A 41,769-nucleotide genomic window follows, 5' to 3' on the forward strand; every position below is an offset into this window, starting at 1 on the left:
GTCGACATGATCACGGGTGCTCCGTGGGACAAGGGGGAAAAAGAGTTCGCCCTGATCGCCCGGGCAGGCTGATCAACCAGTGTCTTTAGAGAACGACGATACCGGAATGCTTGGCCTTGTGTTCCGGTTCGACATGGATGGTGATGTGTGCGCCCGGAACATCCTCGGTAATCGCCACTTCTATCCGGTCGCAGATTTCGTGCGCCGCTTCCACGGACATGGTTCCGGGCACCACCAGGTGAAAATCGATGAATGTCGACTTGCCGGCGATGCGGGTTCTGAGATCGTGCGCCTCCAAGGCGCCTTCGCCTTGCTCTGAAATTTGCAGGCGGATCTTTTCAAGAACATCGGCAGAGGCTGCTTCATCCATCAAGCCACCGACGGATTCCTTGACAAGCTCCCATCCCGACCAGAGGACCATGAGGCCGACAAGCACGGCCAGCATGGGATCGAGGATATGCCAGCCGGTCGCCAGTGCCAGCACGACGCCACCGAGAACGCCCACTGAACTGAAGACGTCTGTCATCAGGTGCTTGCCATCAGCGACCAGGGCCGGTGATCTGGCGCTTTTGCCGTAGCTCATCAGATACCGTGCCCAGGCGCCGTTGATAACCGCAGCGGCCAGGTTCATGCCGATACCGACTGCCGAGTATTCCGGGCTGTCGCCTTGCGAAAATCCGATCCACGCAGCACGGAAGATCGAAATAGCGGCCAGCACGATCATGACCCCAACCAGGACGGCTGCAAAATACTCGGCCTTGTCGTGGCCATAGGGGTGATTGCTGTCGGCGGGTTTGGAGGCGAACCAGATTGCAGCGAGCGCGGCAATGGATGAGGCTATGTTGACGGTGGTCTCAAGCGCGTCGGAAAGCAATGCCACCGAACCGGTCAGCATGTAGGCACCGGTTTTCAGGCCGAGCACCACAAGACCGATGATGATACTGATGACGGCAACCCGGATCCTGATCTTTAGGTCCATGCCTTTCCCTGTCGCACTTATCAAGCCGCGGCAAGGGGTACCAGTTTTTGCGCAGGTTACAAGGTGCCGCGCCCGCAAATCCTGCACTTTCCGATATCAGCAGGATTGCGCGCTGTTCGACGGCGCGGCTACGAGCCGCCGCGCCAGTCCATCACGGCCGCGCCGATGATCTTGCCGGGGCCGTCACGGCCCTCAATCTGGACCAGGATTGCGCAACGGGCGTCACCTTTCAGCATCAGCTTGGATTTCGGCATGCGGAAGGTTTCCGCTCCGCCTTCCCAGACGCCGATGGGCTGCAGATTGCGAACGATGTTGACGTATTTGATCTTGCGGCCGGCATTTTCGCCCCGGCCGATGTCGACTGTTGCCTCGTCCTCGATGCGAAGGAAGTAGACCGTGGCCATCTTGGCGCCATCCGGCAGCGCACCGTTGACCTTGGCCTCAACCACCATGTCGGAAATGGACAGATCGACATTTGCGGTAAACGGTTCTGCGCGGCTGAGCGCAGCGCGGACGTCACGTTCCCTGCTTCCGACGACATGTTCTTCGCCGTTGATCACCATTTGCGGCGTGTAGACGGATCTGTCGCCGCGCTTGGTCGCATAGGCGCGCTGACGCTGCGAGTGGGCAGGGCTTGCCAGCGTATCTTTCCAGCCGAGATAATCCCAGTAGTCGACCGGCATGAGGACTGTCAGCACATCCTTGTCCTCTTCAACCAGCCTTTCCGCCAGTTGGTCTGCAGGCGGACAGGACGAGCAGCCCTGACTGGTGAAAAGTTCCACCACCTTTTGCGGCTGCGTGCCGGCGGCATGCGTGGATGCGACCGCCCCGAACATTACAGCTATGACAACAGTTCCAGTCCGGAAAGCCTGCCACGCCTTCCGGGAATAAAAACCCACCATTTGGCTCGTTTCCTTGTTTGCTTGCATGTAAAATATGCAAGTCGGCCTTCAATCGCGAGTCACGAGCCGGTGACATTTGAAAGTATCGCCAAGTTTTCGCAGGAATGTGACTTCGGCTGGAGCAGCCGTTACTGACTGGCCGCGATGACCTTGCTCAGCTCCGGCAGGAAGACGTCCTTGTAGGAAGACGGGTCGAGCGGGCCGATGAACTTGTAACGGATCATGCCTTCCTTATCGACGACAAAGGTTTCCGGCACGCCATACACACCCCATTCGATGGCCGTCCGTCCGGCGCTATCGACGCCGATCCGGCTGTAGGGATTGCCGAGGCTGCCAAGGAACCGGCGCGCGTTTTCCGGCTTGTCCTTATAGTTGATGCCCAGCAGCTGAATTCCATCGACCTTGGCCAGGTCTTCCAGCAGCGGGTGCTCCTGTCGGCAGGGCCCGCACCAGGATGCAAACACGTTCACCACGGAGACTTTGCCCAACAGATCTTCGCGCGAAAATCCGGGAACGGGAACACCATCCTTCGAAATGTTTTTGACTGCGCTGAGCGTGAAGTCCGGAGCGGGCTTGTTGATCAGGGCAGAGGGGATCTTTTGCGGGTCGTTGCCCATCGTGAGCTGAAACAGGAACAACCCGGCAAGGGCTGCGAAGATGACCAGCGGCAGCAGAACCAGGACCGGAAAGCCGCGCTTTTTCGATGCGTCGCCGGAAGTTTTCTCCGGTTCAAGCCCGGTGTCGGAGGCGCTCATGCGATCAGTTCCTTCCCTGGTCCGGCCGGGCACGGCTGATGCCCTGATCTGCAAGTTCCTTCAGCGCGCGCTCCTGGTTGGCCTTGTCGATCCGGACCCAGGCAATCAGCGCAAGCACGGTCAGCAGGCACAGGCCGTATGAGGCAATGATGAAGCCGGCGTGGGGCCCAAGATCCATGGGGTTACTCCGCTGGTTGCGCCGAGGCGCTGGCCGTGGCAGGCCGGGACACGCTCGCTGCACGCATGCGCAGCGCACGGACGCGGCGGCGCAGAACTTCATTGCGCATTGCCATGAGGTGCAGGACGAAGAACAGAAGCGTGAAGGCCAGTGCCATGACCAGAAGCGGCCAGAGCTGCGACGAGTGAATGGTCGGTCCGTCGAGCCTGACGACACTTGCCGGCTGGTGGAGCGTGTTCCACCAGTCCACCGAGAACTTGATGATGGGCAGGTTCAGGGCACCGACCAGCGTTAGCACGGCCGCGGCCTTACCGGCCTTGATCGGATCATCCATCGTGCGCCAGAGCGCCATCAGACCCAGATACATGATGAGCAGGACCAGAACGGAGGTCATCCGGGCGTCCCACTCCCAGTAGGTGCCCCACATGGGCTTGCCCCACAGCGATCCCGTGACCAGTGCCATGAAGGTAAAGGCCGCGCCAATCGGCGCCGCACTCTTGGCTGAGACATCCGCCAGCGGGTGCTTCCAGACCAGCGTTCCGATCGACGAGATCGACATGACGGTGTAGCACATCATGCACAGCCAGGCGGACGGAACATGGATATACATGATCCGGATCGTGTCGCCCTGCTGATAGTCTTCCGGCGCGGTGAAGAAAGCCATGTAAAGCCCGATGGCGAATGTGGCCACGCAAAGTCCTACCAGCCAGGGCAGGAGAACCTGCACCAGCTTCAAAAACCGCGTCGGATTTGCGTAGTCCCAAAATGCCATCGTACTTACTTAATCCAGTCTCCCTGTCCCTTCAATGCACTGTAGTGTTTCAAACCGCATTGCGTTTGATCAAGTCAGGAAGGTGTGAATGTGAATTCTCATTGCGACCGTAGCGTGACCGCGAATGTCCTGTCCTTCAGGGCACGGACCTTAGTCCGCGGCAAACCGCAATGCGGCCGCTGACGCGATCGGGCCGACAACGGCGGCAATCAGTGTGAGGGCACACAGGATCAGGAACGGGGTCATGAACGGAACCGGATCGTGAATGGCCGCGTCTGCCGAGCTCACGCCGAAAATCAGAATGGGAACAGTCAGCGGCACGACCAGGACGGCCAGCAACAGGCCGCCACGGCGCAGCGAGACGGTTAGCGAGGCACCGATGGCGCCGATCAATGTCAGCGCAGGCGTTCCAACCAGCAGCGTTGCGGTCACGGCAGCCATTGCGACAGGGTCGAGATTGAGAAACACCGAAAAGAGCGGGGCCGCCACGACCAGTGGCAGGCCGGTCGACAACCAGTGGGCCAGGCACTTGATCAGGACCACCAGTTCCAGCGGTCGCCCGGCCATAAGCATCAGATCAAGCGTGCCGTCTTCCCGGTCCGCCTGAAAGAGCCTGTCCAGGCCGAGGAGCGTCGCCAGCAAGGCGCCGATCCAAAGGATCGCCGGTCCGATGCGTGCAAGCAGGTTGAGGTCCGGGCCGACACCGAAGGGAAATACGGTGACGACTGCCAGGAAGAACAGGACGCCGACAATTGCGCTGCCGCCAATGCGGACGGAAAGACGCAAGTCCCGGCGGAAAAGAGCCATTGCCCATCCGGTCACAGCAAAGCCTCCTCGGGAACCTGATCGGCAGGGTCGGGAGCTTCAAGATGCAGGACGTTGATCGTGTTGAGCGCCAGCTCGGTGTGCGTTGCCGTCACGATCAGTCCACCTGCGGCAAGGTGATCGTTCATCAGGCCGAGAAGCTGCTGCTCGGACGCCTTGTCGAGTGCAGATGTCGGCTCGTCCATGAGCCAGACCGGGCGCGGCGTCACGAGGAGCCGCGCGAGCGACAACCGCCGTTTCTGTCCCGCTGACAAATAGGCCGCCGGCAGAAGAGCCGTGTGCCCAATTCCAAGTGTTTCCAATGCGGCAAGCGGCTGTAGGCTGCTTCCGGAAAAACTCTCATGAACAGACGGCGCCGCAAAACTCTGCCAGAAATCCAGATTTTCCAGGACGGACAAAGCGGGCTTAACGGCATCCTGATGGCCGAAATAGTGGGCCTGCTCCTGAGGCAATTTCTCCGGCTCGCCATCCTCCAGGCGGATCGTACCCTCAGCAAGGGGAACGAGCCCGGCGAGGGTGCGCAAGAGCGACGATTTGCCGATGCCGTTGGCACCGGTCACCACAAGAGCCGAGCCTTGCTCCAATGAAAAGGACAGATCCTGAAACACCCGGCGGCCGCCGCGATCGATGGTCAGGTTTTCAGCGATGAGTTTCAGGAGACTGCTCCGGCAGAAAATGGACGTTTGTCTTGTTAGTTGCCCCCGCAGTTATCACGCAAGGAAATTCGGCAGCCTTAATCTTTGTCAAATAGGTGCTGAATCGTCGGCCGGATTAATCTTATGCCTCGGACGCCTGAGAACAAATTCCAAGTTTACTGAAATGCTTTCACTCAAACACCGCTTCGATCCCTTCCAGACCGATTCCTTCCTTGATCTCGCGAAGACGCAGGTAAATTAAGGCTGTGATAATGCACAAGTAACCCATCGAAACCCCAAAAATGATCATGGACGATACGACCGACACAACGCTGCCGATGGTCTCTGACAGAAAGGAAGCGGCTATCGCCAACAAGAAGGTAACGATTGAAAGCAGCGCCTGAACAGCGGCACTGCACAAACCAGCGAGAACGAGTGTCCCCAAAACACGCAGGCGGTAGCCCTTGGTGAGTGCCGCGCTGCGGCTGAGACTGCCAAACCCTGCTTTTTCTATGACCGCCGCCGGTGGGATGACGCAATAGGTGGCGAAGACCCAGAGATAAAGCGCGGGTATTGCCAGAAAAATCAGGATTGAGAGAACCGGTGCAAGGCCCATCAGCATGGCTACGAGAAACTGCGCGATCAAGAGAAGTACGCCAACCAGCAGTGTGAGGATTGCAATGGTGGGTGCAGCGAAAAGGGCGGATTTGAAGCAAACTCTCAGATTCACCTTTCTACGCTGCGTGGCTTCGTGTGTGAGTTTGGACATGAAGCCCAAAACTACTGCGAACACACCGCACATTGCGACCAACGAGACAATCGTTTTTAAGGCTACTGATGACCAATGCCATGCCGGGTTTTCCAGATCGATCGCCGTCGGATCGCTCAGCAAGAAAAAGAGCGGTACGATGGCGACCAGAATTGGGATCAGACAACCGACTGTGATCTTGAGTATGTGGTTGAGCAGTATCGAAAAGCTCTCACCGATCAGTTTGCCGACCCCGAGAGGCAGTTTGGGTTCGGCTCCCCTCGACGCAGGCGCTTGCACGTGATGGTCACGATTCGGGTTTTCGGCAGAGTGCCCGTTCTGATTCTGCAATGTGTCTAAGCCTGCCGATTATGCCTTTACCTGATCGAGCCACCATAGGTTGCTCACTGGCTGCTCTCAAGCAAGAAGCCAAATCATCTGTCTAGATTTGGCGTCTAAACTCTAGCTAAGACTTCTGAAAGGACCGGAACGCCGCGAGCTGCGCGGCGTTCCGAAGACGTGTTATTCAAAAACGGCCGCAATCTGGTCGACGTTGACGCCTTCCTTGATTTCACGCAGGCGCGCATAAATGAGGGCGACGAGGATACTGATCAAACCCGCAGCGATGGTTGAGAACGCAACGAAAATAACCGCTGCCAGAATGATGCCGCCGAAACTGCTGACGAGACCCACAAGAAGAAGCGCAACCGTGTTGATGAGGATGGCGCAAATAAACGCCAGTATGATCGCGCCGACGATGGGCCAGCGATATTCCTTCGTGAGCGCGGCGCTACGGCCAAGACCGCCGAAGCCAACCCGCTCGATCACGATGGCGGGCGCGATGACGCTGAAGACCGCATAGACCCAGAGGCCAGGGACAATCAGCAGCACAATGCCGATACCGGCTAGGATGCCGACGACGATACTGAGGATCGCAAGGGGTACGATGGCCGCAAGCGCCGGTCCAAAATAGCGGCCAATCTGCACAGGCCGGTTGAGCTTGGCGTCGTAGGCGAGCTGGATCAGGAGCGCTGTGGTCAGGGTATAGACGACGATATCGACCAGCATGGACAGCACGAAGGCGATGCCGCTGCCGGCGCTGTTGAATTCCGGCTCGGACAGGCCAAGCACGACGTTGAAGCCGGTCAGCGCGCCCGAAATCAGGAGACCGATCAGGCTCGGCAAAAAGGCAACGGCAATGACCTGAACGAATTTGCTGAAAAGGATTGAAAAGCTGTCTCCCAGGAGCCGGCCGACGCCAAGCGGGGGTTTGGGTTGAACTGCAGATACATCGGTCATGAAAAAACTCCGTGAATTCAAAACTGACTTCGGGCCTGGACCTGATCCTGGACACCATTCGTAAAATTGCCGGGCACGAAACCGCGACCAGCATTAAACGCGACAGATGTCACGCTCGTAAACTCGAAACTGAAAAGTAGAATCAAGTTGTATGCTCAGATTGCACCTAATCGAAAACCGCCGCAATCTGATCGACGCTGACACCTTCCTTGATTTCGCGCAGGCGTGCATAAATCAGCGCCGTCAGGATACTTAGAAGACCGGTTCCGACGGACGTGAATGCCGCATAAGACAAAGTTGCGACCAGCAGCATGTCACTGCTCATGGCGTAGTCGGAGATGCCGAGCGCAACGACGATGACAATCAGCGCACAGACCCAGCCAAGGGCAAGCGCGCCGACAATCGGCCAACGGTAGTTTTTGGTGAGCTTTTCGCTCCGTCCGAGACCCTTGAACCCGAGACGTTCGATGACAACGGCCGGTTCCATCACCGAAAACACGGCGTAGACCCAAAGCCCTGGAATGATCAGCGCGAGCGCGGCAAGCCCGATCAGGAGGCTGACAAGAATGCCGAGGATTGTAATCGGGAAAATCGCACTCAGGGCCGGTCCGACATATTTTGCGGGCCGAATGGGTTTCTTCAGTTTCGCATCATAGGCAAGCTGGACCAGCAATGCGGTGGTAATCGAATAAACCACCAGGTCGACGATGTTCACCAGAGCGTCCGCGCCGCTAGATGATGCTTCTGTTTCTTCCAGGCTCAGGACGGTGTCGAACCCGACCAGATACCCCGCCAGGAGAACACCCAGAAGGCTGGGCACAAACGCGATCAGGACGATCGGAAAAAAATACCTGAAAAGGATCGAGAAACTGTCCTTGATGAGAGATCCGACACCAAGTGGGATGTGCGGCTCTTCACTGGCCTGTTGGGTCATTCGATCACTCTTGCCGGACGCCTGTTTGCCGTTGCTGCCAACTAGGCATCCTCTCCGTTCTTGGCGTAATGCTTGTTCTCGCGCCTGTCACCGAACAACTGCCGCTGTTCCAGATGCTCGCGCTGGGCCTTGTAGAACGCTTGCAGGAACCGCAGACGTTCTGAGCGCGCCACCGGGTCCGCATAACCGATCTTCTTGCGGATCTTTTCCACGATCGCCTCGATAGTCGCATCGCGCTGGCGGCCGCCGTCGGTCGTGGGCCGTGTGTTCTGCGCCCTGAGCAGTGATTCGAGCGTCTGAAGTTCGAAGGCGCCGTAGTGGTCCAGCTGGTGTGACAGGAAAACGAACTGCTTGCGGTTCTCGCCGAATGCCCGTGGCTCGCTGGCCAGATCTTTCAGCAGCACCGGGACCGGCAGATGAATGACGTGGGTTCCTGCCATCATATCGCCCAGGCGGCGCCGGTAGCGATCGAAAATCGGAACGAACAGGCACATCAAAATCCAGCCAAGGGCGGCGAACGAAGCGACGGGCGAAGCCACATCAAGCATCAGGACAAGGGTTCCCGGCAGGAAGACTTCCGCTTCCTTCATCATGTTGCGCAGGACAAGTGCGTGGGTCGTCAGCGGCCCGCCATCATGGGAAACGACCTTGATTTTCATCAGCCGCTTTCCGAGCGTCTGGCCGTTCCACACGAGTTCGGCCAGCACGTAGTAGGGCACACGGATCAGAAAGAACAGGAGGGCGCCAATTGCGAAAATCGTTTGCGGGCTGGTTACGTCGAGTGTTGCCAGCAGGATCATGATGCAAACAAGAGCAACAACCGTGATGACGATGTCAGTAATCTGGGCGCCGAGACGGACCCCGACGCCGGCCACCTCAAGCGTCAGAGGCACCCCTTCGGGCGGCATGAGCTCGCTTGGGGACGGGCGCGTGTCCTTTTTCTTTTTTCTCAGGCGCAGGATCATCTTTGCTCCCGGCCTCCGAAAACAAACCAGGTCAGCCAGAGGGCTCCCACGCCCCAGCCGATGATGAAGCGTGCGTAAATGTCCTGGACAAGTTGCCGGCCATAGCCTTCCAGGAAGGCGGCGACGAGCAACATCAGGGCTGCCACAAGCGCGAGTTTCACGGCGTCACGCCCGGCACGGCGCAAGGAGTCGATCCGGGAGAGGTCACCGGGGAAAAGCAGCGCGGTTCCGAGTTTCAGCCCGCCCGCACAGGCGATGCAGATCGCGGACAGTTCGGTCACACCGTGGATCGACAGCCAACCGGCGATATCAGGGCCAAGACCCCGCTCGACGTGCAGAGCATAAAAGGCGCCCAGCATCAGACCGTTATAGAAGGTGAGCAGAATGGCAGGCGCGCAGGCAAAGACACCCAGACCGAAGACAAAGATCGCAATGCGGGTGTTGTGCGAAAAGAGATAAGTGGCAAACGCACCCAGCCCTGATGCGTCTGGATTTTCGTCATAAATCACGGACCGCAGGGCTTCGTAGGTCGCATCCGGATTGCGCCCGCCCGACAATTCGGACGGCATGAACACGAAATACCAGTCCGGACTTTCGAAATAGAGCAGGTATCCTGAAAGGGCGCCGAGGCCCATGCACAGAAAACCGACAAGGATATAGGCCCAGGACCGGCGCATTGCCTGTGGCGCGCTGTGCGTGAAGAACCGCTGAAACAATCCTCCCAGTCGCTCCTGTGGCGCATAAACGCACAGATAGGCGCGGGAGGTCAACGCTTCCAGATATCCCAGGAGTGCCTTGTCGAGTGAAATCTCACGGGCAATCGCAAGCGACGTTGTTGCCTGCCGGTAAAGCGACGCCAGATCGCGGGCCTCGGCGAACTGCATGTGCTGCAATCCGCGGCTTTCTGCCGCCAGAACCAGCTTTTCAAGGCGCTGCCAGTCTGCTTCCCGTTCCTTGCGGAAGCGCGCCGAGCGCATGAGATCCTGATCCTTCATCAAATCATCTCCCGCGCCTTGATTTCGAGATAGGTCGAAATAAGCCGAGCAGTGACGGCGTTCGGCTTGGCGTCGACAATGGTGACGCCCATGCGCGCCAGCCTTTCCAGCACCAGCCTGCGTTCGGTGATCGACTGGTTGGCCGCCACGATCGTGGCCGCACCCTCCATGTCGCCCGGTGCAGTCTCGATCAGCGTCTCCAGATCGGGATCACGGATCGCGACGAAGATCAAAAGGTGGCGCTTGGAAAGTATGCCGATGTTCTCGATCAGCAGTTCGGCCGATGTCGTGTCGATGAAGTCGGTGAAGACGATGATCAAGCTGCGCTTGGGCGTCCGCGCGTTCAATTCGGTCAGCGCCAGCGTGTGGTTCGTCTCGCGGCTGACATAGGAGAGTTCCGCGGTCCAGTTGCGCAGCCGGGCAAAGGCATTTCGCCCCGGCGCCGGTGCGGAGAAGGTCCGGGGCTTGACGTCATAGGAATAGTAGCCGACGAGGTCTCCACCGATGGCCGCGGCCCAGGCCGTTGCCAGCGCAGCGGTCACCGCGTGATCAATCTTCGGCAGCCCGCCGATTTCCTCGCGCATCAGGTAACCGTTGTCGAGCGCGATGATGACGTGGTGATTGCGTTCCGCGCGCAGTTCCTTGGCGACCAGCGAACGGCGCCGGGCGGAACGTTTCCAGTCGACCGACTTGATGTCCATGCCGGGGACGAAATCGCGCAGCTGGTGAAACTCGGAGCCCTCGCCAAGGGCCCGGTTTTCCTTGACGCCGTAAAGCGTCGAGAGGACCGTTGTCGTGATCTCGCCGGATTGAACCTGGCGAATGTTGGGAACAACGCGCAGCTCTGCTCCCAGATCCAGCCTGGGCACGAATTCCAGAAGCTTGAACCGGGACTCCCAGAAAAGCCAGAGATGATGCAGGTTCCACAATCCGCGGCGGACCGCGCGAATTGGAATGTCTGCCTGCAGCGAATTGTCAGGTCCTGGCTGGAAGATGATTTTCTTTTCGCCGCTCAGGCCTTCGGGCCATTCCAGTTTTGCCTGAAGGTTCTGCGGTGCGTTGTCGAGGCTGAGCCGCAAAACCGCATTTTCGCCGACAAAAATCTCCTGTGGAACATCAAAGGTCAGGTTCTTCGGGCGCTTGAGGGAGGTGGCCATGTCAAACGCCACCACAAGCGCAAGGATAACCCAGACAAGGACCGCCAGGTCGCGCAGAGCCGTGCTCGCCACAATCATGATCAGCGAGAAGAAAAGCGCGCCAGCACCCAGGTACAGAAGTCTTTCGGACGGACGGATCAGCGTGGAGCCTCGATCTGATTGAGAATGTTTTCCAGAACCTGGTCTGAACTGCGCCCTTCGATCTCCGCTGCCGGACCCAGCACGATCCGGTGGCGGAGCGCCGGTACGAAAAGACGTTTGACATCGTCGGGAATGGCAAAATCGCGTCCGTTCAGGGCCGCTGTTGCCCTTGTGGCGCTGACCAGCGCATCGGCGGCGCGCGTCGATGCTCCGTAGGCGATCTCGGCATTCTCACGCGTCGCACGGACAAGGCGCAGAATATAGGCCAGGATGTCGTCTTTCAGGATGATCCCGTCGACCAGAGACCTTGTGTCGGCAAGGGCTTCGGCATCGAGCACTTTGGACAGCATCGCCGTTTCCAGACCCGCCTCCAGCGGCTGGGCCGCGTGCTGGCGCAGGATGGACATTTCAACTGTCTCGGGCGGGAAATCGATCATGATCTTGAACAGAAACCGGTCGAGTTGGGCTTCCGGCAGCGGATAGGTGCCCTGTTGTTCGATCGGGTTCTGGGTCGCCACGACAATGAACTCGCTGCCGAGCGCATGATCGGTTCCGTCGATGCTGACCATGCGTTCGTTCATGGCTTGCAGGAGTGCGGCCTGCGTCTTGGGCGGCGCCCGGTTGATTTCATCGGCAAGGAGAACCTGGGAAAACACCGGCCCCTTCGTCAGAACAAAGTTGTTGGTTCTGAAGTCGAAGATCGACGTTCCGAGAACGTCACCCGGCATCAGGTCGGGTGTGAACTGGATGCGGCCGAAATCAAGCGCCAGCGCGGCGGCAAAGCTTCTGGCCAGAAGCGTCTTTGCCGTGCCCGGAGGGCCCTCGAGCAGCACGTGGCCGCGCGCGAACAGTGCGACCAGCAGGAGATCGATGATTTCGTCCTGGCCGAGAACGGTGCGGCCAATCTCAGCCCTCAGGGCATCTGTCCGTTGGCGAAGGACATCAAGCGTCATGGGTGATTTGCTCCAAAACCTGTTCAAATTCGTCGATGAGGTGAATGGCTTCCGTCGCCTGCGTGCGTTCGGGAAGCTTGCGGATATGCTCAAGCACGTTCCTGAGGCGCACAGCCTCGGCGGGGTGCTGCCGTTCCGCAAATTTCAGGAATTCGTTTTCCTTGGCGTAGTGGCGTGCATGTGCCGGGCCGAACAAATGTGACGTGACGGCGGAGATCCTGGCGGCGGTGTACTCGCGCACCAGCGCGCCGTCCTGACCCGAGAGCCGCATCAGGCGCGCGCGCGCCTCGACGGCAAGTGCCTTGCCGGCGCCCGGTGCGGTGCGATCCCTGAGAACGGGGCCGTATCTGAGCGCAGCCCGCCACAGGAACAACGCCAGCAACATCGCTGCGCCAAGCCACAGGATCAGAAAGGGCGGACCAAAAAACCGCGCAAGATCCGACCAGGTGCGTTCACGCTCCGGTTCTTCGTAGGGATCGCGCAACCAGGAAGCCCGGCTGTAGTCGATGACGATGTTGCCCTCATCGACATATGACGACAGAAAATCGAGCGCGATGGTCGCATTTTCGCCAAGGCGGAGGCCGTGATTGTTGAGGAGATCGGGATCGGAGAGGACCAGAACCCGTTCGTAGCCGTCCTCTTCGGGATCGTCGCCGGGATCGAGCGGGCACTCGCCGAGGATCATCGCATCGCTCGTTCCGATGATGGGCGCGCAGCCATCGCTTTTGAACATCTGGGCGGCGTAAAGGTCAGCCCTCAGGCTGCGGCCGTCTTCGGCCCTGTAGGTGAATTCGGTGAACGGCGTGCGGGCGAGCACAATCTCCGCCTTTTCGCCGGTTACGTCCTGCAGGGTCGACTGGATCCTCTGTGGGCCGATCAGAAGAATTGGGTGGGCAAAGCCGGTCAGACGCATGCCGCTGCGCCATTTCGGCAGCACGACGAGTGTCGGGACCCTTTGCGCCTTGGTCGCAATCACCGAAGCCTGGAGATCGTATTCGTCCTGCTGCAGCAGGAGCTCCTGCTTGGTCGACGGTGCGGCACGGGATTGGTCGAGCGCCGTATCGTAAACGGGCAGCACCAGCAGATCGACCGTGGTCTGGTCAATGGGCCAACCGCCGGCAAAATTGTAGGTTGTGACACCGTTTTCCGTCAGCCAGACCTGCAGACCATCGAGACCGGCGGGAGAGCTGCGCAGGGTCTGCTGGCGTTGAGACAGGACATACCAGAGCGCTGCGAAAACGACCACGCAGACAACCGCAATCACGAGGAATTCGATCCGCGGGCCGCTGGGCCGTGACATGGAAGCTGTGTCGCTCATGACGTGCCCGATCCCAAGAGGTGCTGGCAGGACGAGACATGTTCGCGGAATTCATCCTCCGAGACGTCGCGGCCACCGAATTGAACGCGCTCGCTGTTGAGGATGAGCGTGCGCAGAATGGACTTGTTGCCTTCGCCGATGGGCAGGTGGCTGAGCGCGTCGCGCGCCGTCCAGCTGCGTTGCATGAGAACGCCGTTGGCCGTGGCCAGGGTGGCGAGCACCTTCTGGGTCAAGAGCACCAGGGCGCGTCTGCGGTCCTGAATCTTCAAAATGTCATTGAAGGAGGACAGCTTTTCCGCCCAGGCAGGCACGGCCTCTGCCGCCGCGCCGCGCCGGCGCTCCGGGTTGTCTGCGTCGCGGTTGAGCGAAACGGCGATATGGCCGCCAAACCGCATGAAAAGGTAGATGATTGCGGCGAGTATGATTCCGGCGATCAGGCCGAAAATCCAGCGGTTTACCGTGCCGGGTGTCTCGGCTGACCTTTCTGTACGCACCGGCTGCTGGTTCGTGTCCAGTTCGGGAGGCGGTGCTGTGGGGTCGAAATAGACAACATCTGAATCGATGCCGCGCAAGCGGATCGCGCGCAGGTATTCCGTGCCCGCTTCACCGATCTCGACAGGTTCGCGAACCGGCTCCTGGGCGCTGGTTTGAAATACGGATGCCGCGAGGCTGAAAATAAATGCAAAAAGGAAAAAACAGCGCATGCCGATGTGATAGCGGGAAGAGGTTAACGGTGCAAGAATCCGCAAGGCGTCAAAAGCGCCTGTTCAACCTGCGCAGGACCCCTTCAAAAGAAGAATTTCGTTTTTATATACGTTTGTATACAATATTGGAAAGCAGCCTCGTCCACTATGACGCCGATTATCACGCGCAATCACTTATCGCCCCGAATGTGCAGCGCACCGGCCCAATTGCTGGCGATCAGGTCCAAAAGTTTGTATAGGGGCAACAAACAAGCACAATCAGTCACTAGGGTATGGGTCCATGCCCTAAAGACCGTAAGATCAAATGAACGAGCGCCGGAAATTGTCTGGCGCAGTCAGTTTCGGCTCCCCGGTAGAGCCGCCAGTGATCATGACAGGCAGCGGGTCAGACGCGGACCGGCTGCCCCGCACATTGAAGGAGAGCGTGTGCCGTGACCCAGTCCCTCGATAGTTTCAATGCCAAAAAGACACTTCAGGTCGGTGCCAAGACCTATACTTATTTTTCCATCCCCGAAGCGGAAAAGAACGGTCTTGAAGGCGTTTCCAGACTGCCCTTCTCGCTGAAGGTCGTTCTGGAAAACCTTCTGCGTTTTGAAGACGGACGCACTGTTACGAAGGAAGACATCTTCGCCTGCGCCGAATGGCTCAAGACGAGAAAATCCTCGCACGAGATTTCCTACCGCCCGGCGCGCGTTCTGATGCAGGACTTCACCGGTGTGCCGGCTGTTGTCGACCTTGCCGCCATGCGCGATGCGGCTGTCAAACTCGGCGGTGACCCGGAAAAGGTCAACCCGCTGGTTCCGGTCGATCTCGTCATCGACCACTCCGTCATGGTCGACTATTTCGGCACCAAGGATGCGTTTCGGAAAAACGTGGAACTGGAATACGAGCGCAACCAGGAACGCTATGAATTCCTGCGCTGGGGCCAGTCGGCCTTCGACAATTTCCGCGCCGTGCCGCCGGGAACGGGCATCTGCCACCAGGTGAACCTTGAATATCTGGCCCAGACCGTCTGGACGAAGGAAGAAAACGGCGAAACCATCGCTTATCCGGATACCCTGGTGGGTACGGACAGCCACACCACCATGGTGAACGGTCTTGCGGTTCTCGGTTGGGGCGTCGGCGGTATCGAGGCGGAAGCGGGCATGCTCGGCCAGCCGATTTCCATGCTGATCCCGGAAGTCATCGGCTTCAAGCTGACCGGGAAGCTCAACGAGGGCATCACCGCAACCGATCTGGTGCTGCGCGTCGTTGAAATGCTGCGCCAGAAGGGCGTTGTCGGCAAGTTCGTCGAATTCTACGGTCCCGGCCTCGACAATCTCAGCCTTGAGGACGCGGCCACCATCGCCAACATGGCACCGGAATATGGCGCGACCTGCGGCTTCTTCCCGGTCGACAAGGAAACGCTGCAATATCTGGAAGCCACCGGCCGCGACAAGGACCGCGTCGCTCTCGTTGAAGCCTATTCCAAGGCGCAGGGGATGTTCCGCGCAGGCAGCGAGGAACCGGACTTCACCGATACGCTGGAGCTCGACATCTCCACCGTCGTACCGTCTGTTTCCGGTCCGAAACGGCCTCAGGACCGCATCAACCTCGCCGATGCCGCGTCCGGTTTCGCCAAGACCATGGCGGAAGAGTTCAAGAAGGCGGACGAGCTTTCCAAACGCGTTGCCGTTGAGGGCAAGGATTTCGACCTCGGCAACGGCGATGTCGTGATTGCCGCGATCACCTCCTGCACCAACACGTCCAACCCGTCGGTGCTGATCGGCGCGGGCCTTGTGGCGCGCAATGCCCTCAAAAAAGGCCTCGACGTCAAGCCCTGGGTGAAAACTTCGCTGGCGCCGGGTTCCCAGGTGGTGACCGACTATCTGGAGAAGGCCGGCCTGCAGAAGGATCTGGACGCGCTCGGTTTCGACCTTGCCGGCTATGGCTGCACCACCTGTATCGGCAATTCCGGTCCACTCGATCCGGCGATTTCCGCCGCGATCAACGACAACGACATGATCGCCTGCTCGGTGCTCTCCGGAAATCGCAACTTCGAAGGCCGGGTCAACCCGGATGTGCGTGCCAACTATCTGGCATCCCCGCCGCTGGTTGTCGCCTACGCCATTGCGGGCAGCCTCAATGTCAACATCACCGAGGACCCGCTCGGTGAAGACCAGGACGGCAACCCGGTCTACCTCAAAGACATCTGGCCGAGCACGGCGGAGATCACCGATCTGATCCGCGTGTCCATCACGGACGAGATGTTCCGCGAGCGCTATGGCGATGTCTTCAAGGGCGATGAACACTGGCAGAACATCCAGGTTGAAGGAAGCCTCACCTATGGCTGGCCGACGTCCTCGACCTATGTCCAGAACCCGCCTTACTTCGAAGGCATGACCATGGAGCCGCAGCCGCTCGAGGATATCGAGAACGCGGCCGTCATGGGCCTGTTCCTGGATTCCATCACCACCGACCACATCTCTCCGGCCGGTGCCATCAAGGCCGACAGCCCGGCGGGGCAATACCTCTCCGAGCACCAGGTCGCCCGCAAGGACTTCAACTCCTACGGATCGCGCCGCGGCAACCACCAAGTGATGATGCGTGGCACCTTTGCCAATATCCGCATCAAGAACCAGATGGTGCCGGGTGTCGAAGGCGGCTACACCATGAAGGACGGCAAGCGAGAGTGGATCTTCGACGCCTGCATGGAATACAAGGAGGCGGGAACGCCGCTGGTGATCTTCGCCGGCAAGGAATACGGCACCGGTTCGTCCCGCGACTGGGCGGCGAAGGGCACCAAACTCCTCGGCGTGCGCGCCGTGATCACCCAGTCCTTTGAACGTATCCACCGCTCCAACCTTGTCGGCATGGGCGTCATCCCGCTGACCTTCAAGGAAGGCGAGAGCTGGCAGTCGCACGGCATCAAGGGCACAGAACGGGTCACAATCCGGGGCATTGCCGACATCAAGCCGCGCCAGATGATGGATGTGGACGTCACCTACGAGGACGGCACCACCAAGACCATCGAATGCCTCTGCCGCGTCGATACCGAGGACGAGCTGGAATACATCAAGGCGGGCGGAATTCTGCAGTACGTATTGAGAAACCTCGTCACGAGCTGATCCGGTTAAGTTAGATTTTCGACACTTATGAGCGGGCCCTTCGGGGCCCGTTTTGATTTGGCGTGCGCATTGTTCTGAACCCTCATCCTGAGGACATATAACGCGCTGTCTTGAAGGATGGGTCTCTTGTTCAGGTGGATGCTGCCCATCCTTCGAGACGGACCTGGCGGTCCTCCTCAGGAAGAGGAGGAAATGCTCAAGAAAGCGAAGTTTACGGCCCGATCGTTACCTCTCCCACTGGGAGAGGTCGGCCTGAAAGGCCGGGTGAGGGGACAGACATCTCAAGTTTCTTGAAGAATTTGGCCCCTCACCCCAACCCTCTCCCCACGGGAGAGGGAGTCGGACCAGACAGCTTCAGGCGGAGCTGAACAGGCATTAGCGCCGGCAAATGACAGCGCAGTGCGCTGTCTTGGGATGACGCTCAGGTGTGCCCTCGTCGGCCCGATCTGCGATCCAGCGCTCCTCCGGTCTTTCCAGCCATTACACGTTTTGCTCGAACAGGTGGTTGTAGCTCCTATTTTAAACCTATGGTTATATTCCGATAGGGAAACACACGGGGGGAGATGAGATGGCTAATCTGGTTGTATGCTGCGACGGAACCTGGGCAACGCCGGAGAACAAGACCGACGGCGTGCCGACGCCGACCAATGTCGTCAAGATCCATGCTGCAATCGCGGATGCCGATGCAGCGGGCCTGCCCCAGAAAAAATACTATCACCCGGGGGTCGGCACGGAGGGTGGCATCTTCAACAAGGTCGTCGGCGGCGGGATCGGCATCGGACTCGACCAGAACATCAAGAGCGCCTACCGCTGGCTTGCGGACACTTATACCCCCGGAGACAGCATTTTTCTGTTCGGTTTCAGCCGAGGCGCCTACACGGTGCGCAGTCTCGGCGGCATGATTTCCGGCTGTGGCCTGGTGGACTTTGCCGCCATGAAAGTTTCCGGTGAAAAGCAGTGGCCGATCGTCGATGAGGTCTTCGAAAATTATCGCGACGAGGACGCCAAGGCTTCGAAACTGACGCATTTGCGGTTCCACCATGCGCAAAAGGGCAAGGAAGGCAAAGGCAAGACCGACATACATTTCCTCGGCGTGTGGGATACGGTGGGCGCGCTGGGTATTCCGGACGAGTTGGAACTCATCAATCTCTTCGACGACCCGGAAAAGCATATGTTCCACGATACCGGGCTCAGCCGGGTGGTGAAGATCGCGCGTCACGCGCTGGCGATGGACGAGCCGCGCAGCACGTTCGCTCCAACGGTGTGGACCAAGGTGTCGGCCGCGACCGACTGCCAGGAGATCTGGTTTCCGGGCGCTCATTCGGATGTCGGTGGCGGCTATATCCAGTCCGGGCTGTCCGATGGTGCGCTTACCTGGATGATGGAGGAAGCAAAAACCGCCGGGCTCGCTTATCGTGACGGCGCACTCGGCCAGCTAAAGCCCGATCCGCTGGACGTCTTGCACGACCCGATCACCGGCATCTACGAGGGACTGAAGGCACGGCCGCGAAGCGTTCCGTGCATTACCGCCAGAACAGCGAAGAAGCGGTTTCATTCCTCTGCACTGGAGCGCCACAAGAACCCTCCGCTGACGCAACCCGTGTTCTGGCCCTCCCGGCAACTCAAGAAAGGCGAAACCGCCACGCTGGACATCTTTGCCAGACAGAAGTGGAACGCAACGACCCTTTTCCTCAAGGCAGGTGAGAAATACCAGCTTTCGGCGGACGGCGAGTGGCTCGATGCCTCCATCAAGTGCGGCCCCGGCGGAACCAATGACGGCAATTTTCAGCCGGGTGAAGTGCTGCACGTTCTTGCGACCGGGCTTGGCAGGGTCGAAGACTGGTTCAAGCGGGCGACCGACAATGATCTTGCAGACTTCAAGTTTACCCGGCGCGAAGAAGACATGCCGTGGTTTTCGCTCGTCGGGGTCATCGCCAATGGCCGGGCTGCCAACAACAGCGGCAAAACCATTGCACACCAGACGTTTCTGATCGGCGAGGGGTGCAAGCTGGAACCGGATGAAGACGGATACCTTTATGCGTACGCCAACGATGCCTGGCAAATGTATGACAACAACCGGGGCAGCGTGCAGCTCAAGGTCAAGCGGCTCACGTGATGGCGACTTGCAACACGGGCTGAACGGGGTCACACTTCAGGTTGCACCATCCGGGAGGAACCAGCATGAGTGCCGCCAACACACCGCAACTTTCTCATATCGCCCCTGTCCTGCGCGTGAGTGATCTTCCTGCTGCGCTTGCCTATTATCGCGACAAGCTTTTGTTCGAGGTCGCCTTCGAATGGGCGGACAATGAGGGTGAGCCGGTGCGCTATGCCGTGCTCGAACGTGGCAAGGCCGGCGTGCATCTGACGCAAAGCGACAAGGCCGGCGGGACAACGGCCTATTGTTTCGTTGACGGTATCGACGGCTACCATGCCGCGGTGAAGGCAGCAGGGGCCAACATCACCGAGGACATCAGTGACCAGCCCTGGATGATGCGGGAGTTCGAGACCGCCGATGCGGACGGCAACGTTCTTTTGTTCGGTGAGCATCTCGACCGGGTCAACGGCGTTGAGACCGAAGGGATCGAGACAGACGAAGCCCCGTCAAAGGAGCCTCTGGTGGAAACCGACCAGCACCGGCATCTTTGGAACAGCTTCTGGTATCACGGCATCTTTCACCCGCATGACGTCCCGCCCGAGGACAGGCGTGAAGGCTCCTGATACCCGGTTTGACTGATCAGCCTGATTTCAAAGAAGTGTGATGTCCTCTCTTGTGGCAGAGACCGGACATTGGCTAACCTTGGGCCGTGAGTTTTAGTTCATTTTGTTGAAAACCTGCGAATGACAGGAGTTTTTTATGTGGGATTTTGATTTTTCCCGCGCCGTCGGACTGATGGTTCGGACATTTCCTTATCTGATCTTTAGAGTGATTGTGTACGGCGGCATTGCCGTTGCCTACGTGGTCGTGACCGGTTTCGGTGCGGGCGTCGGTTACGGGCTCGGCTGGTTCGGCGGACCGGACTCACAGGCGGGATTTGCGTTCTGGGGCGGGCTGCTCGGCTTTGGCCTGACGGCGACCGTGATCTACTTGTTGCGGGAATATCTTCTTTACACCGTCAAGGCGGGGCATATCGCCGTTCTGGTCGAACTCATGGACGGCAAGGATCTGCCGGACGGGCAGGGTCAGGTCGCCTATGGCGCGAAGGTGGTCAAGGAACGCTTCGTCCAGTCCAGCGCACTTTTCGGGCTCGACCAGCTCGTGAAAGGCGTCATCCGCGCGATCAGCGGGGTCGTCGAGGGGATTGCCTCCGTTTTGCCGATCCCGGGATTGAACGGGCTGGTGTCCTTGTTCCGGGCCTTCATGAAAGTCGCCGTCGGGTTTGTCGACGAGGTCATCCTTGCCCATGCGATCCGCACCCGGTCTGACAATGCCTGGGCGTCAGCGCGTGAAGCGCTCGTGCTTTACGGGCAAAACTATCAGCCGATGCTGAAGAACGCCGCTTTCATCGCGCTCTTCACCTACATCATCGCCATTCTGGTGTTCTTCATCATGCTCGCTCCTGCGGCTGCACTTGTTTACCTGATGCCGGGCTCCTGGAGCGCGGGCGGGCTCGTCTTTGCTGTCATCTTCGCCTGGGCGGTCAAGGCAGCTGTGCTCGAACCCCTCGCCATCACGCTGATGATGCAGGTCTATTTCAAGGTCACCGCCGGTCAGACGCCGAATCCGGAATGGGACGCGAAGCTCTCGCAGATGTCCGACAAGTTCGTCGAGATCAAGGAAAAGGCTTTTTCTGCGGGGACAGGGCCAGCGGCGCCGGGTGCTCCTGCGGAGTGAGGGCAGCGCAGAAATTGAAGTTTTGCACGGATCTGGTTTCAGGTTCGACGTTTTTCAGAGGATTGCCCATGAACACTTTCAGGACGTCCAGTGGTTTTGCCGCCTTGGTCCTTGCCGCGCTGTCACAGCCTGTCCTTGCCGATGACTGCAGTGACCGATTTACGGAGATCTACATGCAGCTCGACCAGGGTGTTCCGACGAAAACGGTCGCGACGACCCAATTCAAAGGTGCGCCGGCAACGGTGAACGACTTTCTGTATCTCAGTCAGGATCACCACATGACGGTCCCAACCGAACCGGCTGGGCCCTGGGTGCTGACCTATCAGAATGTCATGTACCAGTCGGCGGATGAAGGAAAGAGCTGGGCCAAGGTGCGCGATCTCGACAGCGCCCAGAACGCGGATGGTGCAATCGCGGCAAAAAAGACCAATGCCGCAACCATCCGAAATGCAGAGTGCGGTGAAGACACAGTCGACGGCGTTGCCCTGGAAAGGGTTGCCGCCGATCTGACCGTCAGCCAGGGCATGGTTACGGAAAACCGCTTTACCTATTGGCTCTCGCGCGATGACGGCTTCATCGTCAAGGCTGTTTATGAGACAACCGCACCAAACTTCGAAATGGTGACGACCCAGACGATCGAGCCGGCACCGGAGCTTTCGCTTCCCACACCGCAATAAACGACAGCCGGGCGCGCTTTCTCGGCGTCGGGTGCTCCGGCGGAGTGAAGGCTCTCATTCCTGTTTTGCCGGTTAGATTGCATGAGTGAATGCATTTTGCCGATGATACAGAAAAAAAGCCCGTCAGTTCAAAGCTGGAACGCGGGGTCATGCTCGGATTTGTCATCCCGGCCTTCCGCTGTGCTCCAGCCGGAATGACAAGTCTAGAAACTGGCGATCATCCAACCTCTGCGCCTCAGGTCCCAGACGCCTTCACGGGCTCGACACGCAAGGCCCGCTCTTCATCGACGACTTCCTGCGGGAACTGGCTCATGAAACAGCAGCAGACGCCCTGGTCGATCATCGTGCGCGGACCGTTAGGGTGGCCGATATGCTTGTAGACGCCGTGGCTATGGCCGTGATGGTGGTGATGATGCCCATGATCGTGACTGTGGCCATGGTCATGATGGCCGTGGCTGTGCCCGTTACCGTCAGCATGCGGGTCGTGGTCATGATCGTGATCGTGATCGTGTGCCGCTTGCGATTCCTCGTCCAGCGGGTCGCGGAACTCGGCGTGGTGGTGATGTACTTCGACTTCGCCCTTCGCCAACCGCTCCTTGAAGGACGCCATCAGGTCCTGCGTCTCGACGATCGTGCCGGCGGCCGCTTCCTCGATACGTTCAATGAACGTGTCGATAACATGGTCCTGATCCGAGAGGTAGTGGGCCTTGTAGAAGGTCACGTCCGGCGCGCTTTCGGCAACCCGGTCGACATAATTATATATACGGTCGATCAGTCTGCCGGAGAACAGGAAATAGGGCGCAACGACGATCTTCTTGTAGCCGAGCTTCAATGCCATTTCGAGGCCGCGGCCAACGGACGGAAAGGTGACGCCGGAATAGACGGTCTCCGACCAGCCGAAGCCCAGATTTTCCGTTACGATCCGGGTGAGACGCGCCGCTTCTGCATTGGCAAGCGTGTCGGATGTTCCGCGCCCGACAACCACCAGCATGGTGTCGTAGAGGTCGCCGTCGTGAACATGATCACGGCCGAGGGCTTCCAGAATGCGCGCTTCGAACGCCGCGATCATCTGAGGGTGGAGGCCGAGTTCACGTCCGTAATGAACAGTCAGGCCGGCGTTTTTCTCCCCGTAAGTTGTCAGAACCGAGGGGATGTCGTTCTTGGCATGGGTCGCCGCGAACAGCATGCCCGGAACCGCGACGATTTCCGACACACCGGCGTCGCGCAGCGCATCAAGGCCCATGTGAATGTTGGGCGCGGAATACTCCAGGAAGCCGTATTCGACTGGTAGATCCGGAAAGCGTGCGCGAACGCCCTTTGCCAGAAGTGCGAATTCTTCCTCGGCAGATTTGGCGCGGCTGCCATGGCCGCAGATCATGATGCCCCGTTTGGACATGTGTTCCCTTTCCGATTCCACTGGCCATTTCTTCCAGCACACGAAATCCCGCTGCTGGTCCTGACGGTTTCAGCCATACGGGAATTTGAACGTCCAGAAGGAATGTCTGACCGGCCCAATGCGACATTCTTTGTAGCAGGACCGATTCCATACTGATGCTGCGCCCTTGATATCGCGCCAAAGCGGGACGATGGAAGAGGAATTTCTCTTTTTTGTCTCCCGCTGACATCTGCGCCGCAAAATAGTGCACTGCCAAGCCCGGTTCCGGGCGCCCGCCACGTTCCGCGGTATCTGGTGCAAACATCCAGTTGACATTTCTTTGCGATCGTATAGAAATAATTTCTATGCAGTCGTAGAGAAAAAATTATGGCACGGCCAAAGAGCTACAACATTGAAGAAGTCATCGAGCAGGTCGTTTACGCGTTCTGGCAACATGGCTACCAGGCGCTTGGGCTCAGGGAACTTGAACGCATTACCGGCCTCAATCAGTTCGCCATCCGGACTGAATTCGGCGGCAAGGAAGGGCTCTATCTCAAGGCGCTGGAGTTTTATACCGACAAGGCAGTCGAGCACGCGATGCAGCCGATGCGCAGTGGTGGAATCGCGGAGATCACGGCGTTTTTGAAGGCACTTGTCGCCGACGGTTCGATGACCTCAAGCAAATACGGGTGCCTCATCGTCAATACGGGGATTGAAAATGCCCGCGTCGGCAGTGATCGCCTGGACCAGGCCGTGAGGCGGTATTGGGACGAGCTTGAAGCCTGCTTTGTTGTTTGCCTGCAAAATGCCCTCTCTGCGAAGGTCATTGACCCGGCCGCTGATCCGGAAGCTGTTGCCAAGGGATTGGTCTCAGGTGTCATGGGGGTGCATGTGCAGAACCGGTTGGACGGGCGGAACGATGCGGGGGCTCATCTTGTCGACTTCCTGTGCGCCCAGCTCAAATCCATGGAGCTGTCATGACCCGTCAAATCCCGTCGATGCAAAACCTGGAAGGCGCAGACAACGTCTGGACGGTCCGGCGCGGCAACTTGCGTAGCACCGCTGTTGCGCTGGCAGACAAAGGCCTTTGCCTCTACAGCCCGGTTGAAAAGACCAGCAAGGCATTCGCAGACGCGAAAGCCGTGCAGTTCCTGCTTGCGCCAAATCATTATCACAACAAGGGAATTTCCGAGCACGTCACGACCTATCCAGAGGCAGCCCTTGTGTGCTCCGACGCGGCAAGACCGAGGCTTGAAAAAGTCACGGGTCGCCTATTCGGGTCCTTGTCAGCACTTTCAAATGCGCTTCCACCGATTGTCGACCTTGTAGAACCGGACGGGCTCAAGACCGGCGAAGTATGGATGGTCATTCGGACCGGGAGCGAAGTGGTCTGGGTCGTTACCGATACGTTCTGCGGCGTCTTGGAAAAAGGCGATGACGCCGCCCGGCTCGGATTTCTCAAGACGTTTCCAAAATACGGTCTTCAGGACAAGCAACGGCTGTCAATCTGGATCGGCAATCGTCTTGGGACAGAGGTCCCCAGCATCGTCGTGCCTTGCCACGGTGAGATCGTGCGCGGGGCAAATCTCAAGCCGGATATGCTCGCGCTGCTTGACACGCTTTAAAGCTAATTGATCGGTCTCGCATGTGAAGAAAATGCTCAGCAGGATTTGGAGCAAGTTTCTATCTCAGCTTTTCTGGCATTGGCCAATCATGAAGTTTAGTACGTCGGCCAGACTTATAAGAGAGACGGTGCCGGTGTCGCGTGAATTACCTAGCAAATACCATGCGATACCAGGTTGAATTAAAGGTCGTAGTCTTTCGGATTTATCCAAGTAATTCTTTCAGATAAATATTTGAAAATGCATCTTGAGTTAGTGTGGTACCACTCTGCATCGAAGCAAAGGTCCTCTTTAGCCTCGTTTGACGACACAAATCTTGCAAGCGCTGAATCTAAGTCGTGTTGGTCTGTTGTTCTTGCGTAAGTATAAAGCAGGAGGCGCATCGTATATGCGTGCGCAATAAGCGCGCGGGCAAGGACTGGACGGGTTCTAAATCCAAACTTGAACAATAATTCTTTTGCGCAGATTATTTCTTTTTTGAACTGTTGGTCATGTTTGTATTTGTTTTCAAATTCGCCGTAGTTCAGAGGGCGAAATGATCCGTTTTCAAATACAATAAACGCATCGATCAGTCGATCTAAATGCCCAATAACCAAAGCTTGCCTGTAGTATTGTCCAGGGTCTTGTTCTGACAGACTTTCCCAATTCTGATGATTGGGATCATAAGCAAGCTCAGGTTCTAATCTCGCGAATTCGAAATCGTCGGTCATAATGTAGTATGAAATCTTCAGCAAAAAGTATCTGAGACGCACTTGGCTATCCAAATGAATGTCAACAAACGTGGCTGAATTCTGGATCAGTCTGTAAATGCTTAAAGGTAGAAAAATCTTATATATAGTCGATCTTAAGTAATACCCATCATAAGCAAGCCAGTCATCATCGGATAATCCCAGATTACCCTCTCGTTCCGTTCGAACTAAACTCGCGATTCTGTAGTAACTGTTTTCTACAGCGTCAAATAATAGGAAAAACAAAGGTTCTATTTCGTCATACAATTTCTTTCTGGCGTCAAACTCATAGGATATCCTGGCGTCATGAATAGTTTGTTTGGCGGACAGCTCTGCCTTGAGTCTTTCCAGTTCTTCTTCTTGCTTCGCGCTTGTGGCATTAATATTTTTTTGTGTTCTCCAGTTAATCACTGCCATCACAAGTGCGAGAATTGAGCTGAGTATAGCTGCAAGCAGTGTTGCTATTGCCGCATCTTCAGAAATACCAAAAATGGTCATGATCGCTCCGAGGACGTCGATCGCAATTTAGAAAAACACGCATTTTATTTTGATCAGCGTGAGTTTGAAATGACTCCTAAATCATACCACGACGGCAGAGTGCGATCAGCTCCAAATGGCCATCCGAAGCCCCTTTTCGTCCCGCCGGTACGCGAGCGGAAAGGGTTCTGCCAGCCCGTTGTGAATTCGCTCGGCGATCAGACTGTTCGCAGCTGCATCCAGCAGATCGTCTCGGCCGCAGCCTTTGGGCGGGCTCTGATCAAGAACAGCTATCGGCAAGCCCTTGGAGACAAGCAGATCGCGGCGCTGGTCGAGACCGGCTGGATTGGCGCGGCTCTTCACCTTCTTCGGCAGGCTCATTTCCTTGCCGCCATTCAGCCGCCAGAAGGCAAGTTCCGGATGAACCTCGTAGACGCGCGCTTCAAGCGCCGGGGTCATCAGCGCGTCAATTTCCCTGATTTTTGGAAAGAGGTAGAAGCACTGCTTGGAGACTTTCTTTGGCGGCTGGGACGTCTGGAGTGCTGTTTCGCAAGCCTGCCGGTAGTCCGTCTCATAGACGGCAGCGCGCGATGGCACGGTGAAGACGGAAGACTGGCGATCGCCGAGGTGTTTGCGGGCCGCCTTTTCCGGTCCCCGCCCTTCAGGGGGGACAAGGTCGGGAAGACCGATCGGCATGTCTACTGCGATGACTTCGAGGTGGGGTTTTAGAGACAGCAGGTCTTTGAAAGCTGGAAAGATTTCAAATCTGACGGCGCCTGGATCGGTAAGGTTCCTCAACGCAGCGACCCATCCGGACTTGCAGCCGTCGACGCCGGCAATCCAGGTGCCGTCGCTGTCAGGCACGGACCTTGGCTTCCACAACGCGCCGTGACGTCACCAGGGCCATGGCGCGCACAACCGATTGCTGTTCTTCGGCGAACATGAGCTCGTCCGCGCCCTTCTTCACGCTTCTGGCAACAAGCTCAAAAACCGAGGCCGAGGCGCGTTTCAAGGCTTCCTCATCATTGAACCCGGCCAGAAAGTAGGAGAAGAACAGGCCGGCCATCAGGTCACCGGTGCCGTGGGGCGGGTTGTCGATAGAGGCATGTTCTGCCGCGACAGCGCCCCGCGGCCCGGCCAGAAGGTTGGCAATGGCGTTGCGGCGCAGAGCCGGAGAAGACGTGATGAGGACCCGCTCGTTGCCGAGCGTGCGGGCAGCGGACAGCACTTGAAGCTCTGTCTCGACATCGCGTTGCGTCAGCCAGCCAAGTTCGAAGGCATTGGGGGTGACGATGTCGGCGAGTGGAACCAGTTCGCGGCCGATCGCCTCGGCGGTTGCCTTGGGAACATAGAGCCCGCCGCCGGACGCGCTGTGAAAGTCTCCGATCACAGGGTCGCACAGATAGGGCGCTTCGGGGTTTGCCTCTTTGACCGCCTTTACAAGACGGGCAATTGGTCCTGCCTGCGCGGCGTCGCCGAGATAACCGGACATGATCCCGCCGAGTTCGGCCAGTTTGGGCGAGGTCGCCAGATCTTCAACAATTGCCTCGAAGTCGCCCGGCGATGCGACCACACGTGTGCCCTTGCCGTGGCCCGGATGCCACGGGAGCAGAATGGTCGGCAGGAACCAGACATCGTGCCCGATCCGCTCAAGCGCGAAGGTCAGCCCTCGCCCGCTGATCCCGCCGCGAACCACCTGCGAGGTGATCACCAGAAGCGGCTTCTTCTGTGGCTCGGGGCTGCCCGGCTGCTGCATCATGTTGGAAACCTTTGACCGGATCAGGCGGCGTCGGAGGAGGATGAGGACTTTGTGTCTGTTCCATACCGCTTTTCGATGTAGTCCAGAACCATTTGCTTGAATTCATCGGCAATGCCCGCACCGCGCAGTGTCGCGACTTTTTCGCCATCGACAAAGACCGGCGCAGACGGTGTCTCACCCGTACCGGGCAGCGAGATGCCGATATCGGCATGCTTGGACTCGCCGGGCCCGTTCACGATGCAGCCCATCACCGCGACATTGAGGCTTTCAACGCCGGGATATTGCTCACGCCAGATCGGCATGGAGTCCCGGATGTGATCCTGAATATCGCTGGCAAGCTCCTGGAACACCGTCGACGTCGTGCGTCCGCAGCCGGGGCAGGCGGCGACAACGGGTACGAATGCTCTGAAACCCATCACCTGAAGCAGCTCTTGGGCTACTTGAACTTCGCGCGTGCGATCGCCGCCCGGTTCCGGCGTCAGGGAGACGCGGATCGTATCGCCGATACCCTGTTGCAGAAGAATGCCCATGGAGGCGGCGGAGGAGACAATGCCCTTGGTGCCCATTCCGGCTTCGGTCAGCCCGAGGTGAAGCGCGTAATCGCAGCGCCGGCCAAGATCCGCGTAAACCGCTATCAGATCCTGTACCTGGCTCACCTTGGCGGACAGGATAATCTTGTCGCGGCCCATGCCGAGCGCTTCAGCCCGTTCAGCGGACAAAAGGCCAGACTGGATTATGGCTTCGCGCATCACCGCGGCTGCAGAAACCGGGCTGTCGCTTTCTGCATTTTCATCCATCAGCCGGGTGAGCAGCTCCTGATCGAGCGAGCCCCAGTTGACGCCGATGCGAACCGCCTTGTCGTGCTTCAGTGCGATGTCGATGATCTGCGAGAACTGAGTGTCCCGCTTGGCCTTGAAGCCGACATTGCCCGGATTGATGCGATATTTGTCGAGCGCAGCCGCACAGTCCGGATAATCCGTCAGCAGCTTATGGCCGATATAGTGGAAGTCGCCGACCAGCGGCACAGTGACGCCGATGCGTTCCAAACGCTCCTTGATGCGAGGCACCTGTTGCGCCGCCTCGGGTCGGTCAACGGTGATGCGCACGATTTCCGACCCGGCTTGTGCAAGCGCGGAGACCTGCGCCACTGTGGAATCGGCGTCGGCCGTATCGGTGTTTGTCATTGATTGAACAACGATGGGCGCATCACCACCGACCTGGACATTACCGACCATCACTCCGACAGACTTGCGGCGGGGCAGGGGGTTTGCGAAATCATCAATCATGGAAGCAGCCAACCGGTTATGCGCATGTGCCCTCCATATGAGCCAACTTGGCGCAATTTTCCAGCTTTGGCTTTGGCTCAGCGGAGAAAATCGGCAAGCTTTGGTGAATTCTATAAGCAACGCTAGCGATTTCCTAATGAATCTCTACTTACCTGTGTGAAGGTAGTTCACGTTGGGGCAGGTCATGTTCATCACCGTTCTGGAACGTTCGTTGTCGCTGGCGCAGCACAATATCGGCACGCTGTTCAAAACCGGCTGGGCCTATATCCTGCTGCTTCTCGCCCTCAATTTCGCCATCGGATCGTCGCTGATGCCGGAGAGCGGGTTCACCACCGTTTCCTACATGACCGAACCGGTGGCCAAGGCAGACGAAGGCGCGCTCCGCACGCTTGCGGGCCTTGCAAATCTGCTGATCGGTTTTTCCATCGCGATTGCCTATGTGCGACGCATCCTGATTGATGCGCGCGATTTTCCCATCACCTTCGGCAAGCGGACGGTGAGCGTCATCCTCTACCAGATCGTGCTCGGCCTGATCGGCATGTTGTCGCTGATACCTCTGATGATCGTTTCGGCGTTGCTTGCGGCCGTGACAGCCGGGTTCGGCGCGCTCCTGATGGTCGCAGCACCCTTCGTCGCGCTGATGGTGGTTCAAAAACTCTCCGTTGTGCTGCCAGCCACGGCGGTCGACGATCCGCTGACGCTCAGGGAAAGCTGGCATGCGACGTCGGGGCTCGGCTGGGCGATGGCGTTTTCCGCGCTGATCATGAGCCTGCTGGCCGGCGTCCTCGTCCTTGGCTGGGGCTTTTTGCTGAGCCTGAGCGACAGCCTGCTTCCGGCAAGCGGGCTTTGGCAGCAGATCCGGTCCGCTGTCTTCCCGATGGGCACCATGTTGATCCTGGTCTGGGTTTTCTCCAGCCTGCACGCGACCTTTTATGGGCTGATCCGGGAGCGGTTCGCCGAAAAACTCGGTCTGCGGGACGAAGATCTCCTGAAAGCGGATGCGCAGCGGCAGGCATCGCGTGACCGTGCGCAAAAAGCACTTGCCGGTGCGCAGCGCATGGATCGGCGTCAGTAGAAACCGGCATCCGGATCGCGGTAACCTGACGCTCCGATCACTTTTCTTCATTGTGATGTTGCAGTGCGGCGATAACTGGTGAAATGTTGCAGGAGATAAATTCGTTTCCTGGGAGATCCTCAATGCTTGCCAACAAAACCGCCGTCGTTACCGGCTCAACGTCCGGCATCGGTCTCGGCTGCGCCCGCGCATTCGCTGCACAAGGCGCAAACGTGGTCATCAACGGTCTTGGCGATGCGGATGAGATTGAACAGACGCGCGCAGCAATCGAAGCCGATTTTGGTGTGCGCTGCAATTATTCACCGGCCAACATGCTGCACGGCGAAGAGATCGCCGGCATGATCAGCGATGCGGAAAAGGCATTCGGTTCGGTCGACATCCTCGTGAACAATGCCGGCATTCAGCATGTGTCGCCGCTGGATGAATTCCCGATCGAAAAATGGGATGCCATCATCGCCATCAACCTGTCATCCGCCTTCCATGCGATCCGGGCGGCCCTGCCGGGCATGAAGGAACGCGGCTGGGGCCGGGTCATCAACACTGCGTCGGCGCACGCCCTTGTGGCATCCCCCTACAAGGCGGCTTACGTCGCCGCCAAGCACGGTGTTGCGGGCCTGACCAAGACAGTCGCATTGGAAGTCGCCGAACAGGGCATCACCGTGAATGCGATCTGTCCGGGCTATGTCTGGACGCCGCTGGTCGAAGCGCAGATCCCCGATACGATGAAAGCGCGTAACATGACCGAGGAAGAGGTGAAGAAGGACGTGATGCTCAAGGCGCAGCCGACAAAGGAATTCGTAACCGTCGACCAGGTGGCCGGTTATGCGGTCTTCCTGTGCTCTGACACGGCTTCGGCAATCACCGGCTCGATCATGCCCATCGACGGTGGCTGGACCGCTCAGTAGGCAAGCGCTGCTGACAAACTGAAAAGGCGTCGATCGTGGCTGCTCCGAAGAAAATCAATCTCGCATTGCAGGGTGGAGGTGCTCACGGCGCCTTTACCTGGGGCGTTCTGGACTGGTTCCTGGAAGACAGCCGTCTTTCCATAGACGCGATTACCGGTACCTCGGCCGGGGCGATGAATGCCGTGGTCATGGCGAGCGGCATGGAGGCTGGCGGTGAAGACGGCGCACGCGCAAGCCTGGAAGCGTTCTGGCGCGAGGTCAGCGATCAGGCGAAATTCAGCCCGATCCAGCGCTCTCCACTCGACGTGATGCTCGGCAACTGGAGCCTCGATCATTCACCGAGCTATCTCTATTTCGATGTGCTTTCGCGCTTTGCCTCGCCTTACGAATTCAATCCGCTCAACGTCAATCCGCTGCGGGATGTCGTGGAGAAAATGGTTGATTTCGACAAGGTTCACTGCTGCTCGGGCGTAAGGCTGTTTATTGCTGCGACGAATGTCTTTTCCGGCAAGATCCGCGTCTTCAGCGAGAAGGAAGTCACGCTTGACGCGGTCATGGCATCTGCCTGTCTGCCGCAGCTCTACCAGGCGGTGGAAATTGACGGCGAACCTTACTGGGACGGCGGCTACATGGGCAATCCGCCGCTTTACCCGCTCTTTTATCACACCGAGACGCCCGACGTTGTTCTCATCCAGATCAATCCTCTGGAACGGCGCGAGGTGCCCCGGACAGCGCGCGAAATCGTCAATCGGCTGAACGAGATCACGTTCAACTCCACCCTGCTCCGGGAGCTCAGGGCAATCGATTTCGTGACCCGCCTGATCGAGGAAGGCAAACTTTCGAAGGACGAATATATGAAGGTGCACATGCACCGGATATTCGCGCGCGAACTCAAACCCCTTCAGGCGTCCTCCAAAATGAACGCCGAATGGGCGTTTCTGACCGAGTTGCGCGACTTGGGACGCGAGACAGCGAAAGAATGGCTGGATAAGCACTATAACGACATCGGCGAACGCTCGTCTGTCGATCTCAGGGAAGAATTTGCATGACGCTCCTGCGAAGGCCGCTGCAGTGAAGCCGTTAACGCTTCCTTAGCCACGTTCGCAAGCAGCTTTGCAGATTGCAATGCATGAGAAGTGAAGGCTTTCTTAACGCTATCAATATCTTGTGGTGACTTTTAAATGCGTCACCAGATCTGGAAATTTTTTGCCGAAAACGAATTGGCAAGCCTTTTGCGATTGAGTTGGCACGCTGATTGTCAGGTAGTGCGTCGTCAGCGCTTTATGTGGATGGAAGAAGTGGGCAACTGCGACCCCGCCCGCTTCTTTCCTCCCGCATAGGCTGTCCAAATCGCCGGAAAACATGCCGCGCAAGGCTGTGCTGATGCAAATTTTCCTGGCAACCCTCATCCGATATTCATCAAATTTCGATTTTCTGTCCTGAAACGGTCCTTAAACTACCGTAATCGGATACCTATTTTATAAGGGTCTAGGGTACTCTAACCTAGACAAACCAGAAGAAGGTCTTGGGATGAGCGACAGGTTTAAGCAATTTCTCGCAGTCTGTTTCAGTGCAGTGGCATTCTGGTCCCTGTCGCCCGCCGCGTTTGCCGGAAACGACGAAGAAATGATGGCGGAGATCAAGGAGAACGGCGGCTGCCCGCGCTGTGACCTGCGCCTGGGCGAGCTCAGGTTCATGACGGTCGAAAATCCCAATTTCAACCGCGCCAATCTGCGCGAAACGGACCTGAAGGAAGCGGTCCTGCCCGGCGGTGATTTTCAAAATGCCGACCTTCGCCGTGCGGAAGCAGAACGGGTTGATTTCACAGGCGGTAATTTTTCCGGCGCGAACATGCGCTCCGCCGACCTTGAAAAGGCCAATTTCACCGATGCCAACCTGAAGGGCGTCGACCTCCGGGATGCCGACCTCAACGGCAGCATCGCCAACAATGCGGTCTTCGACGACTCGGACTTGCGCAACGCTGCGTTCATTCGATCCGTTGCCGTCGGAGCCTCCTTCAAGGGCGCGAAGATGGACGGCGTCAATCTGGAACGTGTCGATCTCACCGGAGCCAACTTTGAGAACGCGCGTATTCGCCAGGGCAAACTGGACCGGATCAAGGCCGAAGGGGCGAATTTTGCAGGCGCCGATTTCTCCGGCGTGAGGCTCGTCAGCGCGGATCTTACCAATGCCAACCTGACCAAGGTGGATTTCGACGGTGCGCTCCTGCGCCGGACGCGGCTTGTCGGCGCGGACCTGACCGGTGCCTACAATCTCGACCCGAACCGTATCCTGGATGCGTGTGGCGACGAAAACACCAAACTGCCACGCGGTATCGAACTGATCGAGTGCACCTACTAACTGGAGTTGGTGCACCACTCGAGTGTTTCCTAACTTGAAACGACCTCCTTCTGAGGAGCTGCGTGAGCAGTGTCTGGAAAAACGGGCCGCTCGCTGACGTGTGTTCGGGCCATCCTTCGAGACAGCGCTACGCGCTTCCTCAGGATGAGGAAGTGCAGGGTGAGCGTTCGCCTCTCACTATGATTCTAAAGTTCGCCTGCTGGGAGAGGGGACCGGCACGCCGAACTTTCTGATTGTCGGGGTACCGAAAGGCGCCTCGCGGTCCTGTTTGGTCGGCCGCAAGCATCAAAAAAGGAGGCCATTGGCCTCCTTTTCAATTCCAGAGCGCTGGCTCTCTTCAAATCAGAAAACGTCGAAGGCAAACCGGTAGCTGACGCCGACGCCGAGGCTGAACTGGTCCTTGCTGCCGGCTTCCGCGATCGGGCTGTCAGCCGCGTCGCCGACGAGGCGGTCGTAGGAGCCGCGGATGTGCAGGCGCACGTCATCGTTCCAGTCGTAGCTGCCGCGTGCTGCGACGCCGACGCTTTTGAAGCCGGGGCTGGGGTCGAACTGGGTAAGGCGGCCGCCGCTGTTGGCAGCTTCTGTCGCGGTCACACCGAAATAGGTGTCCATGTACTCGCCGGATGCGAAGCTGGCGCGCGGGCCGAAGCTGACTTCCCATTTGTCCGTCGGATAGACAATCCCGTCGACACCAAGCTGACCGACCTGGCCGGTATGGCCGTTGAAGCCCTGGCGGAGTTCGGCAAAGGCACGGAAGTGCTCCGTGCGGAAGCCCCCACCGAGACCGGCTTCAAAAGCCCAGTCAACCGTGTTCGTGCCGGTCAGGTCCGCACTGTCGCTGGCCTTGCGCTCACCGACGAAGTTGAAGGACGGGAAGAAGAAGACGCCAGCCTTGCGGCGTCCGTCGACCACCTGGCCAAGGCCTGGCAGATAGAACCGTCCGACCGAAATGATCGGCATCGGATAGATCAGGTAAGAGTCCGCCGACTCGTAACGAGGCTGAACAATTGCGCCGATACCGAGATCGACCACGAATTGCTTCGTTGCATCCTGGGCGGAAATATCACCGCTTTGCGCGAAAGCGGTTCCGGACACGGCGCCCAGAGAAAGAGCGAGGGCTGCGCGCGACAACATCTTGAACATTAAGGCCACATCCATATGGAAGTCATTGGGCGGCAAGATAGCACGAAGCGGAGTTACTCAAAGCCTAATGAATACCAGTTTTGCGTGAGTGTTGCATTTAAGCATCGTTTTCCGGCGCGTCCTCTTCAAAAGCGGTCCAAACCCGGTGCGTCCGCATTTTAATGTTCTTTCAAGTGCCGTCTTGCAGGGGCGCTTTCTGGAAGCTACATGATGATCGAGACAGACCCTGAACGGCTACGGACCAGACCATGACTGCATTATTCAACGTCATCCTCATCGCGCTGGAGCTCTATACCTATGTGATCATTGCCAGTGCGATCTTCTCCTGGCTCTACGCCTTCAATATCGTCAACTCGAACAATCAGATCATCAACTCCATCGGGCGGGTTCTCTATAACCTGACGGAGCCGGCGCTCAGGCCCATACGCCGGTTCATGCCCGACCTCGGCGGCATCGACATTTCCCCGGTCATCCTGCTGCTGCTGATCATCTTCATTCGCCAGATCATCATCATCAATATCCTGCCGATGGTCAGCGGATTCTGAAGGTTCGCTCCGTTTGAGACGAAAAAAAGCCCGGGCCGATTGGCCCGGGCTTTTCGGTTTCCGGAGCAGCCTCCGGTCAGTCTTCCAGTTTGCGGGCCTCGTCGGCCAGCATGATCGGAATGCCGTTGCGGATCGGATAAGCGAGTTTGGCGGACCGGGAAATAAGTTCCTTGGCCTCGGTGTCGTATTCCAGCGTTGTCTTGGTCACCGGGCACACGAGTAATTCCAGCAGTTTCCGGTCAACGGGACGGTCGGTGGTTTCGGTCATGGGAAGGTCTTTCGGTTCGGGCACGAGGGGGGTGACCTACTGCAGCGTCGTGCCGCCATCGTTCTGGGATTTTGCCAGATCCATTTCCGTTATGGCAATCAGTGTTTCGGCCCGCGTCTTCAGGTCGCGGGCTTCCAGCAGAGCCTGTTTCTCCTGCGGGCCGTAGGGGCACATCATGCAAAGTGCGTTGACGAGCACCTCGGTTTCGGCTTCCGAAACGCTTTGCCAGTCCGCTTCCAGGTTGTTGGCATCAAGATAGTCGCGCAGGGTCTTCAAAAGGCCGTTGCGGTCCACATCCTCTTCGCCGTCGCCGCACCTGAGATCGGCGGCGAAGGGTGCAAAGTCGCATTCGACCTCGCGGAAGGCACTGTAGGAATTCAATTCCTTGCCAAGGGTAAAGCGGGTTATGCCCTGGAGTGTGACGAGGTAGCGCCCGTCACCGGTTTCCTGAAAGCTCGTCAGACGTCCGACGCAGCCGACCGTTGCAAGTGACGGCGTGTCCATATCGCTTCCCGGCACTTCGGCGATCGGCTGGACCATGCCGATCAGCCGGTTTCCGGCCAGCGCGGCATCGATCATGTCCAGGTACCGCTGCTCAAAGATATTCAGGGGCAACTGGGTTCTGGGAAGGAGTAGGGCACCGGACAGCGGAAACACAGGCAACACAGGCGGCAAGTCCGCAATCGTTTCATAAATGGCATTTCCCGCCTGCATCTCCACGCCTTCTTTTTGTTCTTTCCCGGATCGGGTTACGGTCGGCTCTTTGTTCCCCCCGTAAATGTGTCAGATCCTGAGATCGTCAAGAAAACAGAACGGCGGAGAGTTTGCGGCGGCCGTAGTTGCTGGCCGGATCCTTGAAGCCCCAGGCCTCGAAAAACTGCAGCAACTGTTTGCGTGCACCGTCCTCGTTCCAGTCCCGGTCGCGGCGGACAATCTCGATCAGCTGATCGACGGCGCCTTCCTTGTCACCCTTGCCGTTCAGCCCGAGCGCCAGGTCGAACCGGGCCTGATGATCAAGCGGGTCCTTGGCAATCCTGTCGTGAAGATCGGCAAGGTCGCCGAGCGAAGCTGCCTGTTCGACAAGATCGAGGGCTGCCTTGGCAGCGGTGTAGGCCTCGTCGGACCGTTTTTCCTCCGGAACGAGCTCCAGCGCCTGTTTGGCGCGCTCCAGTTCGTCGGCGCCGATATAGCACTGGGCAAGGCCGGCAATCGCGGCGACATTTTCCGGTTCCATCTGCATGACGGCTCCGTAAAGCTGTGCTGCCTGCGCAAAATCCTTTGCGGCCAGCAGTTCCTCGGCCTGCTCCAGAAAGGCGTCCGCCTGGTTTGCCGGGGCCGGTCCGCCCAGCTTTTCGATGAAGGCCTTGACCTCGCTTTCCTGTTGCGCACCCATGAAACCGTCCACCGGCTGGCCGTCCTTGAACGCAACCACGGCCGGAATGGACTGAATGCCCATCTGCCCGGCAATCTCCGGGTGATCGTCAATGTTCATCTTGGCCAGTTTGACGGTGCCGCCGGCTGCCTGAACCGCCTTTTCGATGATCGGCGTCAGCTGTTTGCACGGCCCGCACCAGGGCGCCCAGAAATCGACAAGGACCGGTTGCTGGCGGGAGGCCTCCAGAACGTCCGCCATGAAGGTCTGCGTGGTGACGTCGAAAACGAGGTCGCCGCCGGACGGACCGTTGCCGCCGCCGCCATCGCCTCCGAAACCGCCGCCCTGACCGCCATAGCCGCCGCCCATGCTGTCTCCGAAACCGCCGCCAACCTGGCCACCGACGCTGTAATTGCCGTTACTCATCTGCCCGCCTCGTCCTTTCCGGCCAGTGCCATTTGCACGCCGGACACGTTAATGGGTTGAATTTGCTCCTAACATGGAGCGCGGAGGCCGGAATTACAAACTCCGGCATAGACCGCTTTACTGGGCCGCCGCTTTCGCTTGTTCACTGACGGCCAAAACCTGCGGGTCGTGGCCGCAGGCCCTCGCAAATTTCAGGAGGTCCTCAGCGCTGATTGCCGTGGTGGCGTCATTCTTGAGCGGGTGGTAGTTGAGGATGTCATGCTCCATCATGGCCGCGTCGAAAACCGGGGTGACGCGCAATGCTTCGCGGTCGTTGATCAGCGAGAACGGGGTGACCGATCCCGGTTCGACGCCGAGAACTTCCATCAGAAGATCCGCATTGCCAAAGGAAACCCGTCCCTGGGCGCCAATGATCTGATGCACCTTCTTCAGATCGATATCCGCATCATGCAGGGCGACGATCAGAAAAAGGCGGCTCTTCTTGTCCTTCACGAAAAGGTTTTTTGTGTGGCCGCCCGGGATCCGGTCATGGAGGTCGCCGGATTCGGCGACCGTGAATACCGGCTGGTGGTCGACCGTTGAAACCCCGATGTCCAGATCGCCGAAAAAGGCCATCAGCTCGTCGCGTGTCGCTGGCATGTTTTTTCCCAAAAAATTCTGATCTTCCGCGCTGTTTAACGCGTTTGTGGTGTTCGCGACAAGCGGAAACCGCTCATAAATCCCCTTGATTTCTGCGGTTTTCCGGTTTCCGGCGTGCGGGCAGCCCACCAAAAGACAGCAAAATGAAATTCTTCAATTTCGGTGTTGCAATCCGTCCCGGCTTAGTCCATATACAGCGCCACCGACGCCGAGGCAGCCTTTGCCGGAGCGCACGGGGCACTATGCGGGTGTAGCTCAGGGGTAGAGCACAACCTTGCCAAGGTTGGGGTCGTGGGTTCGAATCCCATCGCCCGCTCCAGATTTCAAAATGGCCTGGGAAATTTCCCGGGCCTTTTTGTTTTTGCAGGAAACCACTCCTGTCCACACTTCCGGATTACTGCCCAAGGTGGCAGGGTGCGCAGAGCTGTGCTCTGGCAGATGTGCTCGGCCCCTGAGTTTCACCCGAATTTTGACTGCGTGCACTTGGACAGGTGCAAAAAGGTTCCGCCTACTCATTGTCCACTTTGGGCGGGGAGCGGACGTTCGCGGCAACTTGAACTAACGACTGCTCCGCGGACTTTCCTTCCGTTCGCTGTGCTGCATCATTTTTACCTCTGTCAGGCGGCAACTTGGAAGAGTGGGCGGATGTCGCGCTTTTTGCGGCGAGTTCAGGGGGGCTGCTTCTACGAAGCGGACAGCGCTTTGGACGATCTTCTAAGGCTTACAATACCAATCAACTGAAAAAGCGGCATGCGAACGAAGACTCGATTTGGGGTTTTCCAGCCACTGGGCTTGCGGCAATCTGTTTGTCGGCGACAACACCGCTTGGCTTGCATGCAGGCCCTCCGTTACAGTTCCTGCAACGCGGTCCAAAATCATCTGACGACGGACGAGGAGCGAATACCATGGCTATCAAGGCAGCGAGCGTCGATATCCGCGATGCGCGGGAACTGGGCCGAGACGGGCGTATCCCGAAGGTCTTTCTTGCGCCGCGCGGTGGGTTGAGATTCTGGGCCCAGCCCGGTGCTCGATGGCGTTGAAGACGCTGCAAGATATGGGGATGGGGAACATTGCCGAAATGACCGGCGGGTCAGCCGCCTGGCGCGATCCTGATGGGCCGGTCGAGCAGAGGGGGCTGACCGTAGGGCATGTCCAGTGAAGTCCCCATCGACTACCGTGCGCTGGCCGCCCGGAGCCCGCCGCACCTTTCGGTCGAAGAGCTTGCGATTTTGGAGGGCGAAGCAGTCGCCGTCGCCGCCGCGTGCAAACTCCTCGCGGCTTACCATGTCCACACCGGAAATATTGAGACTGCGCTTACCTATGCGCGCCAGGGATATGCGCTGGTGCCAGAGGCTGAGGCGGCAGGCAATATCGCCCGAATTCTGCTAGGTCTGCGGCGCTATTCCGACGCCCGCGACCTTGCCGCCGCAGAAGGTCCTTTCGATCCAATCGACCGCCAACTGGTCTTAACGGAAACCCATTGGCGATTAGGTGCGGACGACCTTTCTCGTGACGCGGGACGCGTCGCAATCGCGCTACTGGATGCCAACGCCGCGACCTGCACTCGAAAACCAAAGAAGAAACCGCGGAGCGGCGGGCTGAACGTCCTCTCCTATTCGCTCTTCGGCGATCAGCCTCGTTACCTTGACGGTGCGCTTCGCAATGCGGTCGTCGCGCGGCACCTCTATCCTGGCTGGCGCGTTCGCTTCTACGTAGATGCGACTGTCCCCAATCGAAGCAAGTCCTTACTCACGAATGAGGGCGCAGAACTGATTGAGATCGCACCGGAAGACCCGCTCGCCCGTTTTGGAACCTGTTGGCGCTTTTTGGTGGAGGACGATTCTGATGTCGCGCTCTATGTCGTGCGCGATTGCGATGCGGTGATCAACGTAAAGGAACGTGCGGCTGTTGAGGAATGGCTGATCTCGGGCCTCACTCTCCATGTCATGCGTGACCACCCCTGCCATGCTGCGTTGATCCTCGCCGGCATGTGGGGCGCACGCGCCGGACGCCTCGGCCCGATGCGCGATCGGCTGCTCGACTTCGTTGCCGGCCGGCCCGAAGCGACTGGAGACTATGATTTCGACCAGAAATTCCTGCGTCATGAGGTCTGGCCGCTTATGAAAGACGACATGATGCAACATGACAGTTGGTTTAAATACCACGGCAGCCAGCCCTTCCGTGCTGAGTTCAACCTGCCGCCCTACCGCCACATCGGGCAAGACGACTCCGTCGCGTTGTCACAAGGGCTGTGAAAAAGGTTCTGGGTTCGCTGGTACTTCGGGTATGCTGTCCATATTTCAAATGGAGGCATTGATGACCAAAGATAAGAAAGACGATACAGCGCCAGAAGAATTGAACGACGAGGCACTGGACGATGTAACGGGCGGCTTGCAATTCTCTAAGACCATGGCGACCAAAAGCAGCAAGGTGCGCCTGCCGACCGGCGGTCTCGGTATGACACCGGAGCTCTCCGGTGCGATAGACAAAAAGGTTCTTCCGACGGGTGGAGATGGCCAAACGCCTCCGCTTGATGTGGGGTTCACTCTCGACGACAAAAAGGGCACCTGAAGCCGTTCAGATCGGGTAACCGAAGCGATGCATGGCCTCGCCGATCCTCGATCTGATGAACGCGATATCTGTGTCGGCGTAGACGTTGGATGAGTCATTTTGTGCGCTGGTGAGCACGGTCCGAGCGTTGATCTCAGGTCGTTCGCGCGAGAGCCGGCACCAACCCATCTCTGCGGCGATCCGATCCATCTCTACGTTGTAGTCCGTGTTCAACGCCTCGTAACGGACAAGTCTGATACCCGGGTGTACCATGGCGGCTTTGGCCCAGCCTTCCACGTGCACGCGCCAGCGAGTGAGCATGTCAGGCAACTGCTCCATCTGGTAGCGTAACATGGCACCCATCGGAGCCGCCCGGATGAAAGCGGCTGCTGAGGCGCATTTGGGCCCTTCCGGCCAGTCGAGCGCGTTCAGGAAATGCCGATAGCTGTGCATGACGTCCCGCGGATCGCGATGGATACAGAAGATGTCGGCATGGGTCAGCACTTCGTCGATCACCGGCTCGAAGAAGGCGAATTGATGATGCGACTTTCGCAACCAAGTCGGCTCCACCGCCCTGTTCTCACGAAAGAAAAAAGCGACCGAGGCTGGGTGATACCAGTTCAGGTTTACAGTTGCCTGGTCGAGCATGAGATGCGCGTCCCGCTCCAGTCCGAAGCTTACCGCCAGCGCGTTCATGAGAAAATGGGTGCCAGAGCGTTCATGACTCACGACCACCACCCGTTTCGCTGAAGGATCCTCAGGTCCGCTCACCAGTCCCACTTCCATCCGGAAAAAGGCGCATCTCTCGCTGGTCCCGTGAGGCGACGACGAAAGCACCTGCTCCGCAAGCGCCTTGCAAGCCGCCTTGCCCGATCGTGATGCGCATCGCTGCGCTGCGATAGCAACTTAGCGCCATGGCAGCAGCCTGTCGATCTGGATCATCTTGTGCTCGGCGATCGGCGCGAGGACATCTGGGAGCAAAGCTTGAGCTGTGAGAAAGCGGGCGCTTGTAGCCTATAACACCATAGTCAATCTTGGCTTGGAGCCGACGTTCAATGCAAGCGGCCCAATGTCCGCTCTGAGCCGTGAGCCGTCATTTTCATTCGGCAGTCTTGTTCATAAAAGTATAGGATTATGAACGAGTGCTAGACGCGTTCATTTTTCTGAACTCAGTTGGCGTTTTGTCGGCATGTCGCTTACTCCGTTGTTCAGTGTAAGCGCTTCAAATCCTCACCAAGGTTGGGGTCGTGGGTTCGAATCCCTTTGCCCGCTCCAGATTTCTCATGTCCAGCCCGGAGACATAGGTAACGTTTTGTACCGGAGACATGGGTTACAACCTCGTGTCGAACGGGTTGTCGA

44 protein-coding genes and 1 tRNA gene (1 of these 45 cut by a window edge) are annotated in these 41,769 nt (G+C 58.2%); 17 read left to right on the plus strand and 28 right to left on the minus strand.

Going from position 1 to position 41,769, the window contains the following annotated elements:
* Positions 1–72, plus strand: partial view of a bifunctional 2-polyprenyl-6-hydroxyphenol methylase/3-demethylubiquinol 3-O-methyltransferase UbiG gene (locus RBB47_RS21380; protein ID WP_305987915.1) — the 3' end only. Its footprint begins 759 nt before the window's first position; 72 of the gene's 831 nt are visible here — the last part of the coding sequence; its start codon lies off the left edge, out of view; the stop codon is at positions 70–72.
* Between the two features lie 13 nt (positions 73–85).
* On the opposite strand, the gene RBB47_RS21385 is transcribed toward RBB47_RS21380, so the two are convergent.
* From RBB47_RS21385 to RBB47_RS21460, 16 genes are all read right to left on the minus strand, one after another.
* Entirely contained in the window at positions 86–979 is an 894-nt protein-coding gene (locus tag RBB47_RS21385) for a cation diffusion facilitator family transporter (RefSeq protein WP_305987916.1), read from the minus strand.
* A 128-nt stretch (positions 980–1,107) separates the two neighbouring features.
* A complete protein-coding gene (locus RBB47_RS21390) occupies positions 1,108–1,881 on the minus strand; it encodes a thioredoxin family protein (RefSeq protein ID WP_305987917.1) in 774 nt (257 codons plus the stop codon).
* A 128-nt stretch (positions 1,882–2,009) separates the two neighbouring features.
* The gene (locus RBB47_RS21395; RefSeq protein WP_305987918.1) at positions 2,010–2,636 is read right to left on the minus strand and encodes a DsbE family thiol:disulfide interchange protein; all 627 of its coding nucleotides are present in this window, start codon (positions 2,634–2,636) and stop codon (positions 2,010–2,012) included.
* A gap of 4 nt (positions 2,637–2,640) precedes the next feature.
* Positions 2,641–2,814: a heme exporter protein CcmD gene (gene ccmD / locus RBB47_RS21400; protein WP_305987919.1), complete on the minus strand. Its 174-nt coding sequence runs from the start codon at positions 2,812–2,814 to the stop codon at positions 2,641–2,643.
* A gap of 4 nt (positions 2,815–2,818) precedes the next feature.
* Positions 2,819–3,586 (minus strand): heme ABC transporter permease, encoded by a 768-nt coding sequence (locus tag RBB47_RS21405; RefSeq protein WP_305987920.1) that lies wholly within the window; start codon positions 3,584–3,586, stop codon positions 2,819–2,821.
* A 150-nt stretch (positions 3,587–3,736) separates the two neighbouring features.
* Positions 3,737–4,393 (minus strand): heme exporter protein CcmB, encoded by a 657-nt coding sequence (ccmB, locus tag RBB47_RS21410; protein ID WP_305987962.1) that lies wholly within the window; start codon positions 4,391–4,393, stop codon positions 3,737–3,739.
* Positions 4,394–4,404: 11 nt separating this feature from the next.
* Positions 4,405–5,067, minus strand: a complete 663-nt coding sequence (gene ccmA / locus RBB47_RS21415; RefSeq protein ID WP_305987963.1) for a heme ABC exporter ATP-binding protein CcmA — start codon at positions 5,065–5,067, stop codon at positions 4,405–4,407.
* 169 nt (positions 5,068–5,236) lie between these two features.
* On the minus strand, positions 5,237–5,938 hold the full coding sequence (locus RBB47_RS21420) for a hypothetical protein (RefSeq protein WP_305987921.1): 702 nt from the start codon (positions 5,936–5,938) through the stop codon (positions 5,237–5,239).
* Between the two features lie 378 nt (positions 5,939–6,316).
* Positions 6,317–7,093, minus strand: coding sequence for a hypothetical protein (locus RBB47_RS21425; protein WP_305987922.1), 777 nt, complete (start codon positions 7,091–7,093; stop codon positions 6,317–6,319).
* A gap of 166 nt (positions 7,094–7,259) precedes the next feature.
* Positions 7,260–8,027: a hypothetical protein gene (locus tag RBB47_RS21430; RefSeq protein WP_305987923.1), complete on the minus strand. Its 768-nt coding sequence runs from the start codon at positions 8,025–8,027 to the stop codon at positions 7,260–7,262.
* Between the two features lie 41 nt (positions 8,028–8,068).
* Positions 8,069–8,992, minus strand: coding sequence for an RDD family protein (locus RBB47_RS21435; protein WP_305987924.1), 924 nt, complete (start codon positions 8,990–8,992; stop codon positions 8,069–8,071).
* Positions 8,989–9,987 carry a stage II sporulation protein M gene (locus RBB47_RS21440; RefSeq protein ID WP_305987925.1) on the minus strand — a complete coding sequence of 333 codons (999 nt, stop codon included), beginning with the start codon at positions 9,985–9,987 and terminating at the stop codon, positions 8,989–8,991. Before RBB47_RS21440 ends, RBB47_RS21435 begins: the two co-directional genes overlap by 4 nt.
* The gene (locus RBB47_RS21445; RefSeq protein ID WP_305987926.1) at positions 9,987–11,222 is read right to left on the minus strand and encodes a DUF58 domain-containing protein; all 1,236 of its coding nucleotides are present in this window, start codon (positions 11,220–11,222) and stop codon (positions 9,987–9,989) included. Before RBB47_RS21445 ends, RBB47_RS21440 begins: the two co-directional genes overlap by 1 nt.
* Positions 11,223–11,281: 59 nt before the next feature.
* Positions 11,282–12,238: a MoxR family ATPase gene (locus RBB47_RS21450; RefSeq protein ID WP_305987927.1), complete on the minus strand. Its 957-nt coding sequence runs from the start codon at positions 12,236–12,238 to the stop codon at positions 11,282–11,284.
* Positions 12,228–13,556, minus strand: a complete 1,329-nt coding sequence (locus RBB47_RS21455) for a hypothetical protein (protein ID WP_305987928.1) — start codon at positions 13,554–13,556, stop codon at positions 12,228–12,230. Before RBB47_RS21455 ends, RBB47_RS21450 begins: the two co-directional genes overlap by 11 nt.
* Entirely contained in the window at positions 13,553–14,260 is a 708-nt protein-coding gene (locus RBB47_RS21460; protein ID WP_305987929.1) for a DUF4129 domain-containing protein, read from the minus strand. Before RBB47_RS21460 ends, RBB47_RS21455 begins: the two co-directional genes overlap by 4 nt.
* A 431-nt stretch (positions 14,261–14,691) precedes the next feature.
* Here RBB47_RS21460 and acnA point away from each other — a divergent pair, with 431 nt between their 5' ends.
* The 5 genes from acnA to RBB47_RS21485 all read left to right on the plus strand — a co-directional run bounded on the left by acnA (position 14,692) and on the right by RBB47_RS21485 (position 21,879).
* Complete coding sequence (gene acnA / locus RBB47_RS21465; protein ID WP_305987930.1) at positions 14,692–17,367, plus strand: aconitate hydratase AcnA; 2,676 nt, start codon at positions 14,692–14,694, stop codon at positions 17,365–17,367.
* Between the two features lie 568 nt (positions 17,368–17,935).
* Positions 17,936–19,483 carry a DUF2235 domain-containing protein gene (locus RBB47_RS21470; protein WP_305987931.1) on the plus strand — a complete coding sequence of 516 codons (1,548 nt, stop codon included), beginning with the start codon at positions 17,936–17,938 and terminating at the stop codon, positions 19,481–19,483.
* Between the two features lie 65 nt (positions 19,484–19,548).
* Complete coding sequence (locus RBB47_RS21475) at positions 19,549–20,088, plus strand: VOC family protein (RefSeq protein ID WP_305987932.1); 540 nt, start codon at positions 19,549–19,551, stop codon at positions 20,086–20,088.
* A gap of 136 nt (positions 20,089–20,224) precedes the next feature.
* Positions 20,225–21,202 carry a hypothetical protein gene (locus RBB47_RS21480; protein WP_305987933.1) on the plus strand — a complete coding sequence of 326 codons (978 nt, stop codon included), beginning with the start codon at positions 20,225–20,227 and terminating at the stop codon, positions 21,200–21,202.
* 68 nt (positions 21,203–21,270) lie between these two features.
* Positions 21,271–21,879 (plus strand): hypothetical protein, encoded by a 609-nt coding sequence (locus RBB47_RS21485; RefSeq protein ID WP_305987934.1) that lies wholly within the window; start codon positions 21,271–21,273, stop codon positions 21,877–21,879.
* A gap of 235 nt (positions 21,880–22,114) precedes the next feature.
* Here RBB47_RS21485 and RBB47_RS21490 read toward each other — a convergent pair whose 3' ends face one another.
* Positions 22,115–23,275 carry a sirohydrochlorin chelatase gene (locus tag RBB47_RS21490; protein ID WP_305987935.1) on the minus strand — a complete coding sequence of 387 codons (1,161 nt, stop codon included), beginning with the start codon at positions 23,273–23,275 and terminating at the stop codon, positions 22,115–22,117.
* A 366-nt stretch (positions 23,276–23,641) separates the two neighbouring features.
* On the opposite strand from RBB47_RS21490, the gene RBB47_RS21495 reads away from it, so the two are divergent.
* Both RBB47_RS21495 and RBB47_RS21500 read left to right on the plus strand, forming a co-directional pair.
* On the plus strand, positions 23,642–24,235 hold the full coding sequence (locus RBB47_RS21495; RefSeq protein WP_305987936.1) for a TetR/AcrR family transcriptional regulator: 594 nt from the start codon (positions 23,642–23,644) through the stop codon (positions 24,233–24,235).
* Positions 24,232–24,879, plus strand: coding sequence for a hypothetical protein (locus tag RBB47_RS21500; RefSeq protein ID WP_305987937.1), 648 nt, complete (start codon positions 24,232–24,234; stop codon positions 24,877–24,879). The genes RBB47_RS21495 and RBB47_RS21500 overlap by 4 nt, the downstream gene beginning before the upstream one ends.
* Positions 24,880–25,058: 179 nt before the next feature.
* Here RBB47_RS21500 and RBB47_RS21505 read toward each other — a convergent pair whose 3' ends face one another.
* From RBB47_RS21505 to ispG, 4 genes are all read right to left on the minus strand, one after another.
* On the minus strand, positions 25,059–26,102 hold the full coding sequence (locus RBB47_RS21505; RefSeq protein ID WP_305987938.1) for a hypothetical protein: 1,044 nt from the start codon (positions 26,100–26,102) through the stop codon (positions 25,059–25,061).
* 105 nt (positions 26,103–26,207) lie between these two features.
* Positions 26,208–26,945 (minus strand): DUF429 domain-containing protein, encoded by a 738-nt coding sequence (locus RBB47_RS21510; RefSeq protein ID WP_305987939.1) that lies wholly within the window; start codon positions 26,943–26,945, stop codon positions 26,208–26,210.
* A complete protein-coding gene (pdxY, locus tag RBB47_RS21515; RefSeq protein WP_371932826.1) occupies positions 26,938–27,840 on the minus strand; it encodes a pyridoxal kinase in 903 nt (300 codons plus the stop codon). Before pdxY ends, RBB47_RS21510 begins: the two co-directional genes overlap by 8 nt.
* A 20-nt stretch (positions 27,841–27,860) precedes the next feature.
* Entirely contained in the window at positions 27,861–29,126 is a 1,266-nt protein-coding gene (ispG, locus tag RBB47_RS21520) for a flavodoxin-dependent (E)-4-hydroxy-3-methylbut-2-enyl-diphosphate synthase (protein ID WP_371932827.1), read from the minus strand.
* 184 nt (positions 29,127–29,310) lie between these two features.
* On the opposite strand from ispG, the gene RBB47_RS21525 reads away from it, so the two are divergent.
* The 3 genes from RBB47_RS21525 (at position 29,311) to RBB47_RS21535 (ending at position 32,155) form a co-directional block, all read left to right on the plus strand.
* Complete coding sequence (locus RBB47_RS21525; protein ID WP_305987941.1) at positions 29,311–30,201, plus strand: 4-hydroxy-3-methylbut-2-en-1-yl diphosphate synthase; 891 nt, start codon at positions 29,311–29,313, stop codon at positions 30,199–30,201.
* A 122-nt stretch (positions 30,202–30,323) separates the two neighbouring features.
* Positions 30,324–31,106: a 3-hydroxybutyrate dehydrogenase gene (locus RBB47_RS21530; RefSeq protein ID WP_305987942.1), complete on the plus strand. Its 783-nt coding sequence runs from the start codon at positions 30,324–30,326 to the stop codon at positions 31,104–31,106.
* A 35-nt stretch (positions 31,107–31,141) separates the two neighbouring features.
* Positions 31,142–32,155, plus strand: a complete 1,014-nt coding sequence (locus RBB47_RS21535; RefSeq protein WP_305987943.1) for a patatin-like phospholipase family protein — start codon at positions 31,142–31,144, stop codon at positions 32,153–32,155.
* A gap of 108 nt (positions 32,156–32,263) precedes the next feature.
* On the opposite strand, the gene RBB47_RS21540 is transcribed toward RBB47_RS21535, so the two are convergent.
* Positions 32,264–32,515, minus strand: coding sequence for a hypothetical protein (locus RBB47_RS21540; RefSeq protein WP_305987944.1), 252 nt, complete (start codon positions 32,513–32,515; stop codon positions 32,264–32,266).
* Positions 32,516–32,636: 121 nt separating this feature from the next.
* Here RBB47_RS21540 and RBB47_RS21545 point away from each other — a divergent pair, with 121 nt between their 5' ends.
* Positions 32,637–33,467, plus strand: coding sequence for a pentapeptide repeat-containing protein (locus tag RBB47_RS21545; protein ID WP_305987945.1), 831 nt, complete (start codon positions 32,637–32,639; stop codon positions 33,465–33,467).
* Positions 33,468–33,809: 342 nt separating this feature from the next.
* Here RBB47_RS21545 and RBB47_RS21550 read toward each other — a convergent pair whose 3' ends face one another.
* Positions 33,810–34,625, minus strand: coding sequence for a MipA/OmpV family protein (locus RBB47_RS21550; RefSeq protein WP_305987946.1), 816 nt, complete (start codon positions 34,623–34,625; stop codon positions 33,810–33,812).
* A gap of 233 nt (positions 34,626–34,858) precedes the next feature.
* On the opposite strand from RBB47_RS21550, the gene RBB47_RS21555 reads away from it, so the two are divergent.
* Positions 34,859–35,155, plus strand: coding sequence for a YggT family protein (locus RBB47_RS21555; protein ID WP_305987947.1), 297 nt, complete (start codon positions 34,859–34,861; stop codon positions 35,153–35,155).
* Between the two features lie 76 nt (positions 35,156–35,231).
* Here the strand turns inward: RBB47_RS21555 and RBB47_RS21560 are convergent, their stop codons facing one another.
* The 4 genes from RBB47_RS21560 to RBB47_RS21575 form a co-directional block, all read right to left on the minus strand.
* Complete coding sequence (locus RBB47_RS21560; RefSeq protein ID WP_305987948.1) at positions 35,232–35,423, minus strand: Trm112 family protein; 192 nt, start codon at positions 35,421–35,423, stop codon at positions 35,232–35,234.
* Positions 35,424–35,459: 36 nt separating this feature from the next.
* Positions 35,460–36,137, minus strand: coding sequence for an LON peptidase substrate-binding domain-containing protein (locus RBB47_RS21565; RefSeq protein ID WP_305987949.1), 678 nt, complete (start codon positions 36,135–36,137; stop codon positions 35,460–35,462).
* Positions 36,138–36,222: 85 nt separating this feature from the next.
* A complete protein-coding gene (gene trxA, locus RBB47_RS21570; protein WP_305987965.1) occupies positions 36,223–37,164 on the minus strand; it encodes a thioredoxin in 942 nt (313 codons plus the stop codon).
* Positions 37,165–37,338: 174 nt separating this feature from the next.
* On the minus strand, positions 37,339–37,860 hold the full coding sequence (locus RBB47_RS21575; protein ID WP_305987950.1) for a prolyl-tRNA synthetase associated domain-containing protein: 522 nt from the start codon (positions 37,858–37,860) through the stop codon (positions 37,339–37,341).
* Between the two features lie 244 nt (positions 37,861–38,104).
* Here RBB47_RS21575 and RBB47_RS21580 point away from each other — a divergent pair.
* The 4 genes from RBB47_RS21580 (at position 38,105) to RBB47_RS21595 (ending at position 40,431) form a co-directional block, all read left to right on the plus strand.
* Positions 38,105–38,179 (plus strand) — tRNA-Gly (locus RBB47_RS21580).
* A gap of 586 nt (positions 38,180–38,765) precedes the next feature.
* The gene (locus RBB47_RS21585) at positions 38,766–38,900 is read left to right on the plus strand and encodes a hypothetical protein (RefSeq protein ID WP_305987951.1); all 135 of its coding nucleotides are present in this window, start codon (positions 38,766–38,768) and stop codon (positions 38,898–38,900) included.
* 108 nt (positions 38,901–39,008) lie between these two features.
* Complete coding sequence (locus RBB47_RS21590) at positions 39,009–40,115, plus strand: M48 family metallopeptidase (RefSeq protein WP_305987952.1); 1,107 nt, start codon at positions 39,009–39,011, stop codon at positions 40,113–40,115.
* Between the two features lie 61 nt (positions 40,116–40,176).
* On the plus strand, positions 40,177–40,431 hold the full coding sequence (locus RBB47_RS21595) for a hypothetical protein (RefSeq protein WP_305987953.1): 255 nt from the start codon (positions 40,177–40,179) through the stop codon (positions 40,429–40,431).
* A 6-nt stretch (positions 40,432–40,437) separates the two neighbouring features.
* Here RBB47_RS21595 and RBB47_RS21600 read toward each other — a convergent pair whose 3' ends face one another.
* Positions 40,438–41,139 carry a sulfotransferase domain-containing protein gene (locus tag RBB47_RS21600; RefSeq protein ID WP_305987954.1) on the minus strand — a complete coding sequence of 234 codons (702 nt, stop codon included), beginning with the start codon at positions 41,137–41,139 and terminating at the stop codon, positions 40,438–40,440.
* Between the last annotated feature and the right edge of the window lie 630 nt (positions 41,140–41,769).

This window comes from Roseibium sp. MMSF_3544, from assembly GCF_030732845.1.
GTDB lineage: Bacteria > Pseudomonadota > Alphaproteobacteria > Rhizobiales > Stappiaceae > Roseibium.

Excerpts from the sequence above, each read along its gene's own strand:
- RBB47_RS21385 (WP_305987916.1), bottom strand. The coding sequence starts at position 979 with ATGGACCTAAAGATCAGGATCCGGGTTGCCGTCATCAGTATCATCATC.
- RBB47_RS21390 (WP_305987917.1), bottom strand. The coding sequence starts at position 1,881 with ATGGTGGGTTTTTATTCCCGGAAGGCGTGGCAGGCTTTCCGGACTGGA.
- RBB47_RS21395 (WP_305987918.1), bottom strand. The coding sequence starts at position 2,636 with ATGAGCGCCTCCGACACCGGGCTTGAACCGGAGAAAACTTCCGGCGAC.
- ccmD (WP_305987919.1), bottom strand. The coding sequence starts at position 2,814 with ATGGATCTTGGGCCCCACGCCGGCTTCATCATTGCCTCATACGGCCTG.
- RBB47_RS21405 (WP_305987920.1), bottom strand. The coding sequence starts at position 3,586 with ATGGCATTTTGGGACTACGCAAATCCGACGCGGTTTTTGAAGCTGGTG.
- ccmB (WP_305987962.1), bottom strand. The coding sequence starts at position 4,393 with ATGGCTCTTTTCCGCCGGGACTTGCGTCTTTCCGTCCGCATTGGCGGC.
- RBB47_RS21425 (WP_305987922.1), bottom strand. The coding sequence starts at position 7,093 with ATGACCGATGTATCTGCAGTTCAACCCAAACCCCCGCTTGGCGTCGGC.
- RBB47_RS21430 (WP_305987923.1), bottom strand. The coding sequence starts at position 8,027 with ATGACCCAACAGGCCAGTGAAGAGCCGCACATCCCACTTGGTGTCGGA.
- RBB47_RS21435 (WP_305987924.1), bottom strand. The coding sequence starts at position 8,992 with ATGATCCTGCGCCTGAGAAAAAAGAAAAAGGACACGCGCCCGTCCCCA.
- RBB47_RS21440 (WP_305987925.1), bottom strand. The coding sequence starts at position 9,987 with ATGAAGGATCAGGATCTCATGCGCTCGGCGCGCTTCCGCAAGGAACGG.
- RBB47_RS21445 (WP_305987926.1), bottom strand. The coding sequence starts at position 11,222 with ATGATTGTGGCGAGCACGGCTCTGCGCGACCTGGCGGTCCTTGTCTGG.
- RBB47_RS21450 (WP_305987927.1), bottom strand. The coding sequence starts at position 12,238 with ATGACGCTTGATGTCCTTCGCCAACGGACAGATGCCCTGAGGGCTGAG.
- RBB47_RS21455 (WP_305987928.1), bottom strand. The coding sequence starts at position 13,556 with ATGAGCGACACAGCTTCCATGTCACGGCCCAGCGGCCCGCGGATCGAA.
- RBB47_RS21460 (WP_305987929.1), bottom strand. The coding sequence starts at position 14,260 with ATGCGCTGTTTTTTCCTTTTTGCATTTATTTTCAGCCTCGCGGCATCC.
- RBB47_RS21470 (WP_305987931.1), top strand. The coding sequence starts at position 17,936 with ATGGCTAATCTGGTTGTATGCTGCGACGGAACCTGGGCAACGCCGGAG.
- RBB47_RS21475 (WP_305987932.1), top strand. The coding sequence starts at position 19,549 with ATGAGTGCCGCCAACACACCGCAACTTTCTCATATCGCCCCTGTCCTG.
- RBB47_RS21480 (WP_305987933.1), top strand. The coding sequence starts at position 20,225 with ATGTGGGATTTTGATTTTTCCCGCGCCGTCGGACTGATGGTTCGGACA.
- RBB47_RS21485 (WP_305987934.1), top strand. The coding sequence starts at position 21,271 with ATGAACACTTTCAGGACGTCCAGTGGTTTTGCCGCCTTGGTCCTTGCC.
- RBB47_RS21490 (WP_305987935.1), bottom strand. The coding sequence starts at position 23,275 with ATGTCCAAACGGGGCATCATGATCTGCGGCCATGGCAGCCGCGCCAAA.
- RBB47_RS21495 (WP_305987936.1), top strand. The coding sequence starts at position 23,642 with ATGGCACGGCCAAAGAGCTACAACATTGAAGAAGTCATCGAGCAGGTC.
- RBB47_RS21500 (WP_305987937.1), top strand. The coding sequence starts at position 24,232 with ATGACCCGTCAAATCCCGTCGATGCAAAACCTGGAAGGCGCAGACAAC.
- RBB47_RS21505 (WP_305987938.1), bottom strand. The coding sequence starts at position 26,102 with ATGACCATTTTTGGTATTTCTGAAGATGCGGCAATAGCAACACTGCTT.
- pdxY (WP_371932826.1), bottom strand. The coding sequence starts at position 27,840 with ATGATGCAGCAGCCGGGCAGCCCCGAGCCACAGAAGAAGCCGCTTCTG.
- ispG (WP_371932827.1), bottom strand. The coding sequence starts at position 29,126 with ATGATTGATGATTTCGCAAACCCCCTGCCCCGCCGCAAGTCTGTCGGA.
- RBB47_RS21525 (WP_305987941.1), top strand. The coding sequence starts at position 29,311 with ATGTTCATCACCGTTCTGGAACGTTCGTTGTCGCTGGCGCAGCACAAT.
- RBB47_RS21530 (WP_305987942.1), top strand. The coding sequence starts at position 30,324 with ATGCTTGCCAACAAAACCGCCGTCGTTACCGGCTCAACGTCCGGCATC.
- RBB47_RS21540 (WP_305987944.1), bottom strand. The coding sequence starts at position 32,515 with ATGAGGGTTGCCAGGAAAATTTGCATCAGCACAGCCTTGCGCGGCATG.
- RBB47_RS21545 (WP_305987945.1), top strand. The coding sequence starts at position 32,637 with ATGAGCGACAGGTTTAAGCAATTTCTCGCAGTCTGTTTCAGTGCAGTG.
- RBB47_RS21550 (WP_305987946.1), bottom strand. The coding sequence starts at position 34,625 with ATGGATGTGGCCTTAATGTTCAAGATGTTGTCGCGCGCAGCCCTCGCT.
- RBB47_RS21555 (WP_305987947.1), top strand. The coding sequence starts at position 34,859 with ATGACTGCATTATTCAACGTCATCCTCATCGCGCTGGAGCTCTATACC.
- RBB47_RS21560 (WP_305987948.1), bottom strand. The coding sequence starts at position 35,423 with ATGACCGAAACCACCGACCGTCCCGTTGACCGGAAACTGCTGGAATTA.
- RBB47_RS21565 (WP_305987949.1), bottom strand. The coding sequence starts at position 36,137 with ATGCAGGCGGGAAATGCCATTTATGAAACGATTGCGGACTTGCCGCCT.
- trxA (WP_305987965.1), bottom strand. The coding sequence starts at position 37,164 with ATGGGCGGCGGCTATGGCGGTCAGGGCGGCGGTTTCGGAGGCGATGGC.
- RBB47_RS21575 (WP_305987950.1), bottom strand. The coding sequence starts at position 37,860 with ATGCCAGCGACACGCGACGAGCTGATGGCCTTTTTCGGCGATCTGGAC.
- RBB47_RS21585 (WP_305987951.1), top strand. The coding sequence starts at position 38,766 with ATGGCTATCAAGGCAGCGAGCGTCGATATCCGCGATGCGCGGGAACTG.
- RBB47_RS21590 (WP_305987952.1), top strand. The coding sequence starts at position 39,009 with ATGTCCAGTGAAGTCCCCATCGACTACCGTGCGCTGGCCGCCCGGAGC.
- RBB47_RS21595 (WP_305987953.1), top strand. The coding sequence starts at position 40,177 with ATGACCAAAGATAAGAAAGACGATACAGCGCCAGAAGAATTGAACGAC.